This is a genomic window from Streptomyces albipurpureus, assembly GCF_023701525.1.
GTDB classification, from domain to species: domain Bacteria; phylum Actinomycetota; class Actinomycetes; order Streptomycetales; family Streptomycetaceae; genus Streptomyces; species Streptomyces albipurpureus.
In genome coordinates this window covers 50,537-108,013 of the sequence record NZ_JAMQAW010000078.1, presented here as the reverse complement: position 1 = coordinate 108,013, position 57,477 = coordinate 50,537, and the positions used below count along the sequence as shown (strand labels likewise).

The 57,477-nt window shown below is 69.2% G+C and carries 49 protein-coding genes and 9 pseudogenes (1 of these 58 running past the window's edge); 26 read left to right on the top strand and 32 right to left on the bottom strand.

Translation table 11 applies throughout. From position 1 onward, the window contains the following. From NBG84_RS35985 to NBG84_RS35955, 7 genes and pseudogenes are all read left to right on the top strand, one after another. Nucleotides 1-216, top strand: partial view of a hypothetical protein gene (locus NBG84_RS35985; protein WP_250923903.1) — the end only. 345 nt of this gene lie to the left of the window's left edge; only the last 216 of its 561 coding nucleotides appear in the window; the start codon falls outside the window, past its left edge; its stop codon occupies nt 214-216. Between the two features lie 54 nt (nt 217-270). After that, nucleotides 271-480 (top strand): hypothetical protein, encoded by a 210-nt coding sequence (locus tag NBG84_RS35980; protein ID WP_250923902.1) that lies wholly within the window; start codon nt 271-273, stop codon nt 478-480. Between the two features lie 684 nt (nt 481-1,164). Continuing rightward, nucleotides 1,165-2,040, top strand: coding sequence for an aminoglycoside phosphotransferase (locus NBG84_RS35975; RefSeq protein ID WP_250923901.1), 876 nt, complete (start codon nt 1,165-1,167; stop codon nt 2,038-2,040). 51 nt (nt 2,041-2,091) lie between these two features. Then, a pseudogene (locus tag NBG84_RS35970) lies at nt 2,092-2,558 on the top strand (helix-turn-helix transcriptional regulator). Nucleotides 2,559-2,563: 5 nt separating this feature from the next. After that, nucleotides 2,564-3,190 carry a glyoxalase gene (locus tag NBG84_RS35965; RefSeq protein ID WP_250923900.1) on the top strand — a complete coding sequence of 209 codons (627 nt, stop codon included), beginning with the start codon at nt 2,564-2,566 and terminating at the stop codon, nt 3,188-3,190. Between the two features lie 151 nt (nt 3,191-3,341). Continuing rightward, nucleotides 3,342-3,548 carry a hypothetical protein gene (locus tag NBG84_RS35960; RefSeq protein WP_250923899.1) on the top strand — a complete coding sequence of 69 codons (207 nt, stop codon included), beginning with the start codon at nt 3,342-3,344 and terminating at the stop codon, nt 3,546-3,548. A 15-nt stretch (nt 3,549-3,563) separates the two neighbouring features. Further along, entirely contained in the window at nt 3,564-3,773 is a 210-nt protein-coding gene (locus tag NBG84_RS35955; protein WP_250923898.1) for a hypothetical protein, read from the top strand. Between the two features lie 294 nt (nt 3,774-4,067). Here NBG84_RS35955 and NBG84_RS35950 read toward each other — a convergent pair whose 3' ends face one another. After that, nucleotides 4,068-4,397: a transposase gene (locus tag NBG84_RS35950; protein WP_250923897.1), complete on the bottom strand. Its 330-nt coding sequence runs from the start codon at nt 4,395-4,397 to the stop codon at nt 4,068-4,070. Beyond that, nucleotides 4,394-4,861, bottom strand: a complete 468-nt coding sequence (locus NBG84_RS35945) for a winged helix-turn-helix domain-containing protein (protein WP_250923896.1) — start codon at nt 4,859-4,861, stop codon at nt 4,394-4,396. Before NBG84_RS35945 ends, NBG84_RS35950 begins: the two co-directional genes overlap by 4 nt. Before the next feature lie 415 nt (nt 4,862-5,276). Between NBG84_RS35945 and NBG84_RS35940 the strand changes: the two genes are divergently transcribed. From NBG84_RS35940 to NBG84_RS35925, 5 genes and pseudogenes are all read left to right on the top strand, one after another. Continuing rightward, complete coding sequence (locus tag NBG84_RS35940; RefSeq protein ID WP_250923895.1) at nt 5,277-7,334, top strand: metallophosphoesterase; 2,058 nt, start codon at nt 5,277-5,279, stop codon at nt 7,332-7,334. Continuing rightward, nucleotides 7,331-8,785 (top strand): short-chain fatty acid transporter, encoded by a 1,455-nt coding sequence (locus NBG84_RS35935; RefSeq protein WP_250923894.1) that lies wholly within the window; start codon nt 7,331-7,333, stop codon nt 8,783-8,785. The genes NBG84_RS35940 and NBG84_RS35935 overlap by 4 nt, the downstream gene beginning before the upstream one ends. 34 nt (nt 8,786-8,819) lie before the next feature. Continuing rightward, entirely contained in the window at nt 8,820-9,758 is a 939-nt protein-coding gene (locus NBG84_RS35930) for a phosphotriesterase family protein (protein ID WP_250923893.1), read from the top strand. Between the two features lie 495 nt (nt 9,759-10,253). Next, a pseudogene (locus NBG84_RS41695) lies at nt 10,254-10,427 on the top strand (LysR family transcriptional regulator); the annotation flags it as partial. A 48-nt stretch (nt 10,428-10,475) separates the two neighbouring features. After that, nucleotides 10,476-11,144: a LysR family transcriptional regulator substrate-binding protein gene (locus NBG84_RS35925; protein ID WP_250923892.1), complete on the top strand. Its 669-nt coding sequence runs from the start codon at nt 10,476-10,478 to the stop codon at nt 11,142-11,144. A gap of 110 nt (nt 11,145-11,254) precedes the next feature. Here the strand turns inward: NBG84_RS35925 and NBG84_RS35920 are convergent, their stop codons facing one another. The 5 genes and pseudogenes from NBG84_RS35920 to NBG84_RS35895 all read right to left on the bottom strand — a co-directional run bounded on the left by NBG84_RS35920 (nt 11,255) and on the right by NBG84_RS35895 (nt 17,454). Then, nucleotides 11,255-11,572: an IS110 family transposase gene (locus NBG84_RS35920; RefSeq protein ID WP_250923891.1), complete on the bottom strand. Its 318-nt coding sequence runs from the start codon at nt 11,570-11,572 to the stop codon at nt 11,255-11,257. Between the two features lie 187 nt (nt 11,573-11,759). Then, nucleotides 11,760-12,564: pseudogene (locus tag NBG84_RS41690) on the bottom strand (IS5 family transposase). Between the two features lie 846 nt (nt 12,565-13,410). Beyond that, nucleotides 13,411-14,619, bottom strand: coding sequence for an acyl-CoA dehydrogenase family protein (locus NBG84_RS35905; RefSeq protein WP_250923889.1), 1,209 nt, complete (start codon nt 14,617-14,619; stop codon nt 13,411-13,413). A gap of 100 nt (nt 14,620-14,719) precedes the next feature. After that, nucleotides 14,720-15,883 carry a CaiB/BaiF CoA transferase family protein gene (locus NBG84_RS35900; protein ID WP_250923888.1) on the bottom strand — a complete coding sequence of 388 codons (1,164 nt, stop codon included), beginning with the start codon at nt 15,881-15,883 and terminating at the stop codon, nt 14,720-14,722. After that, complete coding sequence (locus NBG84_RS35895; protein ID WP_250923887.1) at nt 15,880-17,454, bottom strand: aldehyde dehydrogenase family protein; 1,575 nt, start codon at nt 17,452-17,454, stop codon at nt 15,880-15,882. The genes NBG84_RS35900 and NBG84_RS35895 overlap by 4 nt, the downstream gene beginning before the upstream one ends. 140 nt (nt 17,455-17,594) lie before the next feature. On the opposite strand from NBG84_RS35895, the gene NBG84_RS35890 reads away from it, so the two are divergent. Next, nucleotides 17,595-19,061, top strand: coding sequence for a PucR family transcriptional regulator (locus NBG84_RS35890; RefSeq protein WP_250923886.1), 1,467 nt, complete (start codon nt 17,595-17,597; stop codon nt 19,059-19,061). Between the two features lie 737 nt (nt 19,062-19,798). Here the strand turns inward: NBG84_RS35890 and NBG84_RS35885 are convergent. The 3 genes from NBG84_RS35885 to NBG84_RS35875 form a co-directional block, all read right to left on the bottom strand. Further along, nucleotides 19,799-19,948 (bottom strand): hypothetical protein, encoded by a 150-nt coding sequence (locus NBG84_RS35885; RefSeq protein WP_250923885.1) that lies wholly within the window; start codon nt 19,946-19,948, stop codon nt 19,799-19,801. Nucleotides 19,949-19,961: 13 nt separating this feature from the next. Continuing rightward, entirely contained in the window at nt 19,962-20,246 is a 285-nt protein-coding gene (locus tag NBG84_RS35880; RefSeq protein ID WP_250923906.1) for a peptidase inhibitor family I36 protein, read from the bottom strand. Between the two features lie 700 nt (nt 20,247-20,946). Beyond that, nucleotides 20,947-21,147, bottom strand: a complete 201-nt coding sequence (locus tag NBG84_RS35875) for a hypothetical protein (RefSeq protein WP_250923884.1) — start codon at nt 21,145-21,147, stop codon at nt 20,947-20,949. A 25-nt stretch (nt 21,148-21,172) separates the two neighbouring features. On the opposite strand from NBG84_RS35875, the pseudogene NBG84_RS35870 reads away from it, so the two are divergent. The 5 genes and pseudogenes from NBG84_RS35870 to NBG84_RS40870 all read left to right on the top strand — a co-directional run. Next, nucleotides 21,173-21,307: pseudogene (locus NBG84_RS35870) on the top strand (IS5/IS1182 family transposase); the annotation flags it as partial. Nucleotides 21,308-21,469: 162 nt separating this feature from the next. Further along, nucleotides 21,470-23,026, top strand: coding sequence for an ATP-binding protein (locus tag NBG84_RS35865; RefSeq protein ID WP_250923909.1), 1,557 nt, complete (start codon nt 21,470-21,472; stop codon nt 23,024-23,026). Nucleotides 23,027-23,091: 65 nt separating this feature from the next. Then, a pseudogene (locus NBG84_RS35860) lies at nt 23,092-24,152 on the top strand (transposase); the annotation flags it as partial. Nucleotides 24,153-24,211: 59 nt separating this feature from the next. Further along, nucleotides 24,212-25,429 carry an IS4 family transposase gene (locus tag NBG84_RS35855; protein ID WP_250923883.1) on the top strand — a complete coding sequence of 406 codons (1,218 nt, stop codon included), beginning with the start codon at nt 24,212-24,214 and terminating at the stop codon, nt 25,427-25,429. A gap of 162 nt (nt 25,430-25,591) precedes the next feature. Continuing rightward, nucleotides 25,592-25,990 (top strand): annotated as a pseudogene (locus NBG84_RS40870) (NF041680 family putative transposase); the annotation flags it as partial. Between the two features lie 26 nt (nt 25,991-26,016). On the opposite strand, the pseudogene NBG84_RS35850 reads toward NBG84_RS40870, so the two are convergent. Together NBG84_RS35850 and NBG84_RS35845 are read right to left on the bottom strand one after the other, a co-directional pair. Then, nucleotides 26,017-27,678: pseudogene (locus tag NBG84_RS35850) on the bottom strand (ISAzo13 family transposase). 457 nt (nt 27,679-28,135) lie between these two features. Then, complete coding sequence (locus NBG84_RS35845) at nt 28,136-29,203, bottom strand: Lrp/AsnC family transcriptional regulator (RefSeq protein WP_250923882.1); 1,068 nt, start codon at nt 29,201-29,203, stop codon at nt 28,136-28,138. A 108-nt stretch (nt 29,204-29,311) separates the two neighbouring features. Between NBG84_RS35845 and NBG84_RS35840 the strand changes: the two are divergent. Beyond that, nucleotides 29,312-29,920, top strand: a pseudogene (locus NBG84_RS35840) (M20 metallopeptidase family protein); the annotation flags it as partial. A gap of 19 nt (nt 29,921-29,939) precedes the next feature. Here the strand turns inward: NBG84_RS35840 and NBG84_RS35835 are convergent. From NBG84_RS35835 to NBG84_RS35785, 11 genes and pseudogenes are all read right to left on the bottom strand, one after another. Continuing rightward, the gene (locus NBG84_RS35835) at nt 29,940-30,422 is read right to left on the bottom strand and encodes an ABC transporter permease family protein (RefSeq protein ID WP_250923881.1); all 483 of its coding nucleotides are present in this window, start codon (nt 30,420-30,422) and stop codon (nt 29,940-29,942) included. Beyond that, nucleotides 30,323-30,793: a hypothetical protein gene (locus NBG84_RS35830; protein WP_250923880.1), complete on the bottom strand. Its 471-nt coding sequence runs from the start codon at nt 30,791-30,793 to the stop codon at nt 30,323-30,325. Before NBG84_RS35830 ends, NBG84_RS35835 begins: the two co-directional genes overlap by 100 nt. Before the next feature lie 38 nt (nt 30,794-30,831). After that, nucleotides 30,832-31,002 carry a hypothetical protein gene (locus tag NBG84_RS35825; protein ID WP_250923879.1) on the bottom strand — a complete coding sequence of 57 codons (171 nt, stop codon included), beginning with the start codon at nt 31,000-31,002 and terminating at the stop codon, nt 30,832-30,834. A 105-nt stretch (nt 31,003-31,107) separates the two neighbouring features. After that, entirely contained in the window at nt 31,108-31,572 is a 465-nt protein-coding gene (locus NBG84_RS35820) for an ABC transporter permease family protein (protein ID WP_250923878.1), read from the bottom strand. 133 nt (nt 31,573-31,705) lie between these two features. Further along, on the bottom strand, nt 31,706-31,894 hold the full coding sequence (locus NBG84_RS35815; RefSeq protein ID WP_250923877.1) for a TOBE domain-containing protein: 189 nt from the start codon (nt 31,892-31,894) through the stop codon (nt 31,706-31,708). Nucleotides 31,895-31,904: 10 nt separating this feature from the next. Continuing rightward, nucleotides 31,905-32,075 carry a hypothetical protein gene (locus tag NBG84_RS35810; RefSeq protein WP_250923876.1) on the bottom strand — a complete coding sequence of 57 codons (171 nt, stop codon included), beginning with the start codon at nt 32,073-32,075 and terminating at the stop codon, nt 31,905-31,907. Nucleotides 32,076-32,208: 133 nt separating this feature from the next. Further along, the gene (locus tag NBG84_RS35805) at nt 32,209-33,219 is read right to left on the bottom strand and encodes an NAD(P)H-dependent flavin oxidoreductase (RefSeq protein WP_250923875.1); all 1,011 of its coding nucleotides are present in this window, start codon (nt 33,217-33,219) and stop codon (nt 32,209-32,211) included. 27 nt (nt 33,220-33,246) lie between these two features. Continuing rightward, nucleotides 33,247-34,395, bottom strand: coding sequence for an acyl-CoA dehydrogenase family protein (locus tag NBG84_RS35800; RefSeq protein ID WP_250923874.1), 1,149 nt, complete (start codon nt 34,393-34,395; stop codon nt 33,247-33,249). Between the two features lie 140 nt (nt 34,396-34,535). Then, nucleotides 34,536-34,913: pseudogene (locus NBG84_RS35795) on the bottom strand (CoA transferase); the annotation flags it as partial. 134 nt (nt 34,914-35,047) lie between these two features. After that, nucleotides 35,048-35,842 (bottom strand): enoyl-CoA hydratase/isomerase family protein, encoded by a 795-nt coding sequence (locus tag NBG84_RS35790; RefSeq protein WP_250923872.1) that lies wholly within the window; start codon nt 35,840-35,842, stop codon nt 35,048-35,050. Between the two features lie 121 nt (nt 35,843-35,963). Continuing rightward, entirely contained in the window at nt 35,964-36,998 is a 1,035-nt protein-coding gene (locus tag NBG84_RS35785) for a LysR family transcriptional regulator (RefSeq protein WP_250923871.1), read from the bottom strand. A gap of 1,207 nt (nt 36,999-38,205) precedes the next feature. Between NBG84_RS35785 and NBG84_RS35780 the strand changes: the two genes are divergently transcribed. Beyond that, nucleotides 38,206-38,592: a hypothetical protein gene (locus NBG84_RS35780; protein WP_250923870.1), complete on the top strand. Its 387-nt coding sequence runs from the start codon at nt 38,206-38,208 to the stop codon at nt 38,590-38,592. Between the two features lie 21 nt (nt 38,593-38,613). Then, entirely contained in the window at nt 38,614-38,790 is a 177-nt protein-coding gene (locus NBG84_RS35775; RefSeq protein ID WP_250923869.1) for a hypothetical protein, read from the top strand. 152 nt (nt 38,791-38,942) lie between these two features. Here the strand turns inward: NBG84_RS35775 and NBG84_RS35770 are convergent, their stop codons facing one another. From NBG84_RS35770 to NBG84_RS35745, 6 genes are read right to left on the bottom strand one after another with little or no spacing between them, the layout of a single operon-like run. Next, nucleotides 38,943-39,701, bottom strand: a complete 759-nt coding sequence (locus tag NBG84_RS35770; RefSeq protein WP_250923868.1) for a 3-hydroxyacyl-CoA dehydrogenase — start codon at nt 39,699-39,701, stop codon at nt 38,943-38,945. 38 nt (nt 39,702-39,739) lie between these two features. After that, nucleotides 39,740-40,900, bottom strand: coding sequence for an acyl-CoA dehydrogenase family protein (locus NBG84_RS35765; protein WP_250923867.1), 1,161 nt, complete (start codon nt 40,898-40,900; stop codon nt 39,740-39,742). A gap of 4 nt (nt 40,901-40,904) precedes the next feature. Then, nucleotides 40,905-41,693, bottom strand: a complete 789-nt coding sequence (locus NBG84_RS35760; RefSeq protein WP_250923866.1) for an enoyl-CoA hydratase/isomerase family protein — start codon at nt 41,691-41,693, stop codon at nt 40,905-40,907. After that, on the bottom strand, nt 41,690-43,354 hold the full coding sequence (locus NBG84_RS35755) for a long-chain-fatty-acid--CoA ligase (RefSeq protein WP_250923865.1): 1,665 nt from the start codon (nt 43,352-43,354) through the stop codon (nt 41,690-41,692). Before NBG84_RS35755 ends, NBG84_RS35760 begins: the two co-directional genes overlap by 4 nt. Further along, nucleotides 43,351-44,541 (bottom strand): thiolase family protein, encoded by a 1,191-nt coding sequence (locus NBG84_RS35750; RefSeq protein ID WP_250923864.1) that lies wholly within the window; start codon nt 44,539-44,541, stop codon nt 43,351-43,353. Before NBG84_RS35750 ends, NBG84_RS35755 begins: the two co-directional genes overlap by 4 nt. Continuing rightward, on the bottom strand, nt 44,538-45,389 hold the full coding sequence (locus NBG84_RS35745) for a CoA transferase (RefSeq protein ID WP_250923863.1): 852 nt from the start codon (nt 45,387-45,389) through the stop codon (nt 44,538-44,540). Before NBG84_RS35745 ends, NBG84_RS35750 begins: the two co-directional genes overlap by 4 nt. 600 nt (nt 45,390-45,989) lie before the next feature. Here NBG84_RS35745 and NBG84_RS35740 point away from each other — a divergent pair. Both NBG84_RS35740 and NBG84_RS35735 read left to right on the top strand, forming a co-directional pair. After that, nucleotides 45,990-46,607: a TetR/AcrR family transcriptional regulator gene (locus NBG84_RS35740; protein WP_250923862.1), complete on the top strand. Its 618-nt coding sequence runs from the start codon at nt 45,990-45,992 to the stop codon at nt 46,605-46,607. A gap of 510 nt (nt 46,608-47,117) precedes the next feature. Next, nucleotides 47,118-47,321, top strand: a complete 204-nt coding sequence (locus tag NBG84_RS35735) for a hypothetical protein (RefSeq protein WP_250923861.1) — start codon at nt 47,118-47,120, stop codon at nt 47,319-47,321. A gap of 42 nt (nt 47,322-47,363) precedes the next feature. Here NBG84_RS35735 and NBG84_RS35730 read toward each other — a convergent pair whose 3' ends face one another. Then, on the bottom strand, nt 47,364-49,943 hold the full coding sequence (locus NBG84_RS35730) for a fibronectin type III domain-containing protein (protein ID WP_250923860.1): 2,580 nt from the start codon (nt 49,941-49,943) through the stop codon (nt 47,364-47,366). A gap of 497 nt (nt 49,944-50,440) precedes the next feature. Here NBG84_RS35730 and NBG84_RS35725 point away from each other — a divergent pair, with 497 nt between their 5' ends. The 3 genes from NBG84_RS35725 (at nt 50,441) to NBG84_RS35715 (ending at nt 56,314) form a co-directional block, all read left to right on the top strand. Next, nucleotides 50,441-53,011 carry a fibronectin type III domain-containing protein gene (locus NBG84_RS35725; RefSeq protein ID WP_250923859.1) on the top strand — a complete coding sequence of 857 codons (2,571 nt, stop codon included), beginning with the start codon at nt 50,441-50,443 and terminating at the stop codon, nt 53,009-53,011. Between the two features lie 1,268 nt (nt 53,012-54,279). Beyond that, nucleotides 54,280-55,410: a hypothetical protein gene (locus tag NBG84_RS40865; RefSeq protein WP_285368675.1), complete on the top strand. Its 1,131-nt coding sequence runs from the start codon at nt 54,280-54,282 to the stop codon at nt 55,408-55,410. Nucleotides 55,411-55,732: 322 nt separating this feature from the next. Then, nucleotides 55,733-56,314: a hypothetical protein gene (locus NBG84_RS35715; protein ID WP_250923858.1), complete on the top strand. Its 582-nt coding sequence runs from the start codon at nt 55,733-55,735 to the stop codon at nt 56,312-56,314. Between the two features lie 490 nt (nt 56,315-56,804). Here the strand turns inward: NBG84_RS35715 and NBG84_RS35705 are convergent, their stop codons facing one another. Further along, nucleotides 56,805-57,074 carry a hypothetical protein gene (locus tag NBG84_RS35705; protein WP_250923856.1) on the bottom strand — a complete coding sequence of 90 codons (270 nt, stop codon included), beginning with the start codon at nt 57,072-57,074 and terminating at the stop codon, nt 56,805-56,807. Then, entirely contained in the window at nt 57,049-57,276 is a 228-nt protein-coding gene (locus tag NBG84_RS35700; protein WP_250923855.1) for a hypothetical protein, read from the bottom strand. Before NBG84_RS35700 ends, NBG84_RS35705 begins: the two co-directional genes overlap by 26 nt. Nucleotides 57,277-57,477 lie beyond the last annotated feature (201 nt).

Sequence of the window (57,477 nt, the reverse complement as noted above, 5' to 3'; positions counted from 1 at the left end):
GAGATCCCCGCCACCATCGGCGGGGTCCGCACACGGCTCGACGGCACCCGGCGGGCCCAGTTCGACGCAGAGGTCGGCGCCACTCCCGCCCACCTGCTGCACTACACGATTCTCCAATGGGCAACCCCCGACGAAGTCACGGCCGAGACCGACGCCGTCGTCGCCCAGCTCCGGGACAATCCGCCACATGCTCATGACGACGAGGCGGTGGCCTGACTGGCCGCGTACCGGATCCAGTACGCCGGCCAAGCCGAGAAGGCCTACGCCGGAATGGACGACGCCTACAAGAGTCGGTTCGACGCAGCTATGCGCCAGACGGTGGCAAGCAACCCGTACGGACACGGCTCCAGCCCAGCCCGCCGCGGTCAGGAGGAGCACCGACGGCAAATCACCGCAGCGGGGTCGATCGTGCAGTACTACGTATCCGAAGCGGTAGCTGTCGTGACCGCAGTTCAGGTCGTGCGCGGCCTCTGGGGCTGACACAACCGCGCCATCAGCACGGTGGCCGAGACGTGCCACCACGACCGCCGTCACGACGGCAGATCCACCCGGTGCACGCCGACGAGAGCGCCGCAGCCGTGCTTCTAGTGTGCGGTGGTGTCCGGGCCACGGAGTCGACGCTGGCCCACAGCGCTTCCTCGAGTTCCCTTGGCTGCATCCGCGATCCCATCCACCTTCGACTGCTCAGGAGTGCACCGTATCCGCGCCACCCAGAGGGGCGGCGGGAACTGTTCCCCGCCTGGGCCGGAGCTGTGGAGGCATGGTGGGAAAGAGGAGGTCGCGGTGCCGGGCGGTGCCTGGAGCCGGGCGCGCAGTCGCGTCCGTTGATCGTCCGCGCGGAGTTCCGCAGCACGGCCCTGATCGCTTTCCTGTCTACGGTCGGCTCCTGTCCGGCCAGGGGGCCCTTGGCCCGGGACCGGCACCACAGGCCGGTCGATGATCCGGCCACGACATGACCGGAATCGGCCGCGATGAGGCAAAGCCGACCGTGACGCCGTGCCCTGATGTCTACCCTGCTCGTCATGACGATCGTCGAAGCGAAGAAGCCGCCGCGGGGGCCCGTGACGCCGAAGCCCGCCGGACGTCCGCCAGGGCCTGTCACGCCGGACAAGAACCCGCCGTTTCCCCCGACCCCGCCCGCGCCGCCCGTACCCGGGAACTGAGGTGACGTCCGGGCGCATCCGCTGGGCGCAGCTTCCCGAGGCGGTGAGGGGCGCAGTCGGGGAGCGCCTCGGTGCGTCGTTCACCGCCCGCGACACCGAGCACTCGGCTGCGGCCGGGATCGCTTCCCTGCTGGAGCTGGAATCGGGGGCGCTCGTCTTCGTCAAGGGGCAGCGTGAGCGTGTCCCCGCCCCCGGTGCCGTCCTTGAGGAGGACGACTCGTGGTGGGGGCCCGGCTGGTCGCCCGTGGACGAGCTGGATCTCGAAGAGGCGGTGAACCCGCACCTGCCCCCGAGCGCGCCAAGGGTCCTGTGGCGTCTGGACGGGAACGGCTGGCATCTCCTCGCTTTCGAGGGGGTTGCGGGCCGGGAGGCGGATTTCGTGCCGGGCTCGCCAGACCTGGCGCCGGTTTGTGCGGCGCTGGCCGAGCTGGCGCCGCTGCCCGCGCCGCCCGGAGTGCGGCTGCCCACTGCTTGGGACCGCTGGGGCTACTACTGCGCCGACGGCGACCGGGAGCTTCTTGCCGGTTCACGGCTGTTGCACACCGATCCGGCCTCGACCAACGTCCTTGTGGAGGACGGCGGACGGGCATGCCTGGTCGACTGGTCCTGGGCTACGGTCGGCCCGGCCTGGATCGACACGGCACTGTGGGGGATGCGGCTGGTTTCCACCGGCGGGCACTCCCCCGAGCAGGCGTGGCAGTGGGCGGCCCGGGTACCGGGCTGGACGGTGGCAGACCCGAAGGCTGTAGCCGTGCTCGCGCGGGCCGAGGCACGGCGCTGGCACGACCTCGCCGCCGAGCAAAAGGCCACGGCCGACTCGATTGCCCGGTCCGCCGACGAGTGGGCCGCCTTCATCACCACCCGCAACAGAATCTGACCGCCCGGCCTCAGGAGGCGGGATGTCTCCCCATGGCCACACGATCTACAGCTGCGGCGGCTGCGCCGCGTCCGCGACCGGATCGACAGGGAGTACGCGCAGCCGCTGAACGTGGAGGCGCTCGCCCGCGGTGTGAACATGTCCGCCGGGCACCTCAGCCGTCAGTTCAGGTCCGCCTACGGTGAGTCGCCGTACGCGTATCTGATGACGCGTCGCATCGAGCGCGCGACGGCGCTGCTGCGGCGGGGCGACCTCAGCGTCACCGAGGTCTGCTTCGCGGTCGACTGCGCGTCGCTGGGCACGTTCACCACCCGCTTCACCGAGCTCGTCGGAATATCGCCAGGGATCTTCCGGCGCCAGGCTGCGGATGCGGCGGCCGACCGTGCCGATGCTGCGGGTACGGCCCGCGATGGGGGTCGGCGATCAGGGTGGAGGGGATGCCGGCGTGCGTGGCGAAACAAGTCGCAAGACCGGTCAGGAATCGAGAAGTCACGGCCACCGAGCAGCCCCTAGCGTGATGGCCATGGCAATCACCGCTTCCACCGCATCCCTCGCATCCGTCACGCTTGAGGTGGCCGACCCCGAGGCCGCCCGCCGCTTCTCCAGCGCCTTCGGAGTGGACACGTACATACGCCTGCGGGCGTCCGAGGCGCACTCCACCGGATTCCGCGGCTTCACCCTGGCGCTCACGGTGTCCCAGCCGGCCACCGTCGACAGCTTCGTCGTCGCCGCCCTGGACGCCGGCGCCACGGTGCTGAAGCCCGCCACGAAGTCGCTGTGGGGCTACGGCGGCGTCGTCCAGGCCCCAGACGGGACGATCTGGAAGATCGCCACAGCGGCGAAGAAGGACACCGGCCCCGCCACTCGTGAGATCGACGAGATCGTGCTCCTGCTCGGCGTCGAGGACGTGAAGGCCAGCAAGCAGTTCTACGTCGGCCGGGGCCTGACCGTGGCCAGGAGCTTCGGCGGCAAGTACACCGAGTTCACCTCCGACGAGTCCGGCTCCATCAAGCTGGCGCTGTACAAGCGCCGTTCCCTTGCCAAGGACCTCGGCGTCCCCGCCGACGGCACCGGCTCGCACCGCCTCGTCCTCGGCAACACCGTCGACACCTTTACCGACCCGGACGGGTTCGCCTGGAGCGTGCGCTAGCGGGGCGCTCACCCCCACGCCGACCTGACTCCCGGCCCGCCTGACCCTGTACGAGAGGTGCCGTCCACGAAGTCGCCCGCCGAGGACTCCAGCACTCTGACCGCCGCGCCGACCCAACGGCAGCCCCCACCGCCACTGAGGGGACATACGAATGCTGTCGACCAGCGAACTCACAAACGCTGTCAGCGACGCAGGAGGCTACGCGAGTGCGGCATGGCCGGGGATCTTCGCGGTGATCTGTTTCGGGATTGCCTTCAACGTCCGTGACGCAGCATTCCGGATCCATCACATCGCCATGAAACACCTCCGCACCAGCGACCGCATCAAGAACAGCCCGCAGACCGGAGAGCGAGGTTAGCGCTACTTCTCCGTGGTGCAGCGCAAGGTCGTCTCACCCAACGACTTCGCCTACCTGACCCAGGTCGGGGGCCGGCTCCGAGCATTCGAAGACCGCTATAACGCCACGGCACAGCCGTTCCAGTGGAGGTTCACCACCTCCGACCTGGACGATCTGCTGGCCCGACTCGACCGGCACACACCCGCCGACCGACACCAAGATTCCTCCGTCGCCCTGGCAGCCTGATCAACCCCCCGAAGGACTTCCGGAAGGGACCACTTACTGATCTTTTCGTAAGTTCGGTGGGTGTGGTGGGTGGATGGTGAGGCCGGTGTGGGCGAGGAATGACCATGGCGGTTGTGGGTTGTGGTGGATGCGGTGGATGCCTTGTTCGGTGGCGTCTGCGACGTCGGCGAGGTGGTCGCCGACGAGGTTGGCGAGTTCGCGTTTCTTGAGTGAGGACCACAACAACTCGACCGGGTTCAGTTGGGGTGCGTAGGCAAGTGATCGTTCCAGGGTGAGCCAGTCCTGCTCGGCGACCTATCCCCGCATTGCCCGGCTCCAGTTGGCGGACAGGCCGTCCCGGACCAGGACCACTCGCTTACCGCGGTAGAACACCTTCATCTGCTCCAGGACTTCGATGAGCCCGACGGTGTCGTAGCTGCCGGGCTTGAGGTGGAAGCTCAGGCGGGCCCCTCGATCGGGGTCGGTGGCGTGGTAGCCCAGGGCCCCGGCCATCGACGCGTGCTTCCAGTTCAGCCGGTGCCGCAGCAGCGGGGTCCGACCTCGGGGTGCGTAGGTGCGGCGGATCTGAGGGAGCGGGGAGACGCCTGATTCGTCGAGGAAGACGATCCAGGCACGTGTGTTCACGGCCCCCTTTTGATGCGCGGCCACTCGTGTGCGATCCAGCGGGCGATCTCCGACTCGTCCCGCTCGGCCGCCCGACGCTCGGGCCGTTGCAAGCTCCATCCGAGCCGGCAGGTCAGCAACCGCCACACCGACGCCCTCGACAACACCACTCCCGTCACCCGCTCCACGACCGCGCCGACTCGCTCCAGGGTCCACAGATCGGCCTCGAAACCATGAGCCTGAGCACCTTGCTCCAACGCGCCCCGGACCGTCTCGACCTGGGCGTCGTCCAGCTTGGGCGGACGACCGGTGGCCGAACACCGGCGCAGGGCCGAAACACCACCCTCCTCCCACACCCGCCGCCACCGCCGCACACTCTCCACGCACACCCCCACCGCCCGCGCGATCTCCGCATTCGAGACACCGTCCTCGAACAACTCAACTGCCCGAACACGCCGCGCCTCCGCCAACTGCGGCCTCGACAAAGGAGGAAGCGAAGAACCGGGCGCAGAAGACGAAGGTCGATAAGCCACCCCGACAGCCTCCCGTCCAAACCGTCACCACACCCACCGAACTTACGAAAGGATCAGTAGAAGGGTCCCAATCGACATGGTGTGCCGGAACGTGGGCGGTCTCACCAGTGCTGCGGGATGCAACCACTCAGCTAGGGCTGTCTCAAGAGCAGGGCAGCCAGTCTCAGACCGGAACTGCGCGCGTCAGTAACCATATTGAGACGACGCGCTGCTCGCGGCACAGGGCGCGTTCCCCTCGAAAATCGGCGTCTAAAGGGGGGCCATTGATTCGGCCTATGGGCGGCCATAGGAATTTCCGTGTTGACCCTCGAAGGTAGTCGGCAGTTTGCTGTGCGCACATGCCTGACGAGTCGAGGTGGAGAAATTGATGACCAGTCCGATTTCGCGTGACCGTGCGCCCGCAGACCTGCTTTTCACTTTCGCTGTGATTGCGGATTCGCACGTCAATCCCGGTGACGACCACTCCTCTTCGCCGTGGGCGAGTAATCGCCTAGCCAATGAGCGGTCCCGGCGCGCGGTCGCGGAGCTCAACCGCCTGTCGCCGGATTTCGTCGTCCACCTTGGAGACCTCGTCCATCCCGTGCCCGCGCTGGAGACCTTCACGACGGCGGCGACCAGCTTCCAGGAGATCTACTCCGGGCTGGCATGTCCGCTCTACCTCGTGCCGGGCAACCACGATGTGGGGGACAAGCCGGGGGAGTGGCTTCCCGCGAAGAGTGTGACCGAGCCCTTCCTTGAGAAGTACCGGTCCATCTTCGGACGCGACTACTACTCCTTCGACCACGGAGGATGTCACTTCGTCGTCATCAACGCCCAGCTCCTGAACTCGGGTCTCGTTGCCGAGCAGCAGCAGAGGACCTGGCTTGAGGACGATCTGCAGCGCAGCAGGGAACAGCGCACCTTCGCGTTCACGCACTACCCGGCTTTCATCACGTCGCCCACGGAGATCGGGCACTACGACAACATCGATGAGCCGGCCCGGTCGTGGCTCCTGGACAGGTTCGCCGAGTTCCGGGTGGAGGGGGCGTTCGGCGGGCACGTCCACAACTTCTTCTACAACCGGCACCGCGACAGCGACCACTACGTCGCTCCGTCTGTGGCTTTCGTGCGGCACGACTACAGCGAATTCAGTCGGATCGCACCCGAGGAAGGGCACGAGTACGGACGGAACGACACCGCCAAGTTGGGGTTCTTCCTGGTCGAGGTCTATCCGGACCGGCACGTCACCCGGGTGGTCCGGGACTACCTCCGTCACGACGACGCGCAGGCGTCAGCGGGCGGGTCGGACGGGCGGTCACTGCTGGTCGCGGCCGAGCAGCCGTCCGCGGTGGGGGTCGACGCCCGTCAGCTCTGGACCGAGGAGACGCAGATCCCCTACTCGGGCGTGGTCGACGAATTCGCGCGCAAGACAGTTCGCAACGACTACCCCCTCATGGCGATGTGGGAGATGGGCATCAACCGGCTGCGGGTGCCGGTCCAGGATCTGCTCGACGACCGGATCCGGGGCCGGATGGAGGAGCTCGCGCACTCCGGCCACCAGTTCCAGGTGTTCACCTACGGCGTGCCCGGCAACGAGGCCGTAAGCCTCTTGACGGAGTGCCGATGGTTCGTGAGCTCGCTGGAGGTCATCCTCCCGCCCAGCCAGCTGACCACGCGCTTCACGGAGATCTCCCGGATCAGCCGTACGACGGGGCTCCCCGTGCACCTGTCGGCGGTGAGGACCTCTGCCAACGACGAACACGGAGGCGACGACTACGCACACCATGTCCGCCACGGCTTCACCCTCGACGACCAGGCGGTTTTGCAGGAGCTGATTGCCACGGCAGGCTTTGGCGACGCCGTGTCAGGGCTGGCGTTCACGGTAGCGAGGAGCGAGAGCCCCGTGCACTCCCTTGCTGCCATCGACGAGTTGGTGGCCGGCCTTGGGCTCCGTGCCACGGTGCTCGTCAAGCTCGCCGCCGACCACCCGGGCTCGTCCGAGCACGACGACCGCACAACTGCCAGCCGGGTCGCGGAGACGCTGGTCGCCGCGCATGAGCTCCACAGCCTCGAGATCAACCTCGACACCTTCGGCGACATGGACCGCGGCTACTTCCCGCGGAACGGATTGGTCGACCGCCGCTCCAACCTGCGCTCGGCGGGGTTGGTCGCCAAGCACCTCACGGCGGCACTGCCAAAGCGGACAGGTCGTGCGTCCTCCCTGGCCCAGCACCGGTCCGATGATTTGACCTGGATCGACTTCGGTGACGGCGTTGTCGTCATCCCCGAGAAGACGTGCTCGTGGGACGCGGTCCGGTCAGCCGTGGGCACCGCCGTCGAACCCGGGACACGAGTGGTGGACCTCGTTACGGGGAGCGCGGGAACGGTCGAGGGCGCGCAAGGCCTCTGCGGCGGCCCGGTACTCGTATTGAGAGTCAGCGCATGACCGCGCGGGATAAGGGCGGGCAGCAAGCCGTCGCCGAGCCGGAGCAGGTGGAAGGCGGGTTCCTCCAGCGGGTGGCCCTCCGCCTCGCCGCATGGATGGAGCGATGGTTCCCCGACGCCTTCGTGTTCGCACTGATCGCCGTCGTCGTCACGGGCCTCGGCGCGGCTGCTGTCGGGGCCCCGCCGAAGGCGATCGTCACCTCCTTCGGCAACGGGTTCTGGGACCTGATCGTCTTCACCATGCAGGTGTCGATCGTCGCCATCGGTGGCCACACGGTTGCGACGTCACCACCCGCCGCACGCGCGATCGACCGGCTCTGCAGAATCCCGCGCAACGGCCGCCAGGCCGTGGCGTTCGTCGCGGCGGTAGCCACACTGCTGTCGCTGCTGAACTGGGCCATCTCGCTGATCTTCAGCGCCCTTCTGGTCCGCGAACTGGCCCGCAGACGCCTGGACATGGACTACCGCGCCGCGGGCGCCGCATCTCTCCTCGGAGTCGGTGGCGTCTGGGCCCTCGGCCTGAGCTCGGCCCCCGCCCAGATGCAGGCCAACGCGTCAAGCATGCCACCGGCGCTGCTGCAGATCTCCGGCGTACTGCCGTTCAGCGAGACCATCTTCCTGCCCCAGTCCCTGCTCCTCGTCGGGGTCCTGACAGTCGTCACGGTCACGGTGGCCTACTTCTCCGCACCCCAAGGGACGAACGCCGTACGCGCGGCCGATCTCGGCGTTGATCTGACGGACCGGGAACAAGAGCCGGAGAAGCGGTCCCGCCCGGGGGATTGGTTGGAATGCTCCAGGCTGCTCTCGGCCGTGATCGTCTGTGCGGGCGCGGCGTATCTCGTGTTCAAGGTCATGGAGGCGGGATGGCTGGCGACGGTCTCGGACCTCAACACGTACAACTTCTTCTTCATCATGCTCGGGCTCGCGCTGCATGGGACGCCGCGCAAGTTCATCCGTGCGGCGATGAGCGCGATCCCCTCGGTCGGTGGTGTCATCATCCAGTTCCCGTTCTACGCGGGTGTGGCGGCGATCCTGACGCAGGCAGCCGCGCCCGACGGGACGACGCTGTCGACGACGATGGCTCACTGGTTCTCCGAAGTGGCCACGGGAAGCCTCTTCCCGCCGGCGGTCGCGATCTACTCCGTCGTCCTCGGAATCTTCCTGCCGTCCGGAGGCGGCAAATGGATCATCGAGTCTCCCTACGTCATGGGAGCGGCACAGGACGCAGAGGTGCACCTGGGGTGGACCGTGCAGGTCTACAACGCCGCCGAGGCGCTCCCGAACCTGATCAACCCGTTCTGGATGCTTCCGGTCCTCGGCGTCCTGGGCCTGCGTGCCCGCCACGTCATCGGCTTCACCTTCGTCCAGTTCCTGGTCCACTTCCCCATCGTCCTAGTCCTCGTGTGGCTTCTCGCGGGCACACTGGACTACGAGCCACCGGTCATTCCGTGACGAGTCAGCGCAACACAACAGAAACGAGGAAGCAATGACACGTGACGTCATGACGGTGCGAGGCCCCGTCGCCGCGGAGGAGCTCGGCTCGACGCTGATGCACGAGCACCTCCTCGTCAACACGATGCGCGAACACCGCGCAGCGGGTCTCCTCAACGACGGGATCCAGGCACTGGCCGAACTCGTCCGGTTCCGCTCGGAGGGCGGCCGAACAGTTGTGGACCTGACCAATCGGTCCCTGGGGCAACGGCCGGCCGACCTGCGGAGGCTGAGCGAGGAGTCCGGGGTGAACATCGTGCTCGGCACCGGGTTCTACCGGCAGGCGTACTTCGACCGCGACTGGATGGACCGGACCAGCACCCGCTCGATCGCCGAGCTGTTCGTCCGCGACCTGACCGTGGGGATCGATGACACGGAGGTCCGGGCGGGCATCATCGGCGAAATCGGCTGTGAGCAGTACATCTCCGCCCAGGAGGAACGCGTCTTCCGCGCCGCCGCGATCGCCCACCGCGAGACCGGAGCGACGATCAGCACACACGCCGCCCACTGGCCGGTCGGACTCGAGCAGCTCGATCTGCTGGAGTCGGCCGGCGTCGATCCCCAACGCGTGATCATCGGCCACTGCGACAGCGTCGGATCCCCTGACTGGACACGGCTCCAAGATGTGACGGACTACCACCGCGCGATCGCGCGACGCGGCGCCTACGTCGAGTTCGACCACATCCGCAAGGGCGTCGACCTCGACCGCCGCATCGAATACGTGCTCGCCATGGCCGAGGCGGGACTCATCGATCACGTGCTGCTCTCGCACGACCTCGCGTTCCGCCCCGACCTGTCATCGCACGGCGGCGCCGGGCTGACCGTCATCGCGACGACCATCGTCCCCCAGCTGCGAGCACGAGGGCTCTCAGCGAAGGAGATCGACCGTCTCCTCATCGACAATCCGCGGCGCGCGCTGACCGGGACAGACTGACCGACTACCGCGCCATCGAGAGCGCTGTACACGCCCGGGTGGCCCTGGCATTGAGCGTGCCGGCGGCCAACAGGTCCTCGCCTAGGTGTCCGCGTACGAGGTGATCCACAGACGCAGAAACCTGGCTCCTGTACACACTCGGTGGTCAGTACGGATTCACCATCATCGCGCACTTCGGGATCAGGAAGGTGTTCCGGCGGGCGCATAGGTGCCGCCCGACCCCGCGTAGCCGCTGTGAGAATCTCGCCGGCCCCGCATCAACTGTGCCCACCTCCTAGCTGAGTTGCCAGAGCACGCCTGCTCGGCGGTGGATGCGCAAATCCTTGGCGATGCGGGGCGGCCGGTGGCGGGCCTCACGGATCCCATTCAGGGAATTCACGGGGTACTGTCAGGTGCTGGTGATTCTCCTCCGCCAGGACGGTAACCCTGGGCATCAGGGGCTCCACAAACCTCAGTACAGCCCACCGGGGCCATGACGTGCTGCATAATGCTCAAATGGAACGGCGACAAATCGAATACTTCGTGGCGGTCGTTGATTCAGGAGGTTTCGGTCGGGCTGCCGCCGAATTGCACGTCACGCAACCGACTCTTTCTCAGGCGATGGCACAGCTCGAAAGGGAAGTGGGCGTGCAGTTGTTCAGGAGGACCTCGAAAGGTGTGGTGCTCACGCCGGCCGGCAAGGCTGCGATCGAGCCGGCACGGCGCGCACTGCGGGGGATGAGCGCAATCCGATCGGCCGTCATGGACGTGGTCGGGTTGACCGGTGGGACACTGGACATCGCCTCCCTCCCTACGCTGTCGCAATCTCCGGTGAGCCCGCTGGTCGCCGAGTTCCGGACGCGTCACCCGCAGGTCAAGGTGACGATCCAGGGCCCCTCGCAGCCGAGGATTCCCGAGATCGCCGAGATGGTGCGGCTCGGAGTGTGCGAGCTGGGGTTCACCGAGGGGCTCGATGACGCTCAGGGCCTGCTCACGCTCCCACTGGGGCATCAGGACTTCGTCGCTGTCCTCCCGCCCGAGACGCGGCTACAGGAGCCGGGGGTGGCCACGTGGGATGAGGTCCTTGCTTGCGGCCTCATCATTGGGCCGTGGTGGGAGTCATCTAGGCCGGCCGCTTACCTCGACCAGAGGTACGGCCGTCGCGAGTGGAGCAGGCATGTGGCGGTGCGAACTGATCACCGAGAGGCCTACATCCCTCTCCTCGTCGCGGGCGCGGGCGCAGCGTTCCTGCCGCGGTTCATGGGGGAGCTGGCCGGGGCGGCCGGTGCTCTGGTGGCCGACCTGACGCCGGAGATGAGACGGTCCGCCGTGCTCGTCCGCTCCGACGAGGCGCCCTCCCCCGCGGCACGGGAGTTCTGGAACATGGCCGCGAATCGGCCGGCCTAAGGGTTGTCCCGTGAGTGCAGGCCATGGGTGAGCGGGTCGTCTGCTCGACGGTGTCGGCGTACAAGTGGACGTGGCTCTGACACGAAAATAGGGTGCACCCTATTTTCGTGTCAGAGCCACTCACAGAAGTACGCCGACACCTCGGTCACCTCGATGTCCTCGGCACGTAGGTGGCGGGTCAGAGCGCCTCCGTAGGAGCCGGTGCACTCGACGCCGGCCCGCCGCAGGGCGCCGAATGACCGCGCCCAGTCGAGGAGTTGCCGGTAGCCATCGGCGGTCGCGGGAAAGCTACGAACGTCCAGGGCGGAGCCGAGCAGGGTGATGACGGCTGCGGCGTGGACGTCTTTGTGGGTATCCACGCCGAGCAGGATGTCCTCGGCGTCCGCCAGAACGTGACATGGGGCGGTGGACTGCGTGATGCTGGTCAAGGTCGCCTGTCTCCTGATCGCCTCGGGAACCGGTGGCCGTCGCCGGGCCGGGGGCGGTCAAGACTGTGACGGTGCCTGTCGCGAAGGCCCCTATCGGGACACGGCCCCTGCCCGGCGGCAGTGAGTACCGCCCCGAGCAGTGGCCGACAGATCAAACCCAAGGCACCAGGGCCAGTCGTATCGCGAGTCAGGCCACCGCCCGAAGCGGCACCCCAACATCCTCACTGTCGTATCTGGTGGCTACAGCCCGGTGGCGTTTGAGGCGATTGATCCCGCACTCCACCGCGTGGCGCTCCTTGTAGTCGGCCTCGTCGAACTTCGGCGGCCGACCGCCGCAGGAACCGTGTTTCTTGCGGTTGCGGACCTGGTCGGCTTTCTCCGGGAAGGTGCAGCGGATGCCGCGACAGCGCAGGTAGGCGCGGTTCGCGCGGGAGCCGTACGCCTTGTCGGCGCGGACCTTGTCCGGCCTGGTCCGCGGCCGGCCTCGACCGATGCGGGGCACCCGGATGCCCTCCAAGACCGGCTGGAACTGGGGGCTGTCATGCCGTTGACCAGCGGTGACGAGCAGTGACAGCGGCTTTTGCGCCTGCTCGACCGCCAGGTGCAGCTTGGTGGTCAGCCTGCCACGCGAGCGTCCGAGGCCGTGGTTGTCGGGCTCGGTGTCGACGCCGCCGGGAGGTTCCTTCTGCAGTGCCCCTTTTTACGCGCCCCGGCAGCATGCTGATGGGCCCGGGCGATCGTGGAATCCACGCTGACGCCCCATGTGATCAGGCCCTTCGCGTCGGCCTCGGCCTGCAGTTGCTCGAAGATCCGCTTCCAGGTGCCGTCGCGCTGCCAGCGCCGGAACAGGTCGTAAGCCCGGTCCCACGGCCCGTACTGTTCCGGCACTTCGCGCCACGGTGCACCGTCCTGGTCCGCCACCGTATGCCGTCTATCAACTGCCGCCGGGTCCACACCGGTGGACGGCCCGGCTTCTTGCCCAGCGGCAGCAACGGCTCAAGCCGGGCCCGGAGAAGGCGTTCCGGCTGCTTGACGAGGGTGGTGTCGGTGGCAAGGTCGTCGTCACCTTCTGAGAGCCTGAGAGTCGCACCCGGTCTCCCCGGATCTCTGGACCTTACGATGGCCCGTCCAGCCCACCGACAACGTAGGACCGCCTGACCGCCCACTGAGTCGGCGATCTGGCGGTTGCCCGTGACTCGTCCGAGGTAGCCCACCTCGGATACGAGGCCGGGCGGTGGTCTGGAACCAGGTCGGAAGAGCTGGTCCGCGAGCATCTCCACCATGCGATGCCGACCGGATATCCGGACATCTGCCACGGCGCCGAGAACATCAGCTCCCCGACCCCGCCGACCTCGCCGATACCGGGCGGCTCCGCCGACCTGCCGACCCCGTGTTCTCCGGATCCCCCGTAGCGGAGCGCGCGGATTCGGCTTCCGATCACGCGACGCCCCCGCAGCAACTCAGACGTCGGCTCCTTCACTCGGCCGAGGGTCGAGGGTCAGGTGTGAGACCGGGTGGGCTCTCCCCGGCATTTGCCCATCGGCCGCGCTACGCGGCCCTGCGCAGCCCAGGACCGACACGACGGAGTACAAGGGAGCAGTGGTGACCTCTTCGTGGTCGAGGACGAGGCGGTGACTCTCAGCCGAGGCGGGCCCGGCGCTTCCCCGCTCGGCGCGAAGGCACCACGGCGAATCCCAAGGCGCCGCAATCCCCCGAGCTCCCGTGGAAGGACCTGGGAACGAGCCATGGGTCCATTGCCCGCGGCACCGTTGCACGCTGGGGGAATCAATCCGCGGACAAGCAACGCCTGAGAGCGTCCCGCCCCGGCGCCGGCCCGCCTACCGGAAGGCGGGCAGTCCCGTCATGGACTGGCCGATGACGAGCTTGTGCATCTCCGGGGTGCCCTCGTACGTCAGTACCGACTCCAGGTTGGTCATGTGCCGGATCACCGGGTACTCCAGCGAGATCCCGTTGGCGCCCAGGACCGTGCGCGCGGTGCGGCAGATGTCCAGAGCCTTGTTCACATTGTTGAGCTTGCCGATGCTGACCTGCTCGGGCCGCAGCCCCGGACCGTCCTTGCGCCGGCCCAGGTGCAGGGCCAGCAGGGTGCCGCAGGTCAGCTCCACCGCCATGTGGGCCAGCTTCTCCTGGGTGAGCTGGAAGCCCGCGATCGGCTTGCCGAACTGCGAGCGCTGCCCGGCGTACTCCAGGGCCGCCTTCAGCGAGCTGCGCGCGGCTCCCATCGCGCCCCAGACGATGCCGTAGCGCGCCTCGTTCAGACAGGACAGCGGGCCACGCAGCCCGCGCACCTCAGGCAGCACCGCGTCGCCGGGCAACCGGACCCCGTCCAGGACGAGTTCACTGGTGACCGACGCGCGCAGCGACAGCTTGTGTTTGATCAGCGGGGCGGAGAACCCGGGGGTGTCCGTCGATACCACGAAGCCGCGCACGCCTTCCTCGGCCTGGGCCCACACCACGGCGACATCGGCGACAGAGCCGTTGGTGATCCACATCTTGCGGCCGTCGAGGACCCAGTCGCCGCCGTCGCGGCGGGCCCGGGTCCGCATGCCGGCCGGGTCGGAGCCGTGGTCGGGCTCGGTCAGACCGAAGCAGCCGATGGCCTCACCGGCCGCCATGGGCGGCAGCCACCGCTGCTTCTGCTCCTCGCTGCCGTGTTGCCGGATCGCGAACATCGCCAGTGAGCCCTGGACGCTGACCAGGGAGCGGATGCCGGAGTCGCTGGCCTCCAGCTCCAGGCAGGCGAGGCCGTAGTCGACGGCGCTCATACCCGCACAGCCGTACCCCTCCAGGTGCATGCCGAGCAGGCCGAGCCCGCCGAGTTCCCTGGCGAGTTCACGGATGGCGGGCAGTTCGCCGCTTTCGAACCATTCGGCGACGTACGGGTCCACGGCGGAGTCGCAGACCTGCCGGACGGCCGCCCGGACCGCCTTCTCCTCGGGGCTGAGCATGTCGTCGATGCCCGCCAGGTCGAGCGGGTCGGTCCTGACGCGGGCGGCGCCGGACTGGCTGTCGGATGTGCTGGACATGGGTCTGTCCTGCCTTTCGGATACGGAGCCGACCTGCCGGTCGTGTGGGAACAAGGGTGTACGGCGGACCCGGAGGTCCGTGGCTGCGGGTACGGCCGGGTCAGTCGGCGGGCGGAAGGGGCCCGCTCCCCGGCCGGGCGAGCCAGGCACGGACCGCCTCCCCGTGCTCGTCCAGCCGGGGCGGCGGCGAAGCCCCCCGGACCAGACCGGTGGAGTACGTGACCGGATGCCGGGGTGCGGGCGTTCCGCCGCCAGCCGGGGCCACGGTCGGGGACAGCCCCAGCTCCTCGGCGAGCGCGAACCCGTCGGCGATCGTGCCGACCTTCCCGGCTGGTACGCCCGCCTCCGTGAGCCGCGCCTGCCAGTCGGCGCCGTCGCCGAGTGCGAGGCGTTCCTCTAGGGCCGCCACCAGCTCCTCACGGTGGCCGACCCGGTCGGCGTTGGCGGCGAAGCGCTCATCCTCCGCCAGCTCCGCCGCGCCGATCGCCGTGGCCAGCCGGGCGAACTGGACGTCGTTGCCGCAGGCGACCGCCAGCAGCCCGTCGCGGCAGCGCAGTGTCTCGTAGGGGGCGATGGAAGGATGTCGATTGCCCATCCGCCCCGGCGGGACGCCGGTCTCCAGACAGCTCTGGGCCTGGTTCACCAGAGAGCCCAGCAGACTGGAGAGCAGATTGACCTCCACCCGGCAGCCGCGTCCGGTCCGGGCCCGGTCCGCCAGCGCGGCTAGCACGCCGATCGCGGCGTCCTTGCCGGTGAGCACGTCGACCAGGGCGACGCCGGCCTTCGTCGGCCCGCCGTCCGTCTCGCCCGTGATGCTCATCAGACCGCCGACGGCCTGGACGACGAAGTCGTAGCCCAGCAGTCCGGCGCCCGCACCGCTGCCGAAACCGCTGATCGAGCAGTACACGACCCCGGGGTTGACGGCTGCCACCCGCTCGTAGCCCAGGCCGAGCCGGTCGAGCGCGCCCGTGCGGAAGTTCTCCACCACCACGTCGGCGCGGTGGGCCAACTCCTGCGCCAGGACGCGGTCCGCGTCGTCCGCCAGATCCAGGGTGACGCCCAGTTTGGAGCGGTTGACGCTCTCGAAGTACGTCGTGGACGTCGCCGACCACGGCGGCCCCCACGAACGGGTGTCGTCGCCGGAACCGGGCCGCTCCACCTTGACGACCGTCGCGCCCAGGTCCGCCAGAGTCATAGTGCACAGCGGCCCGGCCAGCACCCGGCTGAAGTCCGCGACCAATACGCCGTCCAGCGGCCCGCTCATGCCCGACCGCCCGTCACCAGGGCCCCCGCTTCCACCGGCACCCCGTCCAGCCACCGGACCACACTCCAGGGGTTGCCGTCGCGCAGCACCTCGGGCAGCGCCGCCTGCGGCGCGTCCTGATAGACGACCGGACGCGTGAACCGGTCCAGGGCGCCCGCCCCCACACTGGTGGCGTCCGGCCTGCTGGTCGCGGGCCAGGGGCCACCGTGCTGCTGTGCCCAGGAGGCCGCGACCCCGGTCGGCCAGCCGTCGACGACCACGCGCCCGGACCGACGTGCCAGATGCTCGACGAGCCACGGCAGGTCGGGGTCGGCCGGTCCGGCGGAGATCACCGAGGAGGCCAGGGACGGCTGGAGCGCGTCCAGTGCCTCCCGCAAGCCCGCCGTGCCCTCGTACTCCACGACCAGCGCCACCGGTCCGAAGCACTCCGCCAGCAGCCGGGAGCCGGGCCGCAGCGCCCGCGCGGGCGCCGTCAGAACCGTCGGCGCGACGGCGAACCCCTCCGCGAGCGGTGGCACGGAGGCGACCTGCTCGGCCCCCGCCGCGACCAGATCGGCCACACCCTGCCGGCAGGCCGCCGCGATGTCCTCGGTCAGCAGCAGGCCGGGCCGTACACCCTTCAGCGCGGCGGCGACCGCGGCCGCGGCGCCCGCGCCCGCGGGGGCCAGCAGCAGACCGGGCTTCGTACAGAACTGGCCCTGCCCGAGAGTGAAGGACCCGGTGAAGCCCTGCGCCGCAGCGGTCAGCCTGGCCGGGTCCGCGGCGGCGGCCGGAGTGAGAGCCGCCGGGTTGACGGTTCCCATCTCGGCGAAGACGGGCACGGGCACCGGGCGGCGGGTCGCGCGTTCGACCAGCGCCATGCCGCCGCTCTGCGACCCGGTGAACGCCACGGCCGTCACCTCGGGCGCATCCACCAGAGCGAGACCCGCGTCGAAGCCGGTGACCAGGGCGAACGCCCCGTCCGGCGCTCCGGCACCGCGCAGCGCGGCCGAGACCAGGCCGCCGAGCCGCGCGCTCAGCCGGGGATGCGCGGGGTGCGCCTTGGCCAGTACGGGGCAGCCGGCGGCGAGCCCGGACGCGGTGTCGTGCCCGGCGACCCCGAACGCGAACGGGAAGTTGCTCGCGCCGAAGACCGCGACCGGGCCCAACGGCCGGTTGAGTCTCCGCAGCTCCACCGCGCCGGTCGTCCACGGCCCGTCGATCCGTACGCCGAGCCACCCGCCCTCGACGGCGACCGACCCGTAGAAGCGCAGTTGCGCCGCCGCGCGGCCCACCTCGCCCCCCAGCCGGTCCGGGCCCAGCGCGGTCTCGGCGTCGGCGAGCGCGGTCAGCTCATCGGTGTGCTCCGCCAGCGCGTCCGCGACCGCCGCGAGCCAGGCCGCCCGCACGGCGGGAGCGGTGGCGGCGACCTCTGCCGCGTCCCGCGCGGCGGCGGCGAGGAGGGCGGACAGCTGCGTCGGCGTGGTCACCGGCGGTCCGGCGGTCGCGGCGCCGGTGCGCGGATCACGGCTCACCCCGGCACCCGGCTCGGCGTCGCGCTGCACCTCGGCAGGGGGGACAGCAGGGGACATCCGAAACGTCCTTCCGTAGCGCGGGGGTTGCTGATGGTCCCGAAACTACGCGCGGCGGGGCCTGGAAATCCTTGGATGTTCCGCACAATAATGATGAATCCCTGTACAGATCGCACATCATCCGACTCCGGGAGAGCCCCGTGCCAGCGCTCGAAGACCTCGTACGCCTGCTGGGCGCCGACCTCGAACCCGTCGCCCCCCTCGACCCGCCGCCCCGGGAGATCACCGGAGTCCACGTCAGCGAGCTGACCGATCCCACGCCCTACCTCGCGGGCGGGGAACTGCTCCTCACCACCGGCATGGGGCTCACCGGTCAGACCGCACAGGCCCGTGCGTACACCGCCCGGCTGGCGGCACACGGCGTCACCGCGCTCGGCATCGGCCTCGGGCCGGTGCACGCCACCGTCCCCGACACCCTCCTACGGGCCTGTGAGACCGCGGGGCTGCCGCTGCTCGCCGTCCCCGCTCCCACCCCCTTTCTCACCGTCGCACGCACCTACTGGTCGCTGACCGCGGCGGCGGGGCACGAGGAACTGAGCACGGCCCTCGGCACCCAACGCGAACTGGTCCGCGCGGCGGCCGGACCGGACCCCGTCCGTGCGGTGGTGCGCACCCTGGCCGACGCCGTGGAGGGCTGGGCCGCCCAGCTCACCCCCCAGGGCGAGGTGATGGCGGTCTGGCCGCACGAGCACCGTTCGAGCGCCCGCCGGATCGCGGCCGAGGTCGCCCGGCTGCGCATGGCGGGCCCGCACTCCTCCGCGACCTTCCCCCTGGACGGGGATGACGTCGTCCTCCATCCGCTGGCCGGACGCGGGCAACTGAGCGGCTTCGTGGCCACCGGCTGCCCCCGCCCCATGAAGGCCCCCGACCGGCAGCTCGTCCTGACCGCCTGCGCCCTGCTCGCCCTGCAGAGCGAGCAGCGGCGGCGGGGCATCACGGCGGCACGCACCGCGCGGGCCTGCGTGGCCCGCCTGCTGCTCAGCGGCCATCTCGACGCGGCCCGCTCCCTCGCCGCCGACCTTGGCCTGCCGGCGATCGCCCCCCGGGTGCGGCTGCTCGCCATGGCCGGGCTCACCGACGGTACCGACGACGTGCTCGACGTACTCGAACCGGCGGCGGCCGGCCGGGGACGACAGCTCCTGGCCGTCGCCGAACCGGCCGAGGTCTGGGCCCTGACGGGCGGCGACGACGTGGCGGCCGTCCGAGCCGCCGCACTGCGGCTGACCGCGGAACGCCCCCGCGGGGCCAGGGCCGTCCTCGGCCCCGAGACCTCGGTGACCGAACTGCACCGACAGCTCCCGGCACTCCGGCGGACCCTGGCGGCCGTCCCGCCGGGCACCCTGCGGGACCACGCAGTCCACGGCACCCCCGGTGCCCCGTCCCTGGCAGCCCTCCTGGGCTACCGGCGCACCGATCTGGTCGGCGCGGTCGCCGCCTATCTGCGCCACCGGGGTCACTGGGAGCGCGCCGCCGCCGACCTCGGCGTCCACCGCAACACCCTGCGGAACCGCATCGCGACCGCCGCCCGGCTGCTCGGCGCGGACCTCGACGACCCGGACACGGCGAGCCGCACCTGGCTGGAGCTGCGCGAGAACGGACTGGCCTGAGGACCCCCGGCACCCCGCGGACGGCCTCCGCGGCACCTCACTGACCACGGTGGTCGTGACTGCCGCTCACGGCCGGCCCGCCCGCGCCGATCGTGGACCGGGAATCGAATCGCCACGGCGACGGCGACGGAGGCGCGGCCGGCTGCCGTGAGGTCGACCCCTGATGCCCCAAGGCCCGCAGGTCCAGGTCCAGGTCCGGGGCAGTCTCTCGGCAACACTCAGCCTGTGCGGATTTCGCTCGTTGTTGATCCGACTCTATCGACTGACAGCTGCGGGGACCGCCTCCGCGGCGTCACCGTGCTCTCGGCGATGGCGACCCCCGCTCCGCCGGACGCCCCCTCTCTGGCGGGGGCATACCCGGGCCGTTCCGTACACGGTCCTGTGTGACTCGCTACGGGTCGGCCGTACGAGGGCAGCGCCATCATCCGTCGGTCGTGCGAGGGTGGTCAGCGATCCCGACACGGTGGAGGCGATGACCCACTTTGTGGACGCCCCCGCATCGACACCCCCGAGCCCAAACCCCTCACCGGCTCGCACCATCCTCGCCGGGCGATCGCCCCGCCCCCGCACTCGCCGCCGAACTCGAAGAACACATGGAACACAGCCACTGGCCCGCCGAAAGCCAACAGGACCGCCCGCACCCCAGCCCGCGCACGGACCCGAACGCGGTGGACGGCTCCGTGTCCCCGGTTGTTCCCGGGAGCCCAGCCTCCCGGGAACAGCACACGGGCTCGGAGTTACGGTGCGGCCGCGTACTCCACCACCGGGCCGGGGCAGCCTGCCGCCAGGGACACCGGCCGGTCCTGCTCGGCCTGGTCGATGGCGAGGTCCCAGCGGAGTTCGATCGCCGCGACGTACAGTGGGCCTCGGCGGACGGCGAAAGCCACTCGGCCGGGTCGGTCAGCAGCGGATGGAGGACGCGGTGTCGTTCTCATTGCCTGGAAGGTTGATGCGGTAGCCGTTCCGCATCTCGTGTGAGGCGCCCCGGTAGTTCGCGTGCTGGTACCAGTAGCACGTGACGCCGGAGTCATTGGACCAGGAGGTCAGCTGGTCGTTCATGAGGACGTTGTTGAGGTCCGGGAGGCGGTCCCCGCTTTCGAAGGAGACTCCACCGCCCCTGTAGTTGCCGTCCTTGTAGAGGCAGAGACTGTCGGCCCGGCAGTCGGATCCCGAGAAGTGGTAAATGGCGGACGGACCGATGGGCTCGGCCGCCGGCGGGGGCGGCGGTGAGGCCGACGGTCATGAGCGTGGCGGAGAGCAGGGCAGTACGTAGCACGTTTCCTCCAGGAATTCACGGGGTGCTGAAGTGCCGGATTCCGTCCGGACGTCGGCGGGCGTTCCGTCGCGGTGTTCGCGGGCGGCCTGTTCGCGGTCGCGCGTCTACGCGGCGGGGCTGGTCGTGTAGTGGGTGGCCCCGACTTCGGCGATAACGGCGTTGGACTCTCCGGGGCTCAGTCTGGCGAACACGGTCTTGCACTCGTGGTCGTTGCCCCGGTTCATGGTGATGACGACGCCGGAATCCCCGGAGTCGACCGTGGAGCGGGAGCGGATGCTTCGGCCGTCGCTGGTGTCTTGACCATGAGGCGGGGTACGGCGCTATCAGAACAGCCTTTTGCAGGCCTACTTGCCTTGGCGCACGACGCGGTCGCGGTGTCCTTGACCCTATTTTGCGACGCTTGGGTTCCATCCCGCACCGCCCGTGGCGAACCTCATTCATCGGGCTATCGCTCGGTGGGGCGGCCTGCCCAGCGTCGCCGCCCGCGCCTGGCGCTGGCCCCAGAAATGCCAGGGTGTCATCCTCGGTTCTCTCGGCGCTCGTCTGCGTTGATGCTCGTCAGGTGCTAGGCGGCGAGGAAGTTCTTCACGAGCCCTTTGATCTCCGTGCTCAATGAGGCGCGCATTTGATGTGGCCCGCCGCCCATCGGTCGAAAGTGCTGCGGGAGACGATCACCCGGGCCAGCCGCAGGTTGCCGTCCTCGGTACGGCTGGCCCGCGCGGCGGCGTCGCGAAAGCCGTTGCTGAACTTCTCAAATGCCGTCAGGCCACGCTGTTTGAGCAGCGCAGCGAAGACGGTGGTGCGAGACACGGGGGCGGCTTCTAGCCTTTTATGTGCGGAGGGAGGGCTGACGACGACGATCCATCTCGCCGCTGCCAGCGGCTGCCGCCCGTTGTGCTTGGTGCTCCCGCCCGGACAAGCCGGAGACGCGCCAGCATTCGATCACGTGATGGCTGCGATCCGGGGGCCCCCGCCGACCGGCATGTTCCGGGTTGTGCGTCTGAATGTCAGTGGTCACCCCTATCGTCGGCATGAGTGCGTTCATGGGGCTTCGGGGGGAACAGTGACCGACGGACAGGTGTGGGCGAGGCGGTCCACGGGCGCCGGCGGCCCGGCCAGGCGGAAGCAGGTAGTGGCGACGGCGGTCATGGAGGCCCAGGGATGCCTCGCCGACCTCAAGCGCGGACGGCGTGCCGCCCTCGAGATCAAAGAGGTCACCGAGCGGATGCTGTCGCCCGAGTACAAGGGGCGCGTGCTCGTGGAACTGCTCCAGAACGCCCATGACGCGCACCCCGCCCGGGACGGCGTCGGCCGCGTCGAGATCGTGCTTGACGAGGACGAGGGCGAACACGGCGTCCTGTACGTGGCGAACGGTGGCAGGCCCCTCGGGTACAGGAACTTCGAGGCGCTGTGCAGCATCGGCCTGTCGAGTAAGCGCCCCGACGAGGGCATCGGCCACAAGGGCGTCGGCTTCAAGAGCGTCCTGCAACTCACCTCCGCCCCAGAGCTGTACAGCGTCATGCGAGCCACGTCCAAGATCTTCGACGGCTTCTGTTTCCGTTTCGCCCGGGACGAGGACTTCGACTGGCTGGCGGACCAGGTCGCGCCCGGCCGCCCGGAGGCAGCCGGTCAACTGCGCGCGAACCTGTCGTCGTTGAAGGTCCCGGTGCCGGTGGACGACGTCCCGGCCGCAGTGGTGCCCTTCCGTCGACGGGGACTGGTGACCGTGGTCAGGCTCCCACTGCGAAACGCCGACGCGAGGCAGGAGGCGGTACGCCAGCTGCGCGAACTGACGGACGACGGGGTGCCGTTCGAACTCTTCCTGGACCGTCTCGGCAAGGTGTCCGTGACGCATCGTGTGGGCGGCCGGGGGCGCCCGAGCGTCTATACACGCAAGGTGGATCGGCTCTTCGCATCGCGCGGTCTGAAGATCCAGCAGATCACACTGCGTCGTCGCATACGCCTGGTCATGGTGACGGCCGCGGTGCACTGTGAGCGCGCGCACGAGGCCATCGCCGCTGGCATCGAATCCGGACCGCTGAGGGATGACTGGCAGGCCCTGGGCGACTCGGCCGTGGTCAGCGTGGCGGTGCCGGCGGGCGAGCCGCTGAAGCGCGGCAGGCTCTACACATTCTTGCCCATGGGCGCGCAGCCGACTTGCCCGGTCCGCGGATTCCTCAACGCTCCGTTCCACACAGACGTGAGCCGACGCACCATGGCGGAGGCCACGCAGTGGAACGACCTGCTGCTCGACACCGCGGCCGAGGCCTGCGCGCGGGCGAGTTCCTCGGCGAGGGCGAGGTCGACGCAGGCAAGCAGGGGGACGAGTCGGGCGCTGCCGGAGCGGATCGAGGCACGGTCGGCGAGCACCGCCTCCAGGCGCTGGTGCGGGATGGCGAGCACGGAGGCGATGTCCCCCTCGGTCACGTCTGCGACGGTCCGGCCCAGCCGGTTCAGTGCGATGAACGCCAGCTGTACCGCCGTGCTCAGGTACGGGGCGCCGATCAGAGTACTCAGGGCCGTCGCGGCGACCTCCAGCGCGACCCTTGCGCTGAAGATCATCCACGATGCGCATGGGCCCCGGCCTTGTCCGACCCCGTCGCCGCCACGGGACATAAGCTTGGCGTTTATCGTCTGCGGTCGAACGGCGTGTCGAACTTGTCTGGGATCGGCTGTTGGCCGGACATGAGGGCGGCCTCCGTCTGATCATGTGCTCCGTCACAGAGTCGCTTGATCAGCACGAAGGCCGTAACGATGAGTCTGCTGCAGCGGGATGTCCCGCGGAATGCGTTTGAGGAACTGTCCCACTTCCGAGGGGAGTTCTATGCCTGCCTCACCGCGCGGGGAGACGCGCTGTTCGAGCTGTCAGACGCCCTGTTGTGCTCGGACGGCCCGGTAAAGACGCTCGTCGAGCTGTCCTTGGCGCCGGAGCACCGGCGCGGACACGGTGCCTTGTACGGCGGTGTTAACCACGGGCGGCTGGATGTGGCACGGCTGCGCAGGACTCTGGCCGGTCTGTCAATGCCACGGGCGGCGGACGGGCGCCTCGTCCTGGCCGTCGATGTCAGCAACTGGCTACGCCCGGACGCGAACACCAGCCCGGACCGGCTGTTCTGCCACACCTACGGCCGCGGGAGGGGCTCGGCTCAGATGGTCCCTGGCTGGCCCTACTCCTTCGTCGCCGCCCTGGAGCCCGGGCGGACTTCGTGGACGGCCGTACTGGACGTGGTCCGCCTGTGTCCGTGGGACGACGAGATCGCCGTCACCGCCTGCCAGATCCGTCAGGTCGTCCAACGACTGCTGGCCGCTGGGCAGTGGCAGGCCGGTGACCCGTCCGTGCTGATCGTCGTTGATGCCGGCTATGACGTAACCCGCCTGGCCTTCCTCCTCTCCGACCTGCCCGTCGAGTTGCTGGGCCGGATGCGTTCGGACCGTGTCCTGTACTTCCCGCCCCCGCCACAGCCACCCGGCAAGGTCGGACGCAAACCCAAGCGCGGGTCGGAGTTCAAGTTCGAGAAGCCCGCCACCTGGCCCGCCCCCGCCATCACCACGGTCACCGACACCACCCACTACGGGCGGGCCGAGGCCACGGCCTGGGACCGGCTGCACCCGCTGCTGGTCCGGCGCTCGGCCTGGGCCGACTACCCCGAAGGTCACCTGCCCGTCATCGAAGGCACAGTCATCCGTCTTCACGTAGAGCACCTGCGCGGAGACCGCAGCCCAGGCCGATCTGGCTGTGGTGGTCCGGCACCAACGCGACAGGCGGGGACGTCGACCGGCTCTGGCAAGGATTCCTGCGCAGATTCGATCTCGAACCAATGCCGTTAGGTTAACCTGCTCCTCCATCGTGTATGACGGACGTTCAGGGGTGGTTGTGGAGCCCGAGTTGCGCGATGTGGTCAGCGTCGGGCTGCTGGCGCGGGTGTATCCGGCTGGGCTCGTAGACGAAGTGCTTGAGGTGTGCGGGCGGGTGGAGCGACGGTCTCGGCTGCTACCGGCCCGGCTGATGGTGTACTTCGTCCTTGGGATGGCGTTGTTTTCGCCGGATCCGTATCTGGAGGTCATGCGCAAGACGACGTTCGGGCTGCGGCAGATCGGCCTGCTGAGGGCGTGGCGGGAGCCGAGCAAGCCGTCCATCTTTCTGGCACGTCAGCGGCTGGGAGCCGAACCGTTGCGGGAGCTGTTCACCCGCGCCGCCGTACCGCTGGCCGGGCCTGCGGACACCTGGGCCTTCTGGCGTGGGCTGCGGTTGATGGCGGTGGACGGCACCTGCGTCGACCTGGCGGACACCGCGGCCAACGAAGAGGAGTTCGGCCGACATGGCGGCAGGCCGAAGGCGGGCAAGGCGCCATACAAGCGGGCGGCGTTTCCGCAGGCCAAGATCGTGGGGTTGGTGGAGTGCGGCACGCATGCCGTCGTCGACGCGGTGGTCAGCGCATACTCGGTCCACGAGTCGCTGACCGCCCAGGGCCTGGGCCGGTCGATGGGCCCGGGCATGCTGGTCCTGGGCGACCGGGGCCTGCCAGGCGTGGATCTCTGGCGGGCCTGGTCGGCCTCCGGTGCGGATCTTCTCCTGCGGCTGGCCGGCCAACGCTACAAACTCGAGCCTGACCGGCTGCTGTCCGACGGGTCCTGGATCACCACGATCTACGGGTACCAGGACCGTCGACGCGAGCACGGTATCCAGGTCCGCGCGCTGCGCTACCAACTCGACGAGGGTCAGGAGACCTACACGCTCCTGACCACGTTGCTCGACCATGAGCATTACCCGGGACCGGAGTTGGCCGCCCTGTACACCGAGCGGTGGGAAGTGGAGACGACCTTCAAAGAACTCAAGACCCAGCAGATCGGAGCGGGCACGGTCCTGGCCAGCAAGACCCCGGACGGAATCCTCCAACAAATCTGGGGCCACCTGCTCGTGCACTACGCACTGCGCGTGCACATGCTCGAAGCAGCCCGCACCAACACCGATGCGCTCGACCCCGACCGGCTGTCTTTCACCACCTGCCTGCGCGCCGCCCGTCGCATCGCCCTGATGCCTCCGGCGGACTTTTCCCCCTCATCACCGCTGCCCTGCCCACCTGATGCGTGATGAACTCCTCGCCAACGTGAACCCACCCAGGCGACCGCGGACGAGCCCGCGTGTCATCAAACGCATCATCTCCCGGTACCTCGTCAAGAAGCCTGACGACCGGCAGTCACCCACTCCACCCCGCAACCCCACGCTCATACCACCCCCCACCCGACCCTTAACCTAACGGCATTGGATCTCGAACACACCTTCAGAATGATCAAGCAAACGCTGGGCTGGACCGTTCCCAAACTCCGCGAGCCCGCAGCCGCCGACCGCTGGACGTGGCTGGTCGTCGCCGCGTACACCCAGCTCCGCCTCGCCCGGCCACTCGCAGAAGACCTCCGCAAACCCTGGGAGCGGCCCGCGCGCCAAGGACGCCTCACACCCGCCCGCGTCCGCCGCGGATTTCGCCGCCTCCACGGGAAGAGCGCACAGCTGGCCGGCGCACCGAAAGTCAGCACCGCAGGCCCCGGACGACCAGCAGGCTCGAAAAACAGGCGCCGCGCACGCGAACACCCCGTCGGGAAACAGGGCAAACCGGACATCACCGAGGACGTCACGAACAGTCGCGCAGCATAAACGCCAAGATAAGGGCTTGTAGAGAATCAACGTGTTGGTTTGGTTTCCGTCGTGAGGGTCGCGCCGTGTGTGGTGGCGTGGACGAGGAGTCCTGCCAGGGTGTTGATGTGTGCTGCTGGGAGCCGGGGCGTGTGAGCGTGCTGGTCCATCAGCCGCCGGATCTCGCTGGTGGCGTGGCGGATGGTGTCCTTACTGACGGCGAAGAGGCGGGCCAGCACGGTGGGCGGCAGGGCGAGGTTGTGTTGCAGCGTGGTGAGCAGGACCCGGTCGGGCAGGTCGAGTTTGGCCTTGCGGCGGCCGCCCGGGGCCCGGCGTCGTTGGGCGCCGTCGCGGCGTGTGGTGGCGTCATGTTTCTGCAGTGTCTGCCAGCCGGCGGTCGGGGCCTGGGTCAGCTCGGTCAGTGCGGTGCGGGTCATGCCGGTCAGTGCGGGGTGCGACAGAGCATCGCGGTCGAAGACCGCCGCCGGGTCGGTGGTTGGTCCGGTGGGGTCGACGGGGTGGGGGTGGACGGTGTAGTTCCATGCACCGTGGAAGGCATGTCCGGTTACGGGTACTGCGTTGAGCTCGGCGTCGCTGACCTTCACGCCGGTGGGATAGACGCCGGTGTCAAGTTCGGCGTGGATGGTCAGGCCGGTGCGGGTGGTGGTCGCGGCGATGCTGTTGACGATGACGTCATGGCTGGTCAGCGGGCGGCCCCGCCAGTTCATGGTGATGTGGGAGAACAGCCGGTGCTCGATCCGATTCCACTTCGATGTGCCCGGAGGCATGTGGCAGACGGTGACGGCCAGGCCGGTCTCGGCGGCGAACGCCGCGAGGCCGGTCTTCCAAGCTCTGGTGCGGTAGCCGTTGGAGCCCCCGGCATCGGCGGTGATCAGCAGACGGGTGGCCTGCGGGTAGTCGAGGCGTCCTTGCCCGTTCCACCAGCGGCGGATCGATTCGACGGCGAAGGCCGCGGTGTCGTGATCCGTACCGACGTTTACCCAGCCGGTGTCCGCCGCCAGGTCGTAGATGCCGTAGGGCAGGGCTTTGCCCAGTGCATCACCGGGGAAGTCATGGACATCGACCCGCACGGGTTCACCGGTCGGCCGCCATTGACGTCCGGCATTCTTGAACTCCCCGACGACTTCCTTCTTTTTCGCATCCACGCTGACCACCGGCTGACCGTCCGCCTGATGGTCTTTGGCCTGGTCGTTGATGTACCAGAACTGCGCGTCCCGGTCGGGGTGCTGAGCGCCTTCGAGGGTCTTGGCATTGGCCTGCAGACTGTTCTCCCGCAGCAGCCCACGGTTGGCGCTGACGCGGCATGGCCCTGCCGCGTCAGCTCCCCAGACAGAGACCGCAGCGATCTGATCGTCCACCGCAGCGGCGACGTCGGATCACCCCGCTCGTCCGGCTCCACCAGCGCCAGCAACGCCGGAACAAGCAGCGGGTCCAGCTCCTCGGCGCTCTTGCGCCCGCCGCCGTCCCGGCGGACCCGGCCATAGGGCAGCGGATCCTCACCGCCCTCCAACTCGAAGACCCCCTTCCGCACCGTCGTCTCACTCACCGCTGTGGCACGCGCGACGGCCCGGACCCCGCCGTGCCCCCTCGACAGCCAGCGCCAGCCGCTGCTGCCGCTCATTCACATGAGGAAACAACACCCCGTATCTCAGGGCCAGTTCGTCACGAAGGTCACTCGGTATGCGCATACCACACCAACGACAGAGAGACCGCAAACCAACACGTTGATTCTTTACAAGCCCTAACTACCCGGCCTTGGGATTACCTCAGTATTCGTTGGTCCATCCGCGCAGGGCCAGCACCTGGTTGAGCAGGTGCCGGTCCTCCAGAATCGTGTTCACGCTCGACCTCCTGGGATGCAACACCTCAACGCGACTCGCCGGATCCTTTCGGGGACGCCGCCGCCCGGCTGTCCGGTCCGTCCGGGCCCGAACCCCACCGGCCCGAGATCAGGATCACCGCCATCGGCGAGGACGCCCTCCGACTTCTGAGCACCACCACCAGCACGGGACGGGCTGCACGGACGGCTCCGAGGCCCGGGCCCGCGGCAGATCGTCGTGCAGGACTCTGCCGGGAGTTACCGCATCGTCTACAGCGCCGATGGTCGGGCGCACTGCCACCTGGTCATGGTGGCGGGCCGTTCGGTCACCCACCGGTGATCCCTGACCGGCTGAGGCCCGCCGCTCTCGCGGCCTCGACAGGGTCCGTCCACACGTCCATCGGGACGATTCCAATGCTGCGGCCCTCGTCGTCCAGCAGCCGTCCCGTCCGCTTGACGTGCCCAAGCGTTACCGCGCGGTCGGTGATTCGCAGGGCGGGATAGCGTTCGGCCAGCAGGAGTTCCAGCCGGTGGGCGTCGTGGAGGGAGCGCAGCCAGGTGCTGTGTACGACATTGGTCGAGCCGCCGGTGGTGATGGCGCATGAGCGAGTTTCGGGGAGGGTGGCCAGGCCGTTGGCGATCGCGACCAGTTGATCGGCGGGTGACTGTGCCGACAGTGTCAGACAGACCGGCCAGCCGGACAGCGGCTGGGCGACGTCGCAGCGCAGGACCAGTGCCCGGTCGGCGATCATCGACCGCAGGCGGCGGCGTACGGTACTGAGCCCGCACCCGAGCCCGACGGCCAGTTCCGTCAGCGAGGCGCGGCCGTCGTGGCACAGGAGCCGCAGGAGCCTGCGTTCCACCTCGGGCAGCGGTCTGACTGTGCCGGTGCTGATTTGTACCGGCGAGCCCATCTGCTCCAACTGTCGCGCGTCCAGCGCCCCGAGCCGCCAGTCGCCGCCCAGTGCGTACGCCCTGGTGACCAACTGGGTGCGGGTGGCCCGGACCCCTGCCACCGTCCCGATGCCGTCGCGCAGATAGCGCGAGAGCGCGTTCAAGCCGGGTGTCGCCACAGTCAGGAGCAGGTCGTGGGCGCCGCTGGTGTGCTCGATGCTGACCACATGGGGCCAGCGGGCCAGTGTGGCGGCGGTGGCGAGCACCTCTCCGGCCTCGCAGTCGACCTCAATGAACGCGGCGGTCTGGAGCAGGCCGACCGGATGGGCGGTGACCCAGGCGATTCCCGCCTCCGCCAGCCGTGACCAGCGCCTCGCGGCCGTGACCGCGTCCACTCCGAGGGCGGTGCCGACCCGGGACCAGGGCGCCCGGGGATCGAGTTGCAGCGCATGGATGAGGGCGAGGTCCAACTCATCGGGGTCGGCGGCAGATTCCTGCATGAGTTGAGCCCCTTCGGCACAATCCTGTGATTTTCGAGCCAACACGGATCTTCGACAACACAATGCCCTACCACCGGGGGAGCCGGTGCACCACCCGAGGAGTGATTCGTGACGATTTTGGACGATGCCAAGGCGCTTCAGGGCGATCTCGTACGGCTGCGACGCGTCCTGCACGCCGAACCCGAGATCGGCCTGCGACTGCCCCGCACACAGGAGAAGGTGCTTGCCGCACTCGAAGGGCTCCCGCTGGAGCTGACCACCGGTAGCGTGCTCGACTCGGTGACCGCCGTCCTGCGCGGCGGCCTGCCGGGCCCGGCCGTACTGCTGCGCGGCGACATGGACGCGCTGCCCGTGACGGAGAGCACTGGGCTGGAGTACGCCTCCCGCATCCCCGGACATATGCACGCCTGCGGCCATGACCTGCACACAGCGATGCTCGTCGGTGCCGTGAAGCTGCTCTGTGCCCGCCGTGCGTCGCTCGCGGGCGATGTGGTGTTCATGTTCCAGCCGGGCGAGGAGGGATACGACGGCGCGCGCCTGATGATTGAAGAGGGTGTCCTCGAAGCGGCCGGGGCACGGCCCGTCGCCGCGTACGTCCTGCATGTGACGCTCGGACAGTCGGGGACCGGGGTGTTCAGGACACGTCGCGGACCGCTGCTCGCGGCCTCCGACTCGGTCCGCGTGACCGTGCGTGGCCGGGGCGGGCACGGGGCCGCCGTTGCTGTCGTTGTGCGCTTCATCGGGCACCGTCCACGCTCTTTGCCCCAAGGGACTTGGCGAGCAGGGTGATCACGAGGATGACGCCGCAGTAGAGCAGGCTCACCGAGGCCGCTCCCTGCATCGCGCCGTTGTCGTAGTTGTCGAAGATCAGGATGGACAGCAGGCGGGTGTCGGAGGCGAAGAGTGCGGCCGACAGTTCCCGCATGCAGAGCAACAGCAGCAACAGCAGGGTGGAGACCAGGCCGACCCGCATGAGCGGCAGCGTCACGTATGACATGGCCTTGGTGCGGCGGGAGCCGAGAAGGACCGCACTGTCTTCCAGATCTTTGTCGACCTGGAGGATCGAGGAGGTGACGCCCCGGTACCCCTGCGGCAGAAAGACGGCGACGAAGGCGATCACTAGCACGACGACCGTTCCGTACACCGGCACCGGCAGCACCGGCCAGGTCCACAGCAGACCGAGGCCGAGCACGATGGCCGGGACGGCGAGCGGTTCCATGGCGACGAACTCCAGCACTCGCCTGCCCGCGGACTTGCACGGTAGACGCAGTAGCTGAGGCAGAAGCCGAGCGCCGTACCGACGACACCGGCGATGACGGCCGTCATCGCGCTGTTGGGCACCGCCTGGAGGAAGTCGGCGGAGCGCAGTGTCTTGCCCAGCGACCAAAACGACAGGGCGCCGCTCTCGGTGAGCTGGCCGAGGCTCGCGGCATACGGGGAGGTTTGGAGGGATGCGAGGAGCAGGGCGCCTACCGGGAGTACCACGGCGAGCAGGAAGTACAACAGGGCGAAGCCGAATGCGGGCAGCAGTCGCCACCGGCCCAGTGGGACCTGCTTGGCCTTGACGCCCTTGCCGGTGACGCTGCTCAACTTCTCGCGTATGACCACCCGTTGCCGAAGTGCCGTGATCACCAGCAACGGGCGGTCAGGACGATGGCCACGGCGGCGGCCTCATTGCCGCGGGAGGGCGAGGCGTTCATCAGGCGGTAGATGAAGCCGGGCAGCGTCTTTACTTGGGAGGGGTTGCCGATCACTTGGGCTACGGGGAAGTTCTCCGTAGCCAGCGTGAAGATCAGCACCCCGGACCCAAGGATCGCGGGCAGCGCGAGTGGGAAGGGTCCCCCAACGCATGGTGCGCCGCAGCGTCCCGCCGTGTACGAAGGACGCTTCCTCCAGATCGGGGTTCATGAGGGAAAGCACGCTGTGGGCGAGCAGGAACGCGTGGGGTGCGTAGTAGAGGGCGGGGACCATGACGAGGCCCCGGTGCTGTAGATGTTGACGGTGATGTCCAGTCCCACCGATTGCACGACGAGGTTGAGGTAGCCGGCCGCCGGGCTGCCGAGCAGGGACCAGGCGAGGGCGCCGCCGAGTGAGGGCAGGAACATCGGCGCGATGCCGGTGCAGTAGAGAAACCGCCGTGCCGGCGAGCTGGTGCGGGCGGTGATGAATGCGGGGTCGCAGCCGATCAGCAGGGCGAGCGCCGAGGCGCAGCCGGCGATCAGCACGGAGTTGCCGAGCGTGGTGAGTGCCTGCGTCGAGGCCAGGACGGAGAAGTTGGCGAGTGTCAGCGAGTCGAGGCCGATGTCGTCGGGCCGGAGGAAGGAGTCGCTGAACGCGGCGAGCAGGATCAACAGCATCGGCAGGGCCACGAGGACGCCGAGCAGGACACCGGTGGGCAGGGCACGGCGTGCGCGGTTCAGAGCCGTGGTGAGCGCAGGTGCCCTCCCCGGCCCAGTAGATATGGGGGCGCGGCGGTTTCGGTGGGTATCGTGGGCGGGGCGGTTATGCCGATACCTCCAGCGGCAGCACCTGGACCGCCGAGGGGTTGGCACAGACCCAGACGTCTGAGCCAGTGGCGAGCAGTTTCCCGCGGCTGCGTCCGACGACGGCTTCGACCTCGGGGCCGCGGTCGAGTGCGATCCGGTAGCGGACGTGGGCGTTCTGGAAGCTGACCACCGCGACCCGTCCCACCCGGGTGTTGTCATGTCCGGGCGGGGGCGTTGGAGAACAGTGGGGCCTTCGGGCGGATACAGAGCCGGGGCGCTGTCATACCGGAGGCCGCCCGCATCCGCACCTCGTGCCCGGTGAGGTCGTACAGCAGGTGGCCGCTGTTCTCGGCCTCCTCACCGGACGGGCCGCACCGCCGGTGCACGGGCGGTTTACGGTTTCGGCCTGGTGGCTGCGAGCACCGAGGAAACGGTGTCCGTTGCGGAGGCGGGGACCTTGCGTGACGGCTGCTGTTCCGGCTCCTTGGGCTCCCGGCGTTCCCTGGAGCGGGCGTGGCCTCAGCGGACCGTCGGCCCGGCGACGAGGGCGAGCCTCGAACTGAGCACGTTGATCGCGTCACGGACGATGCGGCCGACCACTTCACCGGCGGGGGGAATGTCGTGGATCAGGCCCTGCGCCATCCCGACCGACCAGACGCCCGCGTTGAGGTCTCCGCTCTCGTAGACCTGCCGTCCACGCACACCCGCGACGAGCTCGCGGATGTCGTCGAAGGTGCCACCGGCGTCGAGGATGGCAACGACCTTGTCACTGACGGCGTTGCGGGACACCCGGGAGGTGTTGCGGAGCGTCCGGAAAATGAGGTTGGTATCGCGCTCGGACCCGGTGACGATCGCCTTCTTGACCGCGTCGTGCACCGGAGCCTCCTGTGTGCAGAGGAACCGGGTGCCCATGTTGATGCCGTCGGCCCCGAGGGCCAGCGCGGCGGCCAGGCCCCGGCCGTCGGCGAACCCCCCGGAGGCCAACACGGGGATCGTGAGCCGGTCCACAGCGGCCGGGATCAGAACCAGACCCGGGATGTCGTCCTCGCCCGGGTGGCCGGCGCACTCGAAGCCGTCGATGCTGACCGCGTCCACCCCCGACGACTGTGCCTTGAGCGCGTGGCGCACGCTCGTGCACTTGTGGATGACCTTCACCCCGTGCTCCTGGAACAGTGGCAGGTGCGGCTCGGGGTTCGACCCCGCTGTCTCGACGATCCCCACACCGGATTCGACGATGACCCGGCGGTACTCCTCGTAGGGGGGTGGGGTGATCGTCGGCAGGGTCGTCAGGTTGACGCCGAAGGGTGCGTCTGTGAGGTCCCGTGTGCGCTGGATCTCGCGGGCCAGGTCCTCGGGGGTGGGCTGGGTCAGGGCGGTGAGGATGCCCAGCCCGCCGCCGTTCGACACGGCGGCGGCGAGCTCGGCCCGGCCGACCCATTGCATCCCGCCCTGCACCACGGGGTGGGTGATTCCGAAAGTCTCGGTGAACCGGGTGCGCAGGGCGCCGCCGGCGTTCGTACCGTCAGTCATCGGCGGAGCTCCCCCTTTCGTCGATCATCAAAGGCCCATGGACTTGGAGACGACGCTCTTCATGACCTCGCTGGTGCCGCCGAAGATGCGGGACACGCGAGCGTCGGTGTAGAGCCGGGCGATTGGGTACTCGCGCATGTAGCCGTAGCCTCCGTGCAGTTGGAGACACTTGTCGATGACCCGCGCCTGCATCTCGGTGCAGAACAGTTTGGTCTTCGCGGCGTCGGCGGGGGTGAGCCTGCCGGCGTCGAGCGCGGCGATGGCGCGGTCCACGAGTGCCTGGCCTGCTTCGAGGTCGGTGGCGCACTCGGCGAGCACGAACTTCGTGTTCTGGAAGTCCGCGACCCGCTGCCCGAAGACCGTGCGCTTCTGGACGTAGTCGACGGCCAGGTGCAGCGCGGCCGTCGCGGTCGCCTGCGCGGTGATCGCGACGGTCAGTCGTTCCTGCGGCAGGTTCGCGGTGAGCGTGGCGAAGGCATCGCCCTCGGCCCCGAGTAGATTCGCGGCCGGCACCCGGACGTCGTCGAAGAACAGCTCTGCGGTGTCCTGCGCCTTGAGTCCCATCTTGTCGAGGTTGCGGCCGCGGCTGAATCCGGGCATGTCCGACTCGACGACGAGCAGCGACAGTCCCTTGCGCCGGTTGCCCCCGCCGTCGGAGGTACGGGCAACCACCACGATGAGGTCGGCGTTGATGCCGCCGGTGATGAACGTCTTCGCCCCGTTGAGGATGTAGTCGTCGCCGTCCCTCACCGCCGTGGTGGCCATACCGGCGAGGTCAGATCCGGTTCCCGGTTCGGTCATCGCGATGGAGCTGACCAGGGAGCCGTCCGCGAACCCCGGGAACCAGCGCGCCTTCTGCTCGTCGTTGGCGAACTCCAGGAAGTACGGCAGCACCGTGCTCAGGTGTACTTGGAGCCCGCCCAGTGTTGCCGCGGCGTACCCGCTCTCCTCCAGTACGACAGCGTTGAAGCGGAAGGTCCGCATACCGCCGCCGCCGAACTTCTCGGGGATCTGCAACCCGTTGATGCCGATCTCGGCGGTCTTTCGGAACAGGGTCCGAGGCACGATTCCCGCGGCCTCCCACTCCTCCAGATGCGGCACGATCTCCTTGCTGACGAACTCCCGCACGGTTTGCCGGAACGCCTCGTGGTCCTCGGTGTAGATCTCTCTGAGCATGGTTCTCCGTAAGTTGTTAGGCGGCCCGGGAGGGCCGGGTGTGGCTTATGGTTCTCTGCCTTCAGTGGCTTTCCAGGAGTGGCCGCCCGGCTCTCCGGGGCACCCTGGCTACTGATTGAGATGTGCGCCCTGGTCGCTGACTACGGAGATGACAGCGGGGTCTTCCTCGGGCCGACGGCGCCCACCACCCCGATGAACAGTCCGCTCGCCCGCACGTCCGGGTTCTCACGCGCCTCGTCGTACCCGCTGATCCAGCCGGCCACCACGCCGTTCGTGGTGAGTAGGTCCAGCGCCTCGTCGGTGGTGAGGCCCGCGAGGGCGGTACGCAACTTGACGACCAGCGCAGGGCGATGGGCGACCCGCGCCTGGTTGGTCGCGAATCTCTCGTCCCGTACGAGATCGGGTTGTTCGATCAGTCGGCACAGCTTCTCGAAGTGCGGCACCAAGTAGGCACAGACCACGACCACGCGGTCCGCGGTCGGCATGATGTCCGCGGCCGGGGCGACGGTCGGCTGTGCGTTGCCGCTGCGTACCGCTCACGGCGGGGCCGGAGGTCATCGGCTTCGGGGGCGACGTGGGTACCGCTGGGTTCATGGCGGTTTCCCAACGGCAGCGGTGCGCGGTGACCGGCGCGCGGCGAAGCAGGGATGGTTCAGTGACCGGTGAACACAGGCTCGCGCCGCTCCAGGAACGCGGCCGCCGCCTCGCGGGCGTCCTCGGTGTGGAAGCAGCGGACCATGCGGTCGACCTCGGCCCCGAGGAAGTCGCCGAGCGGCATGGTCTGCGCGGCGAGCAGGTTCTGCTTCATGGCCCGGGCCGCGAGAGGGGCGGCTGACGCCAGGCGGGCGGTGACGCGATCCGTCAGCTCACCGAACTCGGCGGCGGTGGAGACCTCGGTCACCAGTCCGAGTTCGGCCGCCCGGTGCGCATCGAACTTCCCGGGCAGCAAGAAGAGCTCGCGGGCTCGCGCGGCGCCGAGTAGCCGCGTGAGGAACCAGATTCCGCCGAGGTCGCCGGGCAGTCCCGCACTCAGGAAAGCTGTGTTGAAGACGGCGGCCCCGGAGGCGATCCGGATGTCGGCCGCCAGGGCCAGCGACAGACCCGCCCCCGCACAGGCGCCGTTGATCGCGGCCACGGTGAGCTGAGGCATCAGGTGGAGACGCTCGGCCACATGGCTGGCCGCTCGCAGCCGCGCCGTGTCCGCCTCGATCGAGTCGCCTTGGAGTATGCGGAGCTCCGGTGGAGCGGCGAGATCGGCACCGACGCAGAAACTCGATCCGGACCCCGTCAGCGCGACGACACGCACGTCACGGTTCGCCTCGAGTTGCCCGAGGACGTTTTCGAGATCACGGAGCAGTTGGGCGGAGACGGCGTTCCGGCGCCCCGGGTTGTCAAGGGTCACTGTCGCGACCTCGCGGACGATCGAGCACGAGACCTGAACTGGCATCGGCGCCTCCGGTGAGTGTGGGTCGATCACGTGCCGTCCGCGTGATGACCTGCGCCACATCAAACGCCGTGGTGATCGACAGCGTCAAAGACCAGTATCCGGTTGGAATGACTGCAATCGCCTATCGATCGAGGTCGCTCCGTCTCTCCTCACGCGCGATCGGAGACCGCTTCCTGAAACCGTCGAGCTGACGTTTCTCCATCGCGGACATGACGTGCCCCGTGGCCTCGATCCGGCTCAGCCCCGAGGCCGTACGACGTTCGACGGCCCGGTCCCAGGACGCGAGGTCGGCCTTGGTCTCCGCAAGGAAAACCGCGGCCGCCGCAGTGAGCCTGCCGGGCCGGTGCACCACACCGATCCGCCTCTGGAGCCGCGGTTCGATCTCGCGCACCGCCGCCCCCCGCTGGCGGGCCTCGATCGCGACCCGCATGGACACGATCGCCGCGCCGGCGCCGGAGAGAACCATGGGCACCACCGCCCCCCGCTGCGGGACCTCGACTGCCACCCGCGGCTGGACCCCGTTCTCGCGCAGCATGGCCTCGACGTAGTCCCGGGTCGTGGTGTTGCGCTTCCCCATCACCAGCGGGAGGCCCGACATCGACCCGAGCGAGACGGTCTCGGGCAGCTCGGACCCCGTCCCGGGCGGGAGGAGCAGCACGAATCTCTGTGGGGTCAGGAACTCGTCCGCCAGCCCCTCCCTCGGCACGGGCAGCATTGTCACGCCGAGCTCGCAGGCACCGGACTTGACCAGCTCGACGACGTCGGAGATGTGGTCGCGTTCCTCGATGCGCAGGCTGACGTTCGGATTCTTCACCCGGAAGTTGGCCGCCCACACCGACAGCGGATCCGTCGAGAGGTCCGACAGCGCCGCGATGTCGATCCGCCCGCGCTCCACATCCCGCACCTCGCGCACCGCCTGGAGCGCGGAGTCCACGTCCCGCAGGATCTGCCGGGCCGGGCCCACCAGGGCCTCACCAGCGGGGGCGAGCACCAGACCCCTGCCCACTCGGAAGAACAACTCGGTCCGCAGGTCCTTCTCCAGCTTCCTGACGGCCTGCGAGAGCGACGGCTGAGCGACGCGCAGCGCGGCCGCGGCCCGGTTCACCCCACCGTTGTCGACGACTGCCAGGAAATACTCCAACTGCCGGATGTCCATCCCCGAAACATACGAGGCGCCCGCTCACCGGTCGAGGAAGACGCCGAGCTGCCCCGCGGCGCGAAAGCGACGGCGCGTGGTGTCCGCCAATAATGTGCCAGTTTATGCCGATTCTTGTGCGGGGGTGACCCGCGCGTACAGACGCCTACGAGTAGGCGTACCTCGGTGAATGGGGATTTCCCTACGATTCGACGGCCGATGAGAGGCGGAGGAAGCGCTGGTCCGCCTTGAAGTGGATCGGGAGCAGCTGTGGTGTCAGGATCTGTATAAGGACCGGGGTGAGTTGGCGATACCGCCGAGTGCGGATATGTCGCGGGCGAGTAGTGCGATGCATGGCGTCTGCGGGGAGTTGGTCTACTCCTGGTTCGTCGGTTATCGGGGCGGGCCGGTATGGATCCCCTCGTGGGTGAGGAGTCGTCCGTCTCACGCTGAACCGGAATGACGCTCCCTGACTGATCCTGCACGCCCCCAGAGACGCCGGGGGGACGTGGGAGGCCGAGTTCGGCGAGGGCATCAATGGGTTGACGGGATTGGACGCAGCGCTGAGGGCAGCGGAGGCTGTGTTCCCGTCCCTGTACGACGGCGCCTCCACCGCGGAGGAAGTGCCGCTGTACAACGAGGAGCATAGGCGCGGGTTTTCACCGGGGGCGGCCGCTACTGCGGGCTCACGATCGACCATGCCACCGTCGAAGCTGGACTGCTCCCGCTGGCCCTTCTCCCCCTGCCGGCGGCGTGATCTGGTGGAGGGCAGCGAGCTCGGCCTAGTCGATCACGGTGAGGTGTGAGGCCGATCAGCGCGCGCTGGCAGGGCGGCAGGCCAGGCAAGACCCAGGGTGGCGTTGAGGCGCGTGCTTGTGTCGAGGCCCGGTCAGTTCCCAGAGCGCCTCTTCCCTATCTGTCTACGGCGAGGTGTGAAGTGGGTGTCCGCCAGGTCCGCCGCGACAGAGACGGACCAGGGCGAGGGCAAGAACCGGGAGCGGTCAATCCGAGCAACTTCCGGCGCCCAGTGGTCCCGGACGACGTTCCCTCATAGGCGGGGTCGGGGGTGTGGGAGGGGGTGCTCAACAATCCTCAGCGGCCGAAGACTCGGAGTGGAACAGGGCGACCGCCTGCTCTTAGCAACTCGGGGTCGCCTCTGTTTCGACCGTGTGGACGAGGCCCTCTTTGGCTTCGTTTACGGATCTCCCGAGAACAAAGCAGGGGGATCATGCAGAACAAGTTCCGCGCGATCGCCCTCTCTGTCGCCGTCGCGGTGGCGTTCGGTGTCGCCGCGCCGGCCGCGACCGCCATGACACAGGCACTACCGGCTACCGCGGTTACCAGCGTGACGCACACTGATGCGCAGCAGGTGCCTGGCCCCGCGAATAGCTACGGAGCCGTCACGCCCGAGAACATCACCGCCACCGAGCCGCTCGTCCCGATGAACCGAGACGACGTCTCGGCATCATTCGGCTACATCCGGCCCGTGCAGGCCCGCAACACCGACATCGCCTGTGTGGTCGCGGAGAAGACCGGGCCGGAACTGCGCGGACTGCTCCTGGCGGTGGCCGAACGCATCGTCATCCCGGTCACCGCCCTGGACGACCGGGACTAGGAGCTGAGCGCGGACTCCTTGGTGACGGCGGCACTCGGCGGGATGTTCCTGGACACCCTGCGCGTCGACGACGAAGTCTGCCCGGCGGATCCTCCGGGCATCGCCCTGACCAGCGACAACACACGCCATGACGTACCGACCGGCAACCAACCGACCCACATCATCATCAAGACGGCAGCACCAGATCGGCAACCATGACAGCAGTCGTACCACGCAGGACAATTCGCCGAGCAGCTGAAAGCCGAACACCAGCCCACTGACGTATCGATGCCGAACCACCACGGACACCCGCACATCATCTGGCTCGCGGTGCGGGGCCGGCTGCCAGGGGGCCGGGCTTCAGAGGCGGTTCAGCGTGGTGCCATGCGGATGGCGCCGTCGAGGCGGATGGTCTCGCCGTTGAGCATCGGGTTGGTGATGATTGCCTCGACCAGGTGGGCGTACTCGGCGGGGTCGCCGAGCCTGTTGGGGTGTGGCGTCTGCGTGCCGAGGGAGCGCTGTGCCTCTTCGGGCAGGCTGCCGAGCAGCGGGGTTTTGAAGAGGCCGGGGGCGATGGTGTTGACTCGGATGAGCAGTCCGGCTAGGTCCCGGGCGATCGGTAGCGTCGCGCCGACGATTCCGCCTTTGGAGGCTGCGTAGGCGGCCTGTCCGATCTGCCCTTCGAAGGCGGCGACGGATGCGGTGTTGACGATCACTCCGCGCTCGTCGGCCACGGGCTCGTTGTGGGCCATTGCGTCGGCGGTGAGCCGGATGACGTTGAACGTTCCGACGAGGTTGACCTTGATCACCTTCTCGAAGTCGGCGAGCGGGAAGGGGCCGTTTCTGCCCACTGTCCTGGCCACGCTGCCGATACCGGCGCAGTTGACGGTGATTCTCAGCGTCCCTTCGGCGTTGGCGTGTTCGACTGCCTCGGTGACCGCATCTTCGTCGGTGACGTCGGCGGGGGAGAAGGAGACGCTCCCGCCGAGTGCGGTGAGTGCGGTGGTGTCCGCACCCGGGAGGTCGACCGCGACCACGCGGGCCCCCGAAGCGGCGAGCGCGGTGACGGTGGCGAGACCGAGCCCGGAGGCTCCTCCGGTGACCAGCGCGGTGGTTCCTGCGATGTGCATGACTGTGGCGTCCGTTCGTGTGGCTCAGCGGCTCCGGACTACAGGGAGCGGCTGATGAGTTCCTTCATGATTTCGCTGGTTCCGCCGTAGATCTTCTGGACCCGGGCTGCGGCGTACAGCCGGGCGATCGGGTACTCCATGACATAGCCGTAGCCGCCGAAGATCTGGAGACAGCGGTCGGTGATCTCGACCTGCTTCTCGGTGGCCCAGAGCTTGGCCATCGAGGCGGTCGCCGGGTCGAGGGTTCCGGCGATCTGCTCCTGGACGCAGTGGTCTGTCAGTGTCTTGCCGGCGAGGACGTCTGTCTTGCACTCGGCCAGGACGTAGCGGGTGTTTTGGAACTCGATGAGCGGCTTCCCGAACACGGTGCGCTGCTTGGCGTATGCGATGGCCTCGACCACGGCCGCCTCGGCCGCCGCGACCCCGCCCACGCCGATGATCAGGCGTTCTCGCTGGAGTTGGTTCATGAGCTGGTAGAAGCCCTGGCCCTCGACGCCGCCGAGTAGGTTGGCCGCCGGGACCCGCATGTCTGTGAAGGACAGTTCGCAGGTGTCCTGTCCGTGCTGGCCGATCTTCTCCAGGGCCCTGCCCCGGGAGAATCCCGGTAGTTCACTGGTTTCGGCCACCAGGAGCGATATGCCCTTGGCGCCCTGGGAGGGGTCGGTCTTCACGACGATGACGAGAAGATCGCAGTGGAGTCCGTTGGAGATGAACGTCTTCGATCCGTTGACGATGTAGTGGTCCCCGTCGCGGACCGCGGTGGTGCGGATGGCCTGGAGGTCCGACCCGGTGCCGGGTTCCGTCATGGCGATCGCGAGAACGCTCGTACCGGAGGCGCACCCGGGCAGCCACCGGCGTTTCTGGTCCTCGGTGGCGTAGGCGTTGATGTAGTGCGCGACGATCGTCGAGTGCACGGCGAAGCCGAAGGCGGAGTCATGGGCGAGCATGAGTTCCTGCTGGACGACGGCCTCATGGCCGAAGTCGCCGCCCCCGCCGCCGTGCTCTTCCGGGATGTCGAGGCAGAGCAGACCGGCGTCACCGGCCTTGTTCCAGAACGCTCGGTCAACCTGGCGCTGATCGGCCCAGCGCTGCTGGTGTGGGGTGGCTTCCCTGCGGAAGAACACGGCGGCGTGCTTGCGCAGCATCGCTTGGTCTTCGCTCTCCCACGCAGGGTGGTAGCCGGGAAACAGTGGGGACATGGTTTTACTCTCCGGTGAACTCGGGTGTGCGCTTGTCCAGAAACGCGCGCTCGCCTTCTCGGCTGTCCGCCGAGTGGATGGCCACATGGAAATTGCGCTTCTCGTGTTCGAGCCCCTGAGCCAGGGAGGTCTCGAACGCCCGCAGAGCGGCGTCCTTGGCGAGGGCGACCGCGAGCGGCGAGTTCCGTGCGATACGGCCCGCGAGCTTCAGTGCCCGCGACAGCGCCTCGCCGTCGGGCACCACTTGGGAGACGACACCGGCCATGGCGGCTTCGTCGGCCGGCAGTGTGTCTCCGGTGAGCAGCAACGCCATCGCCCGGGCCTTGCCCAGTGCGTGGACCAGTCGCTGGGTGCCGCCCCCGCCGGGGATGACGCCGAGCCGGACTTCGGGCACGGCGAACTTCGCGGATGTCCCCGCGATGACGGTGTCGCATGCCAGCGCCAGTTCGAAGCCACCGCCGAAGGCGAGGCCCTCGACTGCGGCGACGACCGGTTTCGGGAAGGTGGCCAGATCTGACCAGAGGCTGCCGCCGAGCGTCGGGCGCGGCCCGAGCAGGGCTTCTGCCCGCATCCGGTTGAAGGCGGTGATGTCGGCGCCGGCGCAGAAGACGCCGCCGGCGCCGGTGAGGACCACTGCTCGGACGGTCTCGTCGTGCCGGATCCGGTCGAGTTCGGCGGTCAGGCCCGTCATGACCGCTTCGTTCAGGGCGTTCTTCGCGGTGGGCCGGTCGATCTCCAGGACGGTGACGGGCCCGTGCCGTACCACCGTCAGTACGGCGCCTGTGGCGGTCACCGGGCCTCCCGGTAGATGCCGGAGTGCTCGGCCCGCATGGCTTTCTTGTCGAGCTTGCCGACGCTGGTGCGCGGCAGCCGGTCGACGTACAGCACGGTGTCCGGGAACTGCCACTTGGCGAAGGCGCCGAGCAGCAGGCCGTGGATCTCTTCGAGAGGCAGTTCCTCACCGTCGGTGGTGACCACGAGCGCCACGGGCCGTTCCTGCCATTTGGGGTGCTCGACGCCGATCACGGCGGCTTCGGCGACCTTGGGGTGCCCGGTGATCGCGTTCTCCATGTCAATGGAGGAAATCCACTCGCCACCGCTCTTGACGACGTCCTTGAGGCGGTCGGTCAGCTTGAGGTAGCCGTGCGGCGAGAGGGTGCCCACGTCACCGGATCGCCAGTAGCCGTCGGTGAAGCGGTCGGCGTCGTCGTGCCCCCGGTAGTACCGCTCGGTGATCCAGGGACCGCGCAGCAGTACCTCGCCCTGGCTCCTGCCGTCGGCCGGCAGATCATTCCCGTCGGGGTCGACGATCCGGATGTCGACCCCGTTGATCGGTAGCCCCTGCGAGCGCTTGAGGTTCCACCGCTCTTCGGGGGAGAGAGCCCCGGCGATGGTCGGTTTGACGCCTGCGTTGACGGTGACGGTCGGGGTGGTCTCGGTGGCGCCATAGGCGTGGATGATGTCGGCGCCGGTCAATTCGTGAAAGCCCCGCGACAGTGAGAGTGCCGGTTCGGTCGAGCCGGAGAGCAGCCGCGCCCGGCTGAAGTCGGGTCTGGTTGCCAGGGTTCTGATGTAGTCGAGCATGGGCTGGAAGATGGCGGGTGCGCCGTTGGCGACCGTCACCTTCTCGGCGATCATGGCGTCGACCAGGAGCGAGGTGTCCTCCGCTGTGTACCGGCCGGGGAGGACGATCTTCGCGGCGCTGTAGACGGCGGACTGCGGCAGGCCCCAGGACTGGCCGTGGAACATCGGCGTGATGAGCATGACGGTGTCGTCGGCGCTCATGCCGAGGCTTGCGGCCTGCGCCATGGTGTGCAGGTAGATGCCGCGATGGGAGTAGTACACGCCCTTCGGGCGGCCGGTCGTCCCCGTGGTGTAGCAGGCGCTGTAGGCGGAGCGCTCTTCGACAATCGGCCATGCGATCTCGTCGCGGGCGTCGGCCATCAGGTCCTCGAAGTGGTGGACGTCCGGCAGGGTGGTGGTGATCCCCGAGAGTGGCTTGTCCGTCATCACCACCCAGGCGCGCACGTCAGGGGCGTGCGGGGCGAGCGCCTCCGCTACCGGTAGGAGACTCTCGTCCACCAGGACGACGGAGGCGCGGCTGTGGGCGGCGACGTGGCCGAGGTCCTCGGGTGCCAGACGTAGATTCATCTGCAGCATGACGGCCCCGGTGCCGGGGATGGCCCAGTACAGCTCGAAGTGCCGCTTGCTGTTCCAGTCGAGGATGCCCACGACGTCGCCGGGGGTGACGCCGAGGGCGGACAGGACGTTGGCTGCGCGCTTGACCCGGGTGTAGGCGTCGGCGTAGGTGTAGCGGCCCCAGCCTCCGTCCCCGGTGCGGTGGACGATTTCCTGCTCGGGGTAGGTCCGTGCGGAGTGTCGGATGAGGGTGGTGGTGTTGAGCTGGTAGGAGTCGCCGTGTGTGGACGGGAGTCCCCGGACGATCGCGGTCATGCGCTGCTCCCTGTGATGAGCTCGATGATGGTGGTGTTGGCCGTACCGGTGGCTTCGCAGATGGTTTGGAGGCCGGTGGACCCGCCGCTGCGTTCGAGTTCGCACAGCAGGTCGGTGAGCATGCGGGCCCCGGTCGAGCCCAGGGGGTGACCGATGGCGATGGAACCGCCGTTGACGTTGAGCTGGTTGTCATCGATCCCGAACTCCCGCTTGAACAGCAGCGGAACACCCGCGAACGCCTCGTTTACCTCGAACAGGTCGATGTCGTTCGTGGTCAGTCCGCTACGGATGAGGGCGTTACGGGTGGCGTCGAGGACCGCCGTGAACTGGACGACAGGGTCCCCGGCCGCTACCGACAGGGCCCGGAAGCGGGCCCTCGGGATGAGCCCGCGGCGCTCCGCGAACTCCCGGTCGGCGATCAGTAGCGCAGCCGCTCCGTCGCTGAGCTGAGACGAGTTCGCCGCTGTGGTGCGCCCATTCGCGGCGAACACGGCCTTCAGTGATGCCATCTTCGCGGGGTCGACGTGCTCGCGGATGCCCTCGTCGGTGTCGACCAGAGGGGACGCGGGGTCGGCGGGATCGCTCGGCAGCGGCACTGTCTGCGCCGTGAACCGGCCCGCCCGGGAGGCGGCCCAGGCCCGCTGATGACTGCGGGCACTGAAGGCGTCCAGCGCGTCCCGGCTGAACCCGGACCTTTCGTTCAGCAGTTCCGAGGACGCGCCCTGCGCCATCAGTCCGCCGTCGTAGCGGGCCAGCTCGTGCGGGCTGTACTGCGGGCCCAGGGGTGCTCCCGGCGCCATCGCCGGGGGCATCGGTACCTGGGACATCGACTCGACGCCGCAGGCGATCACCAGATCGTGTGTGCCGGCCATGACCGCCTGGGCGGCAAAGCTCACCGCCTGCTGGCCGGAGCCGCACTGGCGGTCGACCGTCACTGCGGGCACGGATTCGGGCAGTCCGGCCGCTAGTACGGCGTGCCGGGCCAGGTTCCCGGACTGCTGTTCCTGCTGGAGGACGCATCCGGCGATCACGTCCTCGATGAGTGCCGGTTCCACGCCGGTACGCTCCACCAGCGCCCGCAGGGTCTGCCCGAGCAGGTCCACTGGATGCCAGCGGCTGAGTGCTCCGCCACGTCTGCCGACCGGTGTGCGGACGGCACCGACGATCACGGCCTCTCGTACGCTCATAGCCGCTCCTTCTCTGTGTGCTGACGGATACCGGCCAGCGGGATGTCCGCGCGCTTGGCCAGGGCCTCCCATTCGGCGGTGGTACGGGTCGCGAAGACGCGGCCGAGCCCGTCGCGGGTCCCGGCGCCACCTAGGGCTTCACGGGTGCGGGACCAGAAGTGCGGTTCGATCGCGGCCAGGGCCACATGGCCGTCCGCGGTCGCGTAGATCCCGTACGCGGGACTGCCGCCGCCCAGTGGGGCGCCTTCGCCCGTGAGCCCGTGACGGATCGCCGCGCCGGCGACGGCGGCGGCGTCCTCCAGGACGATGCGATGACGCCCACCGCGACCCGAGACCGACCGCTCCAGCAGCGCCAGCGCAGCCGCCGATACGGCTTGTTCGGCGCCGAGGAGGTCGGCGATGGGTACGGTCGGCATCACCGGGGGCGTGAGCGTCCCGTGAACCGCCTGATACGTCAGGTCGTGCCCCGGTGCTTCCGCGAAGGCTCCAGCGTGCCCGACGATCTCAATGGAGGAAAGCCCCGGAAACGCGAGGTGGGTGTCGTCCAGTCCGAGCCGGGCCAGCGCCGCCGGGCGCATAGCGGTGATCAATATATCGCCGCGCGCCAGCTCGGTATCGAGCCGGACGCGATCGCCCGAGTCCTTGAGATCGAGCGTGATCACGCTCTGTCCGTAGGCGAGTTCCGCATACCAACCCGGTGCGACGCCGGCCAGGGGGTCACCGCCCGGCGGCTCCACCTTGACGACATCGGCGCCCAGCCGGCGCAGGCGCGCGGCTGCGAGCGGGCCGGGCAGATTGACCGCGAGCGTGACGACCCGCACTCCGGCCAACGGCAGGGTCTGTTGCATCGCCTCTCCTTCCCTCGACTATACAAATGTATCGCTACCAATGCGTATGTAAAGACTCTGGGGTGAGTTGTATTATTCGTGGGGTGGCCTCCTGGGTTTCGTCACCGGTGGGGCGGGGGTCGTGGAAGGTGCCGTCTCGGAGCCTGGCGAAGAGGGCGCCGACTCATCGTCGGGCGAGGCAGAGGAGTACTTGGGTGTGATGTCTGCCCTGGTTGATTCCCCTGTCGTGACAGGCCCTCGGCCCCAGGGCGGCGAACACGGTGCGGAAGAAGGCCCTTCCGGGCTGCTTCTTCCCTCACCGGGAAGGCTGCTCGCCGCAGATCGAGGAGCCTGGGCTCCGGGTGGCCGAGGAGAGGCCGACGCGGACGCGAGGTGGGCGGCGGACGGAAACGAGCTGCCGTCGCCGACGTCGATGAGGAGTCCTACTCCGGCCCTGACGCCGACCCCCGGCATGGGCGCCAGGACCAGCGGTCTGCCGATGCCTCCGGAGCCGGGTGACACCACCCCCGAGACATGCGATCGACCGGGGAGAAAGTCATGCCGCCCCCGCAGGCCGGACACCCGTTGCGGGCTACCAAAAAGGTAATGAGGAGATGACCAATGACTGATCCACGCGCCGGCGCGGATGACCTGACAGCCAAGGCGAGGATCCGCAACGCCGCGCTAGACCTCTACGCGGAGCGGGGCGAGGACCGCGTCTCCCTGCGTACAGTCGCCGCCGCTGCGGACGTGACGGTCGGCCTCGTCCAGCACCACTACAAGACCAAGAACGGCCTGCGGAGCGCGGTCGAGCAACTGGTCGTCGACTACTACGCGCAGGCCATCAGCCGGGCCAGCTCCGACGGCGGCCCAGCACAGGTCGCCGCGGCCCGGGACACGTCGGTCCAGCTCATGCTGAGGGCGAACCCGCCCGTGGCCGACTACCTCCGCCGCGTGCTACTCGAACCGAACCGGCCCCAGAGCCAACTGCTGGAACGCCTGACCGAACTGACCCGCAGCGAGATCACCAAACTGCGAGAAGCCGGTCTCGCGTCGACCAGCAGACCCGCGTCCACCCAGATCGTCGCGATCATGGTGCGTCAGCTGGGACAGATGTTCCTTCAACCCATGATCGACACCATGTGGGAACACCTAGCCGATCCGGCAGCGGAACAGGCCATGAAACCGACCCTCGAGGTAACCGTGCAGACTCCGCCACCCGAAGCCCGTCACGGATGAAAACCCGCGCCAATTGCGGCGTGGGCCACCACCAGCAGGCTTCACCCCGCCCTTCCACACCCCGCCTTCCCACACCAACAACACCCGCCCGCGCCAACAGTCCCAGACGTCCCGGAGACCCGAATGACTTCCCGCACTTCCGCGCCGCTCGCTTGCTGCTGCGGCCCGCACGCGAATCTGCGCACGAGCCGGGCCCACCGTGGAGCTCCCCCTTGTCCGCTGTCTGACGATCACCGCCGACCAGTGTCCGACTCTGCCCTGAGCGCACCATGTCCGGGCGGGCTCATCCATGGCCGACGTCACACCGCGCAGCCGGAGTTCAGCGGGCGGGACAGGTACTGGACACCGAGGCTCTGAGCCGCCAGTCCAAGGGCTTTTTGGGGCGGAACGCCTCCCCGCTCGCCCCATGACTGCGGACGCAGCGATGAGCGCCTTCAACTACTCCCGGCAGTTGGGGCCGACGACACCGAATCCGCCGCCGAGTTCTTCGCCGCCGAGCCGCGGATGCCCATGCCGCTCTTGGACGTCGCCGAGCGCACCGTCATCCCGGTCATCAGCCTGCCCAACCTGGACCGGGAAGAGGCTCCGTGCAACGACTCGTTCGCTCTGCTCGAAGTGGGGATCTGCTTCCTGGGCACCCTCCGTGATGCACGGCCAGCGGTGACTGCTCCGCCTCCACCAGGTCCGCCCGGTCTCGACGCCCCGGGGACATGACCTTGCTGTGCCAGGTGTGTGCTTGGGGGATGGGCTGGCTGGTCAGTCGACCGTGACAATGGTGATGTCGGCCGGTGGGCTGATCGGGCCGTCGCCCGCTTTGTTGCTGGCGATGACTTGGAGGGTGCCGCCTTGGTCCCGGATCTCGCTGAGGGTGGCGGGATCGGTGATCGTGTATCGGGTGGAGGCGGTGGTGGACACGACGTGGGAGCGGGTGTCGGGGAGGGTGAGTACGAGGGCGTAGGTGATATCGGGGTCGCCGCCGTCGTCCTCGGGGGGCTCCCAGCCGGTCTGGAGGTTGGCGTAGTAGTCGCTGAGGACGCCCCGGACGTAGCGGGGGACCGAGGGCGGGGTCTTGCCGGTCAGGACGATGGCCTCGGCGGTGGAGGCGCCGCACTCCCCGTACGCGGCCTGGGTGGCGATGATCCGGGCGGTCCCGGGTGTGGCGGGGGCGGTGTAGCGGCCCTCGGGGGTGAGGGTTCCGGGACTGCCGGGGGCGAGGCTGAAGGTGACGGGTGCGGTGCACCAATCGGCGCGTTTCACTTCGAAGGCGGTGTCCGTGCCGGGCTGGAGATGGCGGACAGGGTCGTCGATGTAGAGGCCGGGGCGGGTGCCGTTCAGGGTGAGGATGTCCCGGGAGACGTCCAGGAGCGGCAGCCGGAAGGTCAGGGAGGGGATGGCCGCGATGGACACGGACAGGCTTCCGCTCAGGCCGGCCCGCACGGTGAGCCAGGGGTCTTCCTGGGCGGCGATGACGGCCTGAAGGTAGGGAGCGATCTGGAGGCCGGGGCCCGCGAGTCCGTAGAACTGCAGAGACACATCGATGGGGAGCGACGCCTGCAGGGTGGCTTTCGTCCGCCCCAGGGACACGTCCGCGGTGGCGACGGGGGCGGTGGTGGTGTTCTCGCTGTACCACTCCTGGCTGTCGTAGCCGGCCCGGGCGCCGATGTGCTGGGCGTAGGTGAAGCTCGCGTGGATGTCGAAGCCGCCGCTGAAGGTCAGTTCGGCGCTCAGGGAGAGGGTGGGGATGATGACGATGGGGATGGGGCCGGCCGTGAAGACGATGGGGGCGAGGGTGGTCTGGGCCAGGGGAATGGTGGAGGTGTAGCCGGCGCTGATGCCGATGTCCGCGTCGATCGATGCCTTCACGTCGGCTTCGGCGGTGAAGTCGAGGGCGTCGACGCCCCAACTGCTTTTGCTGGTGGTCCAGGTGAGATCCCAGTGGGGGTCGATGGTGATGCTGCCGCGGATGGTTCCACCGGCGCTGGCCGTGGCGCCCGGGTGGTCGGTGTTGGGGGCGACGGCGAGGCCGAAGGACAGTTCCCCGTCGGCGACCAGAGGCCCTGGAGAGACTCCCTTGTGGTAGACGGTGGTGCCGGTGCGGTCGGTGTCCCAGTCGCCGGCCATCGCAAGCTGTGAGTGGTCCAGTACGTCGGGCAGGGCGGCGTCTTCGGTGGTCACGACGAGGGTCTCGCCGTCCATGCGGGTGGCGGTGACCTTCCGCAGCAGCCCCGCCGGGGCGTTCTTGTCAGTGTTCGAGACGATGACGTCTCCCCGCTTCAGGCCCCGCAACTGCCCGTTGGGACGCAGGAAGCGCAGCTCTTTGTCTTTGGTCGCGGTGAGCTGGTCCAGCGACCCCGCGGTCAGGACCTTCGCTTCGCGGTCGACGTCCACCCGCGGGGAGACCTCGGTCTCCGCCTCCCCGGCCGGCCCGCTGCCGACCGCGTTGTCCGCCGACACGCTCACCGCGTAGAGCTCGGCGGCATCGAGGCCGGTCACCACCGCCTGCCGCTGCCCTCCACTGGCCTGCACGACGGTGTCGCCGACGGTGACGGTGTAGCCGGTGATCCTCGGCCCGCCGTCGTCTTCCGGTGCCGACCAGCGCACCAGCAGCTCACGGTCCGAATTTCCCTGCGGGACCGCGGACACATCGGTCGGAGCGCCGGGTACCCGGTCCGGGCCGGGGGTGACCGTCTTGGTGGCCGGCTCGCCGGTGCCCGCCTTGTTGACCGCGCGGACGGCCACTCTGTAGGCGGTGCCGTCGACGAGGCCCGGGACCCGTGCGTTCAGTTGGGACGCCGCTGTTTTGACGGTGACCGTGTCGCCGCCGCCGGACGCGGTGACCGTGTAGCCGGTGAGGGGGGAGCCGCCGTCGTCCGGTGGTGTCCACTCGACCTCGACCGATCCGTCACGGCCGTGGGCGTGATCCAGGATCGGCGCCAGCGGCAGCTGGGCCGACTCCGGAGTCACCTCCTGTGACCACTGCGACCGCCACAGACTCGGAAGTTTCCTCTGGACGACCATGAAACGGTACGCGGTTCCGTTGCGCAGGCCCGTCACCCGGGCGTACCGGTCATCGGGACCGACCGTGGTCCGGGCCTCGCCGGGGTCGGCGATCACCACGAAATCGGCTGCCGCGCCCGACCCGGCGACGAACTGCACATCCACTGCCCCGTCCCGGGGGAACACACTCGTCACCACCGGATCCGCGGAACCGGCCGCCGCCCGCTCCGTCGCCCGTTCCACCGCCCGGGCGCCCGCACCCCCGGCTGCGGGCAGCATTCCCAGCAGCCCCAGCACCACTGCCATGACCAGTACCACGGACACACGCTGTCGGCTCATCAGCCGCTCCTCGCCTCCCGGGCCGGACAGGCCCCGGCCGGCCCGTGCCCGATGGGCACCGCCGTATAGGCGGCACTGTGCCCGGGCCCGATAGCCCTCACCGCACCGACACGCTCAATCATCCGAAAGCGCCATCCCCTCAGCCGACCGCTGCCCCGCGCTCTCTGGCCGTGCGGGGCCCCGGGCGCCCCGAGGCCGCCCGCACGAAAGGAAGCGCCCCCGGCGGCAGGCCCATCCGGCCTCCTCGTCCGCCCGGAGCGGCTGGCGTGATGCGGCCGGACGAACAGGGACAAGACGGGACTGCGCCGACGGTCACCAAGCGTTGATACGCCGGCGGCACGGGGCTGCTCATGGGTAGGGGGCCGTGTGTGTGAATCGGCGCCGGGGGTGGCCCGGTGTGCGGGTGGTACAGGTCCGGGGCCTGTCACGGTGTGGGGTGCGGGAGCAGCCCGGGGCAGCCATGGGCCCACCGCCTGCGTTGAGGAGTGGTGAGGGGTATGGGCCGGTTGCGGGTCTGGGTGCTGCTGGTGGCAGTGCTGGCGGTGTGGCTGCCCGCTGTCCCCGATGGGGCGGGGCGGACCGCGTACGCGTCCGCCGCCCCGGTGGGGCGGGCGGCTGAGGTGGAGCCGGTCCCGGTGGTGACGAACCTCTTCCCGCGGGACGGGGCGGTCGATGTGCAGTTCGTCGCCGGGTCGGCCGATGAGGAGGTCACCGGGTTCACCGTTCACGCGACACCGGGCGGGGCCCGGGTGAAAGTGAAGGCGGAGGACCGCTATGCGCGGGTGCCGGGTCTGGTGAACGGGACCGCGTACCGGTTCACGGTCACGCAGGAGTCCGCCGATCCGCAGTATGTGCGCACGTCCCGGCCCTCGGACGCGATCGCGCCGCGCCCGGCGCAGGTGCCGCTCGCGCCCATCGTGGACCGTGTCCACGGGCGGGACGGGGCAATCGAGGTGGAGTGGTCCCCGCCGGACGACGGCGGGAGTGTTCTGACCGGCTACGAGGTTACCGCGACCGACGAGAACGATCAGGAGGTGACGGTGAAAACCGGGGTCGGGCAGACCACCGCTCGGGTGCCCAGCCTCACCAACGGCACCCCCTACACGGTCCGGGTCCGGGCGCGTAACGAGGCGGGCTGGGGTGAGGCGGCGGAGAGGACAGGGGTGAAGCCCGCACCCGACCGGGTGCCGGGTGCGCCGACCGATGTGTCGGCGGCCCCGCACGGGGCGGGTGACCGTGCGGTGGTGGTGCGCTGGTCGGCGCCGGAGGACGACGGCGGCCCCCGGATCACCGCCTATGTGGTCGGTATCGGCGGCCATTTCGCCCGCGTCGGGGGCGGTGCGCGGGAGGCGGTGATCACCGGTCTGGACCCGGTCGGGACGTACCGGATGGGGGTGGCGGCGATCAACGAGGTCGGAGCGGGGCCGGTCGCCAGCACCCAGCAGGAGGTGTCGCCGAAGGTCGAGGTCGCCGAGGACATCGAGGTCTTGACCGCAGACAGTGTGGACAAGCTCACCGAAGTGGAGACGCAGGAGCTGCGGTTCACCCGGCCGAACGCCCAACTGCGGGCGCTCAGGCGCGGGGACACCCTGGTCGCCGCTGCGGGCGGCGAGGCGCCGGAGGGGCTGCTGCGGAAGGTCGTCTCCACCCGTACCGAGGGGACCACCCTCATCGTCACCACCCAGGACGCCGCCCTGCCCGAGGTCTTCGACCATGCCCAGGTCGCCGCTGCCGGGGACCTGGACAGTGACCGGGCCGGTAGCACCGTCTACCACCAGGGTGTCTCACCCGGTCCGCAGATCGGCCGCGGTGAGATGTCGTTCGGGCTCGCGGCCCTCGTCGGGCCGGGGGGCGGCGGTTTGGCGGGCGATGTGTCGGGCACGGTCCGCGGGACGATCGTCGTCGATCCGCACTGGGAGTTCACCTTCACCGCCAACGACGCGGGCGTGCAGGAGATGGAGTTCTCCGCCGAAGCCGAGGTGACGGCCTCCCTCCAGGCGGAGATCGACCTCTCCGCAGCCGTGGTCCTCAGTGTCCCGCTGGCGCAGACCGTTCTCCCGCCGGTGACGCTGCTGGCCGGTGAGGTCCCCATCGTCATCGTGCCGACGCTGTCCCTGCATCTGGAAACGGCCCTCGGCGGTGGCCTGCGCGTCCGCGCGGACTTCACCTACGCCCAGACCGCCGGCGGCCGGGCCACCTACAGCGGCGGGTCCTGGGACGGCGAGAACACCACCACCGCCCCCCGGGCCACCGCCGACGTGAGCTCCGTTACGGGCAACATCTCCACCCAGTTCTCCTTCCCGGTCGAGATCGACCTCCAGCTCTACGGAATCGGCGGCCCCGGCCTCCAGATCGCCCCCTACGCCAAGATCGTTGCCGCACCGGCGGAGGACCCAGCGGAGTCCGTAACCGTGGGAGTGGCGGGCAACCTCACCGTGAGCATCGCCGGGGCCGAGGCCCTGGGCTTCCGGGTGCCGCTCGGGGACATCTCCCAGGAGATCTACAGCAAGGCGGGGCCGCGGCCCGGTATCTACATCGACAATCCGGTGCGCGACCTCCAACCCGGCCAGCGTGCCGAGTTCACCCTGGAACGTGTCCGGTGGTGCGAGGCCCCGGTGACCTGGAGTCTCGCCCCCGGTGATCCCGGCACCATCAACCAGAACGGCGTCTACGCCTCGACGGCATTCGGCGGCACCGCCCGTATCACCGCCACCCAGGAAGCCTACGGGGAATGCCCCCGTGCCACCGCCGAGGCCGTCGTCCGCGCCGGACACACCGGACCCACCGAACCCCGCCTGGTCAGCGCCTTCGCTGACGTCACCGACACCGACGTCACCTGGACCCCGCCCCAGTACGACGGCGGCGACCCCCACATCACCTACACCATCGTCCTCACCCTCCCCGGCACCCGCCCCTACGTCCTGGGCACCACCACCGCCGGCACCTTCAACACCACCAAGGACATCGACCTCATCCACCAGTCCCCCGGCGCCTACGTCCAGGTCATCGCCAGCAACCAGTACGGCATCAGCCCCCCGAGCCCCCCGGCCGACCTCGGAGCCTTCTGACGGCTCTCAGCCCAGCCCCGCCCGCCGGCCCGGACAGGTCGGCGGGCGGGACTGGGCCGATCCTTGATGATCCGGCCCCGGTGGGAGTGGCGGGGCGACCGCGACCCGGAAGGCTTCCTGGCAGCCGCAGGCATCACCGGTACGCTCACCCGCAGGCGACGGCCGCCGCCCGCGGAAGGTTACGTCCCCGACGGCGGCCTCCGGCTCCAGCCTGCCGGTCACCCCGCCCACACCATCACCCTCTCCGCCGTCCGCGCCGGAACCGGCCTGATACCGGGTGCGCTTTCCTGCCGCTGATGATGCCGCCCCGCACGCGGGGTCCCGCAGTCGCACGGCGAAGACCCAGGAATCCCTCAGCGCGCCCCGGGGCAGCCAGGGCGTGGCCGGGCCTTCCTGCGAGTCCGGGTGCCGGTCGGGTCAGGGGGCGGGAGCCATGGACCCCACACATGGATGACGAACTGCTCGACCCCGCCGGGACCCGCCACCGGCCGCCCTTGGCGAACACCTCAAAGCCGAGCGCCCGCACCGCAGCCGCCGGTGCCGCCCCGCCCGTTCGGGTACTGTCTCTGCCCCGCCCTCGGCCCCTCACCCGATCACCCGAACGATGCCTTCACGGCATCCGCCCACCCGGCAGGGAGCAGGTCATCGCCCAGCCGGGGCAGGGGCAGGTCTCTGCCATCCCCGCGCCTGCCGCGCCTGCCGCCCCTGGGATGCTGCCGTCCGCGCGTTCCCGGACGCCGGCAGGACCTAGCGCCGTCGCAGCGGCCGCGCATCGCATGGCGACACCCCGCACGCCGCTGGTCCTTCACACCCCGGTCGGACCGTGGAGACACTGTCTCCTCCGCTGCTACTCATCTGCTCACACCATGCCGGGGTGGCCGGAGGGCCGTGTGCTGCGAACACCGGTTCGAAGGTGATGGCGTCCAGGAGCAGGGCTCCTGGACGCCATCACAGGGAAGCGGGATGGCCTGGGGCTTGCCGTCTGATTCGCGTCGGAAGGTCGCGGAGGCGTCCAGGGGATGGACAAGGCTCTGACGGGCATTCAGCCGGGCGGGCCGGCCCTGTTCCGGCTGATGCAGTGCCCGGAGCGAGGCTGTTCGGCCTAGCGCGGCTGGCCGGAAACACCGGTGGTGCGGATGCTGGGACGGCAGGCGCCGGCGATGCGGTCGCCGGGCCGGCAGCAGGGCGCGGTACCGGCGAGCCTGCGGGCAGACCAGTGCCGGGTGCGGATTGCCGCATCCGGAGGTGCGAAGAGAAAGGAAGCAACTATGACGGTACGTGTCAGGCCCGGTTCACGGGCGGCGGTGGCGGTGTGCGGGATGGCGGTGCTGGCCTCGGTGACTGTCCCGGCCGGCTCCGCCGCGGCGGAGGAAGCGCACGGGTACGCGGTGTTCACGACGGACACCAAGGTGAAGGCGTGGTCGAAGCCGGACTGGGTCGACAAGGTCACCGTGTACGTGTGGGGCGGCAGCGGCGGAGGTGGTGGGGGCGGCGGAGGTGCCGGCGGCGGGAGCGGCAGCAATGACGTGAGCTCGCTGAGCGGGGATGTCGCCCGGCTGGGCGGCGGAGGCGGCGGAGGCGGAGGCGGCGGCGGAGGCGGCGGTGCCGGGGACTTCGTGGAATGCCACCTTGAGTTCACCGACAGCACTCGGCGGCTGCTGCTCGCCGGCCCCGGCACCGGGGGTGCGGGCGGCGGCGGGGGTGCGTCCGGCACGGGCGGGGTAACCGGCAACGGCGGTGGCCTCAGCATCCCCTCCATCAAGACCTTCGCGACGAGGGGTGTGGGCGGCTGGAGCGGGGGCGAGGGCACCTTGTCGAAGGTCACGCTGGCCGGTGCGGTACATCAGATCGTGGCGACTGGCAACCCGGGCCGGGCCGGCGGGTGGGGCGGTGGAGGCGCCCCAGGGAACCGGGGATGGGCCAACTATCCGCCCAATTATGATCCACCCGGTGACGGGAAGGGCGGGGCTGGCGGGGACAGCGGAGACGCCGGAACCTCGGTCAACGGCAGCACCTGCACCAGCGCGGGGCAGAACATCGTGGACGGCGCCAAGGGTTCCCGGGGCTCAAGGGGAGTGCCCGGGAACAACGGCACCACGGTACGTGGGTCGAGCGGAGGCGCGGGCGGAGGCGCGGGCGACAGCGGTGGGGGCGGCGCCCTGCCCGTGACCCGGGTGACCCTGCCCGACGGAACCGACTTCCACGTGCCCGACAGCGTCCGCTACGGCGGCGGGACCGGCGGCGGTGGCGGGACCGGCGGCAAGGGCGGCAACGGCGGCTACACCTACCGCGACAGCTCCGGACAGCAGCGAATCGTCAACGGAGAGCCCGGAGGCAACGGCGCCGACGGACGCGCGGCACAGGCCGGCGCCCCGGGACTGGTCGTCATCGCCTGGTGACCGTTCCGCATCCCCCCGGCCCGGGAACCGTCCTGCCGCCCCGCATCCCCCGGGGGCGGCGAGTCCCGGTATCAGGTCTGCTGAGGGGGAGTTCACGACGTCGATCAGCCCCGACGGCAGACCACAGCTCGCAGGCCCGAAGGTGATGGGGGAGCGTCACGGGACACGCGGGACCCCGCCGTACCTGTGGTGTTGGCCGTATTGCGTCTGCGGGCAGAGCCTCTCCTTTCCGGCCCGGCGGGACGGCGGTACGTTCCCCAGCACAGAGTCACGGACCCTCGGTGAGTCCCGGGGGCCGCCCCCCCACAGAGACGAGGACCAGATGTCCGCCACTGCCCGCATCACGGCCGGCCGGCGAGCCGGTACGTTCGGAATCGCCGCCCTGCTCCTCCTTACCGGTGCCTCCCTCACGACGGCGCAGCCCGCGAAAGCCGCAGTCCCCGCGAAAGCCGCGAAACCCGCGAAGGCCGCGGGTATCGACGTGGAATGTCTCGGCAGCTTCTCCCGCACCTTCAGCCCCGCCATCACCCTCACCCCGCAGAGCGTCACCGGGACAGCCACCTACACCTACAACACCTGTGCGATCGGCTCGACCGGGAGCGGCAGCGCGAGCAGTACCCTGACCATCTCGTGCATCCCCCTCGCCGCGGGCCCGCCCGAGACGGAGACCGTGACCTGGCTCGACCCCACCGGCGGAAGCAGCGTCATCACCTGGTCCCAGCCCACCGTCGTCGCGCAGACCATCGTCTTCACCGGCACCGTCACCTCCGGCCGCTACCTCGGCGACGCCGCCACCAAAATCACCTCCGGCGTCAGTTACGTCGGCAGCGTCATCGGCTGCCTCCTCGGCACACCGATCTCCGGCACCACCGGCCTCGTCGACAGCCTCCTCCTGACCAGCTGACCAGCTGACCACAACCCGTGACCCTGCCTACACCCCATTCATTGTGAGGCGGAGTGGAGGGCGGTGACGGCAGCCCTGAAGACGAGAGGCACGGCGGATCCGCGCTTCAATCCCCAGACGGGCGGGGACCGCTCCGGAGACAGGCTGGTGCGCGCGGCACGGAGACCAGCCCTTGCCGCTCCGGGCCCCGCACCGCACCGGCCGTGCCGGTCCCACCGGTCCGGTGCCCGCGGCAGAAGCCCTGGATCGGAGGCGAGGGGGCTCCTGCGCCGCCCCCGCCGCACTGCCGCCGCCATCCGGGGTGGCCGTGATGAGCGTATAGGCGGCCCCCTGCTGCCCGGATGTCCCAGGAGGGCGCCGGGAGAGGTTCGGTCGTTGTCTCACACGGCCGATGCCCGAAAAAGGTCAGTGGGAATGATCTCCGCCTCGTTGAAGAGGTGATCCAACGCCTCATGACCGTGATGCCTGCGGAGCTCGATTTCGGCGGCCGTCACAGGCAAGGTCCACAGGATGCGGGCGTGCCCCCCCCGGGCAGCGGACAGTGTTCGAAGTCAGGTCCGTGGAGATAGGGCAGGCTGATCAGCAGGTGGTCGCAGTTCGAGCCCGGCACCCGTGGTTCGCCGATCGGCATGCTGTGCTCCAGGTTGAGCTGATGGCCACTGCAGTGGTAGTACGTGATCATGGCCATGAGGTCGATGAACTGCTGGTCGCGGACGTGGGCGGTAATGACGAACTCAAGCCCATGACCGTCCTTCTCCATCGCGGCCCAGCACCCGGCGGGTCACATAGGCCCAGCTATCGCTGCGCGGACCGGGGCCGACAACGAGAACCCGCAGGCCGGGCAGAACCTCGCGCCGTTCCGGCCCCAGGTCGCAGACGACGACCTCAACGGAATGCCCCTCGAAGAACGCACGGACATGTGACTCAACGGCCTCCACGGCCAGCAGCCTCGCATCACTCACCGCGCGATCATGCCAGACCCGATCAACCGGCCCGACTTCTCACCCAGCGTCACGGTCCGTGGGCCTCAGCCGCGAATACGCGACACCTCAACATGCGGGCCTACCAGTCCCAACGCCGTATGCGTAGGCGGCATCGCCGGGGTACTACGGCCGGCGTGATCCTGGGCGCACTGCTCTGTACGGGGGTGGTCCCGGCCGCGG

Bases quoted from the DNA above. Each gene is read 5' to 3' on its own strand.
- NBG84_RS35980 (WP_250923902.1), top strand. From the start codon at position 271: ATGGACGACGCCTACAAGAGTCGGTTCGACGCAGCTATGCGCCAGACG.
- NBG84_RS35965 (WP_250923900.1), top strand. From the start codon at position 2,564: ATGGCAATCACCGCTTCCACCGCATCCCTCGCATCCGTCACGCTTGAG.
- NBG84_RS35960 (WP_250923899.1), top strand. From the start codon at position 3,342: ATGCTGTCGACCAGCGAACTCACAAACGCTGTCAGCGACGCAGGAGGC.
- NBG84_RS35940 (WP_250923895.1), top strand. From the start codon at position 5,277: ATGACCAGTCCGATTTCGCGTGACCGTGCGCCCGCAGACCTGCTTTTC.
- NBG84_RS35935 (WP_250923894.1), top strand. From the start codon at position 7,331: ATGACCGCGCGGGATAAGGGCGGGCAGCAAGCCGTCGCCGAGCCGGAG.
- NBG84_RS35930 (WP_250923893.1), top strand. From the start codon at position 8,820: ATGACACGTGACGTCATGACGGTGCGAGGCCCCGTCGCCGCGGAGGAG.
- NBG84_RS35925 (WP_250923892.1), top strand. From the start codon at position 10,476: ATGAGCGCAATCCGATCGGCCGTCATGGACGTGGTCGGGTTGACCGGT.
- NBG84_RS35905 (WP_250923889.1), bottom strand. From the start codon at position 14,619: ATGTCCAGCACATCCGACAGCCAGTCCGGCGCCGCCCGCGTCAGGACC.
- NBG84_RS35900 (WP_250923888.1), bottom strand. From the start codon at position 15,883: ATGAGCGGGCCGCTGGACGGCGTATTGGTCGCGGACTTCAGCCGGGTG.
- NBG84_RS35895 (WP_250923887.1), bottom strand. From the start codon at position 17,454: ATGTCCCCTGCTGTCCCCCCTGCCGAGGTGCAGCGCGACGCCGAGCCG.
- NBG84_RS35845 (WP_250923882.1), bottom strand. From the start codon at position 29,203: ATGCAGGAATCTGCCGCCGACCCCGATGAGTTGGACCTCGCCCTCATC.
- NBG84_RS35835 (WP_250923881.1), bottom strand. From the start codon at position 30,422: ATGGAACCGCTCGCCGTCCCGGCCATCGTGCTCGGCCTCGGTCTGCTG.
- NBG84_RS35805 (WP_250923875.1), bottom strand. From the start codon at position 33,219: ATGACTGACGGTACGAACGCCGGCGGCGCCCTGCGCACCCGGTTCACC.
- NBG84_RS35800 (WP_250923874.1), bottom strand. From the start codon at position 34,395: ATGCTCAGAGAGATCTACACCGAGGACCACGAGGCGTTCCGGCAAACC.
- NBG84_RS35790 (WP_250923872.1), bottom strand. From the start codon at position 35,842: ATGCCAGTTCAGGTCTCGTGCTCGATCGTCCGCGAGGTCGCGACAGTG.
- NBG84_RS35785 (WP_250923871.1), bottom strand. From the start codon at position 36,998: ATGGACATCCGGCAGTTGGAGTATTTCCTGGCAGTCGTCGACAACGGT.
- NBG84_RS35780 (WP_250923870.1), top strand. From the start codon at position 38,206: ATGCAGAACAAGTTCCGCGCGATCGCCCTCTCTGTCGCCGTCGCGGTG.
- NBG84_RS35770 (WP_250923868.1), bottom strand. From the start codon at position 39,701: ATGCACATCGCAGGAACCACCGCGCTGGTCACCGGAGGAGCCTCCGGG.
- NBG84_RS35765 (WP_250923867.1), bottom strand. From the start codon at position 40,900: ATGTCCCCACTGTTTCCCGGCTACCACCCTGCGTGGGAGAGCGAAGAC.
- NBG84_RS35755 (WP_250923865.1), bottom strand. From the start codon at position 43,354: ATGACCGCGATCGTCCGGGGACTCCCGTCCACACACGGCGACTCCTAC.
- NBG84_RS35750 (WP_250923864.1), bottom strand. From the start codon at position 44,541: ATGAGCGTACGAGAGGCCGTGATCGTCGGTGCCGTCCGCACACCGGTC.
- NBG84_RS35745 (WP_250923863.1), bottom strand. From the start codon at position 45,389: ATGCAACAGACCCTGCCGTTGGCCGGAGTGCGGGTCGTCACGCTCGCG.
- NBG84_RS35740 (WP_250923862.1), top strand. From the start codon at position 45,990: ATGACTGATCCACGCGCCGGCGCGGATGACCTGACAGCCAAGGCGAGG.
- NBG84_RS35735 (WP_250923861.1), top strand. From the start codon at position 47,118: ATGCCGCTCTTGGACGTCGCCGAGCGCACCGTCATCCCGGTCATCAGC.
- NBG84_RS35730 (WP_250923860.1), bottom strand. From the start codon at position 49,943: ATGAGCCGACAGCGTGTGTCCGTGGTACTGGTCATGGCAGTGGTGCTG.
- NBG84_RS35725 (WP_250923859.1), top strand. From the start codon at position 50,441: ATGGGCCGGTTGCGGGTCTGGGTGCTGCTGGTGGCAGTGCTGGCGGTG.
- NBG84_RS40865 (WP_285368675.1), top strand. From the start codon at position 54,280: ATGACGGTACGTGTCAGGCCCGGTTCACGGGCGGCGGTGGCGGTGTGC.
- NBG84_RS35715 (WP_250923858.1), top strand. From the start codon at position 55,733: ATGTCCGCCACTGCCCGCATCACGGCCGGCCGGCGAGCCGGTACGTTC.
- NBG84_RS35705 (WP_250923856.1), bottom strand. From the start codon at position 57,074: ATGGAGAAGGACGGTCATGGGCTTGAGTTCGTCATTACCGCCCACGTC.